Here is a 57,671-nt window from a genome sequence, read left to right as displayed (position 1 = left end):
AACGGGTCGGGTTCGAACTGTTCGCTGGTCTCCTCCTCGGCGAGCCAGGGCGGGTCAGCCAGCGCGCTGGGCGGGGCCACGAGCAGACTGCCGATCATCGCGAGCACTACGGCACTGGCGACGCGCGTACGGAATCCACCCATGAACCGGCCCCCGCAAGATCAAACTTAGGTTGACCTCTGCATACTCCCCGCCGCCGGGGGTGCATTTCCGGGGAATGAGCACTTTTCGGCTTTGGCTATTCGGCCAGCCGGCCATCCCGTAGCGTCAGGACCCGATCGGCCCGGTCGATCAGCGATGGATCGTGCGTCGCCACCAGTGCGGTCATGCCGCGCTCGTCGACCAGCGCCCGCAGCAGGTCCATGATGGACCTACCCGTCTCCGAGTCCAGCTGGCCCGTCGGCTCGTCCGCGATCAGCAACGGCGGATCGTTCGCCAGCGCCCGGGCCACCGCCACCCGCTGCTGCTGCCCACCCGACAACTCGTACGGCCGCTGCTGCGCCTGCCCGCCCAGTCCCACCAGCTCCAGCAGCAACGCCACCCGCTCGGCCCGAGCGGCCGGATCCTGCTTCGCCAACCGCAGCGGCACGCTCACGTTCTCCGCCGCGGACAGGATTGGGATCAGCCCGAACGACTGGAACACGAAACCGATCGTGGTGCGCCGCAACGCCAGCAGCTCATCCTCGCCGGCCGCCGTGACATCGTGGCCGTCCACCTCGACCGTGCCCCGGGTTGGCCGATCCAGGCCACCGATCATGTTCAGCAGTGTCGTCTTGCCCGCGCCCGACCGGCCGCGGACCGCCACCAGCTCGCCCCGGCCCGCCTCGAACGACACGTCGCGGACTGCGTGCACAACTCGGTCGCCCTTGCCGTAGTCGCGGCCCAGGCCGTACACCTTCAGCAACATGTCACTCATGGCCGGGCCGCACTTCCACGCGATCGGTCTCCAGGTTGAGGCGAACCCGGTCCTTCAGGGTCAGCGCGTCCACGAAAGCGGCCGGCAACTGCATGCGGCCCGATCTGTCCAGCACCGCGTACTCCTCCGACACGATCTCCTCCACGCCGTCCACCCCGGTACGGGCGCTGCGGCGTACCTCCGAAGCGGTCCGGCCGTCCCGGATCGCGACCGTCCGACGAACCTGGTTTGCCACCGCGTGGTCGTGGGTGACCACGACGATCGTCACGCCGAGCTCCGCGTTGATGGACCGCAGCGCGCCGAACACGTCCGCCGCCGTGGCCTCGTCCAACTCGCCGGTCGGCTCGTCGGCAAACAGCACCTCGGGATTGTTCGCCACCGCGACCGCCACCGCCGTGCGCTGCTGCTCGCCGCCGCTCATCTCCCCCGGCCGCCGGTCGGCGCAGTGCGCGACACCGACCATCTCCAACAACTCCAGCGCGCGCTTACGATGCGCCTTGCCGGCCAGCCGCATCGGCATCTCGACGTTCTCCCGCGCCGTCAGGTACGGCAGCAGGTTGCGCCCGGTCTGCTGCCACACGAAGCCGACCACCTTGCGCCGGTACTGCAGGCGCCGCTTCGCGTTCAGGGTCAGCAGGTCGTAGCCCGCCACCCGGGCCAGGCCCGCGGTCGGGACGTCCAGGCCGGAGAGGATGTTCAGCATCGTGGACTTGCCCGAGCCGGACGCGCCGACGATCGCCACCAGTTCGCCACGGTCGATGCTCAGGTCCAGACCCTGCAGCGCGAACACCTCGACGCCCTCGGTCTTGAAGATGCGCACCAGGCCGTCGCAGACGATGTGCCCGGCCAGCCGGTCGTGGCCGCCCGCGCGGGCCGCCGCCCGTTCCGCCGCCCGGCGCTGCAACTCCGCGAGATCAGGTCCCGCCATCAGTTCTCCTCTCCGAGGCGGAGCACCTCGCCGAGGCGCATCCGGCGGTTGGCCAAGCTTTCCACCAGCATCGCGACGGCCAGCGCGGCCGCGACCAAGCCCAGCGCGGCGACCGGCAGCCACGGATCGACGACGATCCGGGTGTCCACTCCCGCGGTGAAACTATCCAGCTCCAACACCGCACCGAGCAGAGCCGGCAGGGCGATGCCCACCAGCCCGCCGGCCAGGATCGCCACGGCGACGAGCGGCACCAGTTCATAGATCAGCAGGCTGCGCCCCTGCCGCAGGGACATGCCCATCGTGCGCAGCCGCGACAGCGTACGGCCGCGGCCGGGTGCGTCCGCCAGCACTGTCAGGACGACCGCCAGCAGGGCGAGCAGCGCCGCCCCGGCCGACCCGGCTGTGTAGAAGAAGGCGAGGACTCCGTTGACGCCGCCCGTACCCAGCGCCGCCCGATGCGCCTCCCAGGTGACGACGGTCGTCGGCTCGGGGAGCCGTTCGTTGGGGACCGGCCGTTGCAACACCCGTTGCAGGTAACTGCGCTGGCCCTCGTTCCCCGCCGCCAGCAGCGCAGGCTCGGACACATCGGCGCCGGCGATGAAGTAACGGTTCGGCCGGATCGGCTGGAAGTCCGGCGCGGGCAACGCCTGCCAGGGCAACACCACGAACAGCTCCGAGTCGGCGGCCAAGCCCGGCACGGAGTCGCGGACCTCGGCGACCCGGAACTCGTAGGAACGGCCCTGGACATCGATCTTTCCGCCGGCACCGATCGCAGCCGCGATCCTCGGCGACACCACCGCGGGCGCCGGACCACCGGGGCGGGCCTCGACCAGGACCGCGGGCAACTCCGACCGCATGACCTTCGCCGCGTCGACGCCGGGCACCACCAACAACTGCACCTGGACGGGGCTCGCTGACTTACCGGTCACCTGGCTGCCCTGCAGCAACAAGGCCGGGGCAACCGCTTCGACACCGGGCACCGCGGCGAGCCTGGCACCGGTGGCCGGATCGAAGACCCCGCCGCTGAGCTGGACATCCGCGGCGATCGCCAGGTCGGTGGCCCGATCCCGGGCCGCGCCGACCGTGCCGGCGATCGCGGCGGTGAAGACGCCGGTCGCGACCGCGACGACCAGGATCGCCAGCGGCCCGACGTTGACCGGGGCTCCGCGTCCGGCCCGGGACAGGCCGAGGAAAGGTACGGCACCGCGGGCCCGGGCAGCGATCCGGCTGAACTGCTGCAACGGCCAGGGCAGCAGCCGTACGGCTACCAGCGCTGCACTCACCGCGAGCAGCACCGGAACGGACACGAGGTAGAAGTCGACCCCGCCGGTCCCGAGTCCCCGGCGCCGGGCCAGGACCACGCCGAGCACGGCGAGCGCGACGACGAAGCCCTCGGCGGTCAGCCGCCGCGCCGACGGGCGGAACCGGGCCAGGTCTTGCCGCCCGCGGGCGTCGCCCCGGGTGAACGCCGCGAGCAGCGGCGCGGCGAACAGGGCCGCGGCGCCCACGAGCAGCACAAGCACTAGGTCAGCCAGATCCGAGCGGCCGGGCACCAGGCGGGCCAGCGCCCACCCGCCGGCCACGGCTACCGGCACGACCAAGATCGTCTCGCCAAGCATCCGCATGGCGATCCGTATGGACGACGCACCGCGGGCCCGCAGCAAGGCGAACTCGTCGCGGCGCCGGTCGGTCAGCAACCGGGCCACGAGCACGAGCAGGCCCACCATCGTGGCGACCAGCCCGGCCTGCACCACGGCCAGCAGTGCCTGCATCCCGCGCAGCCGTTCGGCGAACTTTGCCAGCGCGGTGTCGAGTCCGGTGTTGGCTACCATTCCCTGCGAAGGGGACCTCCGCGCCTGGACTGCGGCCGCAGTCAGCGCGGGGAGGTCTGCGGCGGTCAGCCGCTCGGTGTCGAAGGCGAACCGCCACTCCGGGACGAGAGCAGACTCCCACGCTCTCCTGGCGTCGGTGAACATCGTGAATTGGCTGGTCAGACCCTCGTCCGGGTTCGGGCACGGCGCCGCACCAGCCGGAACGCCGTCCCAGAAACGCGCGGACGGATTGGTCCGCTCGACAATCCCCACCACGGTGACCGACACCTCGGCGTTGAGCATCAGCCGGGACCCGGCCCGGAGCTTCGTCTCCGCGGCGGCGCCGGCTTCGACGACAACTTCCATCCCGTCAGCGGCACCGGGCATCCGGCCGGACACCAGCCGCAGCTGCTCCTCATATCCGGACTGGTAGCGGACCTGCGCCTTGGGCCGGCAGCCGCCGTCGAACGGTGCCGGGCCGGTCCACTCGAGACCCTCCGGACCCGCCTTCGCGATGAACCAACGCTCGTCGACCAGCTCGCGCAGCGGAGCCGGCAAGCGCCCCTGGGCGCCGTCCAACTCGCTGGTGATGATCGACGGCGGTGGGATGGCGTACTCGACATCGCTCGACGGCCGATAGCTCAGATCCCGCACCTGGAAGGGCAGAGCGGCGATCTCCTCGCCCAACCCTTGATCGGTCAGCTCGTCGGCCGCCCGGGGCAACCCGGTGAATATCAACCCGGCGAGCAGACCGAGAGCGGCGAGCAGACCCAGATGTCCCGCGTACGCCCGGAAGCGGCGGATCAAGGCGCTCATCGGTCAGCCCCGATCCGCAGCTGCGCCACGGCGAGCCGGCGGGGCAACGCTGACCCTGCAGCCGCACTCAGGCCGACTGCGAGTGCCAGCAACAGCACTGCGACGGCGCCCGATTGCCACCATCCGAGCTCCAGCACAGGGGACGGCACCGGCCGTCCCCCCGCGGGAGTGAGGATCAGTAGCGGCACCGTCGTCGCCGCCACCCCCATGCCGACGACCAGGCCGGCCAAAACGCCGACCCCCGCCAGGAACGCCTGCTCCACCATGAGCGAACGGGCCAGCAGCCGGGAACCCGCACCGAGCGTGTGCAACACCGCCAGCTCGGTGATCCGGCGCCGGGCAGTGGTACGAACGTCGACCACGATGCCGACGATGGCGAGCAGCACCGCGCCCAGAGCGGCGATGAAGAGCGTGGTGCGGGCGCCCACTCCGTACGCGTCCCGGCTCGCGGAACTCGCGAGTTCCCGCCGGTCGAGAACGTCGATGTTGCCGAGCCCCGCGGCCGCCTCGGCGGTCCTGGCATGGGTGTCCGCGCCGGAGGCGACCAGCCACTCCCGCGGCTGCGGCGTAGCGCCCGCTCCCAGCAGCGCCGAGCTCAGGGTCGGCAGATCGGCGAGCAGGGCAGCGGAGTCGGCACTGCCCGGCACGGCGGCGATCGTGCCCACGACCTCCACCGGCACGTCCACACCCTCGATCCGCAGCACCGTCGGCGCGTCTTTCGCGAGGGCCAACACCGACGCTGCCTGCGGCGTCGCCCAGACCGGCACACGGGTCACGTCGGACACCCCGACCAGGAACGACAACGGACTACCGAAAGCGATGATCTTTTTCAGCGTCGCTGTCAGGGTTCCGCCGCTGACCGCGGCGCCGGTCCGCACACTCCCGGCGCCGACCACCCGCCACGAAGGACCGTCGAGGGCAAGCGCACCCCGATCGGTGCTGAGTCCGGACACGGCCCACGACGCCTCGGGTCGCCCGGCCGTCAACACCACGGCAAAACCGGACAGCCGCAGCGGACCGGTGGTCCGCGGCAGGTCAACAGCGAACCGCCCGGCTCCGCCCAGATCGACGCGGAGAACATCACCATCTGCGGCCGTGAACACCGCCTCGGTGCGGATGTCATCCCGAGCACTAGCGACGAGCTTGCCGGTCAGCCGGGTGGCACCCGCGGGGACGGCAGCGCCCTTCTCTGGGGCGCGGCGGCTCGACAGGTCGGCGAGCGGACCGCGGGTGTCGCCGCCGGCCAGGTCGGGTCGGACTTGATAGATGCCCGGTGCGGCGGCGGTGTCCAGCGCGAGCAGCTCCGCCTCCTCACCCAGCGGACCCTTGGGCAGTTCCGAGCGCAAGACCGGCAGCACGGTCCCGGCACCGGGCAGGGCGGCGAGCTGCTCTTTGCGGCCCTGCGGCGCGAGGCCGTCGGTCTCCTGCACGCGCAGGTCGGCACCGATGAAGTGGTCGGCCTGATCGGCGGCGGACCGCGCCGACGTCCCCGCCAGACCCCAGGCGACCGTGCCGGCCGCGACCGCTAGGGCCAGCAACAGGACCGGGCCGGCATGCGGGCGGCGGCCCGCCTGCCACATGCCGAGCATGCCGCCGACCCGCGCACCACGGTCGAGCCGGCGCTCGATGGACCGGGCGGTGGGCGACAGCAACCGCAGGGCCAGCGTCGCCCCGGCCAGCACACCGAGGGTCGGGGTGGCGGCGAGGAACGGGTCGATGCCCAGGGCACCGTTGTGCCCCGCGCCCACCGGGGATGCGTACTGCCGGAGCTGGAACCAGCCCAGCACCGAGAGGCCGACAAGGGCCAGATCCAGGCCGATCCGCTGCACGACCGTACGGCGCGGCGGCCGCGACTGCCCCGCCAGCTCGGCAACGTACGTGCCGCCGCCGCGCAGGGACGGCAGCACGATGGCGACGGCGCACCCCAGGGCGGCCCCGGCCGCGACCAGCCAGAAAAGGCCATCGGGCCAGATGCCGGCCGGCGCGGCGATCGGTAGATCTAATGTGGACGTCGCCACCGTGATCGCGGCTGCGGCGAGCGGTGGTGCCAGCAGGGCGGCGGGCGCGACCACCAGGAGCGCCTCGCGGGTGGCGAGACCCGCGAGCTGAATCCGGGCCGCGCCACGGGCCCGCAGCAGCGCGGACTCGCCGCGGCGGTGATCGACCAACAGGGCCGCGACGAGCATGAGGGCGAGCCCGCTCACGATGCCGATCAGCAGCATCGGGGTGACCAGCGCAGACCGCCCGACCAAATCGGCGCGCAACAGCCGGTCGGCGAGCTCACCGAGGCGAGTGTTGACCAGGCCGGAAGTGCCGAGGCCGGCAGCGGCCGGAAGAGCGGTCGTCAGCGTACGCGCGTCCTCGGCCAACTCGGCGATGTCCGCGGGTCCGGCGCTCGACAGCTCGGGCTCGATCAACCAGCCCGCGGAGGCATTGGTGAAGAACCTGCCGGTGAAGTCGGCACGGTCGACGACGAACGGACCGTACGTCGCGGTGCCCGGAGCCGCACCCGAGGCCACTTCGGGCGTCAGCACCCAGTACGGGTCCCGCAGGTCCCGCGGGCGCCAGATGCCGACGACCCGCAGGGCGGTCGCGCGAGACTTGACCCGGTCGTACACGGGAACCCGGTCGCCGATTTTGAGCTGGAGGACCGCTGCCGCGCTCTCCGGCAGGACGGTTTCGGTGACGTCGGCGCCGGGCCTGGGCCATGCTCCGGCGCTGAGGTCGGCGTGCTGGTCCAGACCCTCGAGGAACGCGACCGCACCGTAGACCGCGCCACTGGTGTCGGGCGTCGCCCGGCCGGTCCGGCCGGTCAGCTCCTTGCCGCTGGCGAACCCGGCGGCGGACACGGCGACCGGACGCCCGGCGAGCCGCTGGGCCCGCAGAACGGCATCGCGTTTGACCAGGTCATCGGCCGTGCTGCCGACGGAACCGCGGACCAGCACCGCCCGTTCGTCGGGGGCGGCCGCGGCGACCACCCCCCGAGCGCCGCCGGCCGCCACTTCGCGGCTGTAGGCGGCCAGGCTGGTCAGCAGGGTCGTCGCGATCAGCGCGACGGCGGCCGCTGCCAGCAGCAGACTCCGTGCGGCGTGGGCGCGCCGCAGCACCAGACTCATCCGGAAATCCTCCGTAGCCCGCCGTGTGATGGAAAACTCAGCGGCGGATCCAGGAGATCATCTCAGCCCGGCGCAACGGGCCCAGCGGTTCAGGACGTCGACTTCGCCGCCGGCTTGCAACTCGTCGCCATCAGCTGGGTCAGCTGGGCGGAGAACTCCGAGTCCGAGTTCAGCTTCTTCGTCAGGGTTTTGACGTCGGCCGCACTGACCCCGGAGTAGGTCGGCTTCTTCGCGTACGCGGCGGCCAACTCCTTGGCGTCGGTGTACACCGTGGACTGCACCTCGCACAGGTGCGCCGCGGTCGCCGCGAGGAACCGCTCCTCCGGGCCGGCTTCCGCGGCCACGGAGGGCATGATGCTCGGCGCGCCGCTGCTCGCGACCGAGGCGGTGGCAGCCACGGGGGTGGTCTGCGCGGTGGCGGGCTTGTCGGCACCCATGACGATGACGGCGGCGGTGGCGCCGCCGCCCAGCAGCAGGGCGGCGACGGTCAGCGGCAGCGCGATGCGGCGGTTCACAGGTACCAGTCCTCCAGGTTTGTTCGGTGAAAGTGGTGGTGTGCGAAATCAGGTGACGACGAGCGTGAGCAGGCCGTTGTACGACCCACCGGTCCAGGTGGCGCTGACCGGGATGATGTGAATGCCGATGCCGAGGCGGCCAGCGTCCAGCCGCACCGCGGCGTAGTCGTCGTCGCCGACCGGCAGCGTGGGGGCGTTGTTGAGGCCGGCGGAGGTGCCGTCACCCGGGTACGTCACCGTCAGGCCGCTGGGGGCGTCGAGCTTGACGCGGAAGTTCCCCATGTCGGGCCGCAGGCCGGTGAACCTGAGCCGGGTCCAGGTCGGGGTGATTTTCGGAACGGTGACGCTGCCGGTCTTCTGCACGAGGTCCACCAGCGGGGGTGCGACCGGGATCGTGGCGTTGACGGTCTTGGTCTTCGGGGTGCCGGTGCAGGTGAACTGCTTGGTCTTCAGGTCGTCGCTGGGCAGGAACGGGTTGCCCGCCATCGGCGTGTAGGTCACGTTCAGGGTGACCGGCACGGCGCTGGTGACCGTCGGGGGCACCGTCACGTTCAGCGCGGCGAAGTCGACGTTGTGCGCGGCCAGCGCCGAGTTCACGTACAGCGACGTGTAGGTGCTGGTGTTCGTGGGGTAGCTGAACTTCACGCCGTTCGGCGCCGACGCTGTCACCTTGATGTTGCAGGCGTCGACGTCCGTGGTCCACAGGCCGCTGATCCAGCCCTGCTGACCGGGCAGCATCGGCGCCAGCACCGGCACGACCAGCTGCACACCATCCTCGCCGAGACCAAGGATGCCGGCCTGCGCGGGCGTGGCGGACAGGGTGAGTGCGGCGGCAGAGGCGACGGCGGCGGCAGCTGCGGCACAGGTCTTCAGGTTCGGCACGGGGGGGTCCTTTCCAACGGGGGTACCGTTGCGATCGGCCCTGGCGCCGTGGGACTGAACGTTTCGGCCAGTCACCAGGCCGTTTGCCGGTTGCATTCCGGTGCGCCCGGCCCCGGAGGTTGCATCCCGGGTGCCCCGCGGGTCGGTTCCCGTTCAGTCCAGCCAGATCGGGTTGCTGAGCAGCGCCATCGTGGTCAGCGTCGTCGCAGTGGGTCGCGGCCACTGCACCTCGACTCGGACAAAACGGGCGCTGGCTCCGTGCGTACGCCAAACCAGGGTCTTGTTGCCCGAAGCGGGCACCCAACCGGCCGCGACCTGGCCCTCCGCCGTGTGGAAAGAGACCACCGAGCCGGGCACTCCGGCGACGACGGCCTGCACCACGACGGGGTCGGCACCGACCGGAAGCGACTCCCCCGGCCCGGCCACCCGCCCGCCGGTCGAGGCGGTGAGCTCGAGCGTTGCCTGCGCCGAGTCGGCAACATAGGAGCGACCCGCCCGCAGTCCCGCCAAGATCGCCGTCCGGGACAGCTCCGCCGCGAAGACCACGGTCTGCGGCTGTCCGACCGCATCCGGCCCATGCGCATCACTGTTACCGACCGCTGCCAGCCTGCGACCGGCACGCAACAACCCGTCCCACAGCCGTACGGAATTGACGTCGTCGATCGTCCACGGCCCATTCCACACCTCAAGCGCGTCGACATGCTCGACCCCGAACTCCCACGTCGACCCGCGCGCCGGCGAACTCGGATGCGCCGGCACGACCAGGCCGCCCGCGGCATGCACGGCCGCAGCATGCCGGACGAACTCACCGTCACCAGGGGCGTAGCGCCAGTCCACCCAATGATCAGCCGCCAAGCCGAGCGCGAGCCAGTGCCCGTGCCGGGTGGTGACCTCCTCGCCGCCGATGATCAGCAGGTCCTCGCCGGCGTGCGCGCCCCAGATCTGATTCGCCGACCTGGTGTTGTGCTCGGTCGACACGAAGAAGTCCAAGCCCCGAGCCCGCGCCGCGGCGACGGTCTGCTCCGGGCTGCCCTGGCCGTCCGAGTGCACCGTGTGCATGTGCATGTCGCCGCGATACCAGGCCGGGCCGCGGCCGGCGGCCCAGTCGGGGGCCAGAGTCGGCACGAACGCCGGACCATCCGCCCCGAACTCCAGCGTGACCTCCACCTCCCAGTCCATGCCGCGCGGATCCACGACGATGGGGCCGAGCGCTACCTGCCAGATGCCAGGCGTTATCGGGCCAGGCAGGTAGCCGGGCGTGGCATCGGACGCCGACACCGTGAAGGAGTCACGGGCGCCGCCGGACCAGCCGCGGAACTCGTCGTCGACGCCGAAGATCCCGATGTCCAGGACGTTCTGCAGCAGGCCCGGCACCAGCACGAACGGCTCGTACGTCCGGCGCACCGAAATCCGGTTCACGCCGGCGGGCACCTCGAACGGCACGTACGCCCACTGATCGAAGCCCGTCGGCGAGTGGCCGGGAAACTTCATGACGACGGGCGGCTGCGCGGAGGCCGCCTGCGCACCGACCAGCGCCAGCACCCCACCCGCCGTGATGGCGCCGCCGAGCCGCAGAACACTCCGCCGACCGATCGCCACCATGCCGCCACCCCATACATTGATGATGGCAAATGCTAGCTGTTCAGCGCCGTCCTGCGCGACCACCCAGCTGCAACGAGCCGCTCCGTTGATCTGACCGTGCCTGCCGGCATGACTCACGAGATCCGAACCGCCACTCGAGATCGAAACCTGCCGTGCCGCCGGACTGAGTCCGGCGGCGCGGGCATCTCTGCTTCCCTCGAGCTGTAGCGGCCCGCTCGTGTTATTCCGAGCCGTGCGACGGTCCGGACACTCCGGTGTAGGCGAGGTGCCAGAGCATGCCTTCGGCGGCGTGCTCGAAGTTGTGGCAGTGGTCCATCCAGATGCCGGGGTTGTCGGCCGTGAAGGTGATCTCGAAGGATTCGCCGGGTGCCACGTTGAGGGTGTCGGTCCACCAGGGGCTGCCGGTGACCGGTGATTCGTTGCGAGACAGCACGCGGATGCGGTGTCCGTGCAGGTGCATGGGGTGGTCGATGAGGCCGCGGTTGGTGAACCGCATCCGTACGGTGTCCCCGCGGTCGACCATGAGTGTCGGGATGGCCGGGCTGGAGGCGCCGTTGACGGTGTTGGCCCAGGCGAAGGTGCCGTTGGCGAATCCGAAGCCGTTGTCGATGACGAGGTCGTAGGTGCGGTTGGCGGGGCGCGGTGCCGGCGTACGGTCCGGGGTGCCGTAGCTGGTGGCGTCGAAGAGCGGTCCGTCGCCGGTGGCCTCGGGAACGGTTCCGGAGCCCGGCGTCAGGACCCGGGTGACGCCGTCCATTGTGAGTGCCACCGGTGTCGCGGGCATCGGGAAGGTCACGTCGTAGCGGCCGCCGGCGGACAGCTGCAGCATTCCTCCGCTGGGCAGCGGGCCGGGTTGGTGGATGGCGTTGCCGTCGATCGCGGTGACCCGGTGTTCGGTGCCGGCGATCTGGATGCGCTGCGGGTCTTGGGAGCTGTTGATGAGGCGCAGGCGGACTGCTTTGCCGGGCGCGACGGTCTGGGTGGACTGTGTGTCGTCCGTGCCGAAGGCGAGCTTGCCGCCGGGCCAGTCGTGGGCGAAGAGTGTGGCTTCGTAGCCGGCCGGTTCGGGTGCGTCGATCAGCAGCGCGCCGAACAGTCCGCGGGCGACGGCCTGCTTCGAGTCGCGGTGGGTGTGGTACCAGAAGGTGCCCGGCCGGTTGGGGACGAACCGGTAGACGTGCCGGCCGCCGGGTGCGACGGCGTCCTGGGTGAGGCCGGGTACGCCGTCTTCGGCGTTGGGTACGTCAACTCCGTGCCAGTGCAGGGTGACGCCTTCGGCCACGTCCGTGTTGACCAGTGTGACTTCGACGAGCTGTCCCTGCCGGACGCGCAGCTCGGGGCCGGGCGAGACGCCGTTGAAGGTGAGTGCGTCGACCTCCGTACCCGAGGAAAGTCGGATCTTGTGGTGTGCCGCCGTCATGGTGAACTTCACGTCAGGTTTAGCTTGTCGGGGCCCGGTGAGGGCGGCGACGGGAATGCCGTGGTGCTCGTGGCCCGAGGCTGCGGCCGGTGCCTGGTTCTGCACGTACAGTCCGACGACTGCCGCGATCAGCGCGGCCGTGGTCACGGTCGCCAGCCAGGGCATGCGGGCCGTCCGGGAGCTGGTGGCGCGGGACCGGGCCACAGCGACCGCGCCGGCCGCGCCGAGCACGAAGACGCTGAGCGCGACCACAATGGGCCGGTCGGCCGGATCCTGGGGCACCCAGGCCAGGTAGGCGGAGATCAGCACTCCGACCGCGGCGACCTGACCGGCCACCCGGGTGCCCATGCCGCGTGCCGCCAACGCGATCGTTGCGGCGAGCGGCAGTGCGGCGACAGGAAGTGCGACGATCACCCGGTCGCTGACCAGGTGCCAGCTCTCGGACCACAGCAGCCCCGCGACGACCACCCGGGCAGCGACGAGCACGGCTGTGCCGCCCAGTGCCCAGCGCAGGGTGCGGCCGCGGGCGGCGCGGCGGCCGAGTGAGAAGGCGCCGATCGCGGCGCAGACCGCGAGCAGCAGATCGGTGATGAACAGCGGTTCAGCCACGGGACGCTCCGGTTGCTGACTACCGGAGTGAGGCCCTCCAGCCGGCCGCGCCGGCGATCACCGGCGCAACACGGACTCTGGTGGGAACCGCTGTCCGATCGCGCCGTCAAGGACAGCCCAGCGCTGCTCAGTTCTGCTCACGAGCCGTGCAGCTCGACGTCCCACAACGCTTCGCACACCTGCTCGAGGCCCTGTTTGAGATGCCGCCGGTAGGTGCTGAACGCCATTGCTGCGCGCCGGGCTGCGGCTTCCTGGGTGGGTGCCCCCGAGAAGTACCTGGACACCAACGCCTCGTGTGCCTTGACGGTCTTCGGGTGCTGACCGACGTCGTCGACGGCCCGCTGGATCAACGCGCGCAGGTCCGCGACGGCATCGTCCGAGTCAGCGACGAGTCGGGTCCGCAGCAGTGCGGCCACGCCGAAGGAGCGCGGGGAGCGCCAGTGTTGCAACGCCTCCCGGACCGCGTCGTCGAACGCCGGCCGCGGGGTGCCGGACGGCGCCGCCGGGGCTGGCACGTCGGTCTCGTTGATGATGTGGTCGAGCCAGCTCTCAAACGGCACCCGCCGCCAGTCGTTCACGAACAGCGCATAGGTGCGGTCGCCGACCTGCGGTCGTACCCCGGCATCGGTCAGCACGCCCTGCAGTCGCTTCGCCCACGCTTCGTGGTCGTGAAAGACCAGCATTCCGTACGCGCGCGAGCCGCCAGCGCGCGCAATCTCGGCATGCGCCCGCGACTGGTTCAGGTTGATCACCGGTGAAAGCACCTCGTGCGCCTCGGGGTAGACGCAGAACCGGGTCATGCTGATGTGCTCACCCGTCCGCACCGGGGCCGTGTCCATACTGAATTCCCAGGCCGCGGCGACCACCGGATCGGTGGCGACATCTTCGGCGTCGGGTGGGAAGGGCAGGTCGATGCGGGCGGAGAACGCCACGGTCCGGCCGCTGCCGATCAGCCGGAACACGCTGAAGGCCGCCGGCTGCTTGCCGAACCAGTACCGGACCAGTGCGGCGGATTCGGGACCTTCCATCTCGTCCGCCATCGCCACCACGGTCTCGATGTCCTCGGGCCGCAACGGCTCGTCGTACACCTCGGCGTCCCGGTCCCAGACGTGGTTGCGCGCGATGGCCCGCACCTCACGGAACAGGTAGAAGATCTGGCCGCTGAGCCCGGCCACCTGCTGCGCGGGCGCTTCTCGCAGCTGGCGCAGGTATTCCGCGGTCAGCTTCCGCTTCATCGCCGTGAACGCTTGCGGTGCCCGCCAGCGCAGATCCGCCACGACGGCCTCGCGGGCGGCATCGTGCGGATAGATACCGCGCGGCGTGGTTTCCATGAACGGCAACCCGCGCAACCACGCGAACAGCGGCTGCGCGTCCTCGTCCGGCAAAGCCGCCTGCAGCAGCTCCTCGGTGGTCGTGTGCGCCTGCGCGGCGACCTCCAGCGCCCGCCGATGGGTCGACGAGGGCACTTCACCGATCAAACCCGCGATCAGCGTACGCAGCGTTTCGGCGGACGAGGACCAGGTGAGTGCGGCGCCCGGAGGTGCCGAGTCGACCGCTGCGGCCAGGGACAGCGCGAGCGGGTTGCCGCCGGGGACGGGCTGGGCGGTCTGCTCGAACTCGGCGGGCGACCGGCCGACGAACCGTCCGTCGATCTCGACCAGTGGCCGGCCGGCGTGGCGTACCTCGTCGCAGAGCTGCCGGACCAGCGTCGACTTCCCGATCCCACCCGGTCCATGCACGTAGAGCACGGGAGCAGCTGTTGGTTCCCCGCGCAGCGCCGCACCGAATGCCGCCAGTTCCACATTCCGTCCGACGAAGGCGCGCGCCCGGGCCAGCCGCAGCCGTTCCCCCAGCGACCGGGCCACCGGTGTCTCGGTGTTGTCGTCCACCTGCCGCATCCTGGCATGGCACGCCAAACACCGGCAGCCCGAGTCGACGGTCAGTCCCAGAGGCTGAGGGCGATCACCATCGTCGCCACGGGCAGCAACAACCACGGCTCCGCTAGCACCATGGCACCGGACATCGCCAGCGACAACCAGGCCAACACCTTGGCGGTCCGGCGCCGGCCCTTGCGCTTCGCGTTCTTGACGACGGGGGTGGACATCGTGGTCATGGTCGCTCTCCTTCAGTTCGCGGGGGTCTCAGCGGCGGCACGGAGCAGGTCAAGCCAAGAAGCCAGCGAGGTGTCCAGGGCAGCGCGCAGGTTGTGCGGATCGGCCCGCACCGGGTTGCCGTCCCACGACTCGGCCGTCCGCACCAGCGTTCGGTTGCCCTCCGCGGTGAACGTCCACTCGTGAACGCCGGTGATCCCGTGCGCCGGGCCGCCCCACAGAATCCGGTGCGGCGCCGCCATGGCGTAGACGGTCGACGCGATGTTCAGTCCCGCGGTGCTCCAATGGAACGTGCTGCCCGGCAGGAGCGGCCCGTCGGCGTACGCGGTGTCGATGTCGGTCTGCCACCGCCGCCACCCGTTGACGTCGGTGTGCAGGTGCCACACCCGGTCGATCGGGGCGGCAATGCGAATCTCCCGGCGGACGACGACCGCCGCGTCTTCCTCGATGCTCGTGATCATGTTCGGTTCCTCAGGGTCGAAGTCGGCCTTTCGTGTCTTCGACTCTGCGGTCCGCACCTGCTCAGCCGCGCGGTCACCCGCTGCTCACCGCTGACCAGAACTGCTCACTCGCTAAGTGTTGCCCCCGGACAGAACCTAGCGGGCTTCCGGATGGGCGGCGCCGCGCAGCAACCGGTGGTCCGACAGGCCCGGTTCGACCGCGTCGCCGCGAACGGTGTGGAAGTCGGCCGCGGTCACGAAGATGTCGTCGAACTTACGGTCGCCGGCGACGGTGCCTTCTCCCGAACGGCACTGGGCTGCGCCGGCGGCCAGACAGTCGGCGGTGAAGTGGTCCCGGTCGTTCTCGTCCACTTCGGCGAAGGGTCCGGTCCCGGTCGCGCCGCGACGGACGGGACCCAGCACGGAGTCGGTGAACGGATCCGCGTTGACGTCAGCGCCGATGATCACTGGTGCCGTGCCGGCCCAGCCGCCCACGTACGCCATGACCTGCGAGGCACCATTGTCCGGCTGGATGTACTGGGCGAGGTGGGTGGTGCAGGCGAGCGTCACCCGGCCGTCGACCGTCCCGCGCGCGCAGAGCACAGAGCGGCCCTCGCTGCCGGCGGGAACGGTCAGGTTGCCGACGAGCCGGTCGACGGCGCCACTGGTCTTGACCAGAACGCCCAGGCCGAACCGGCTGTCCGCGTTCCACTTCGCGCACCCCGAGTGCGTCTGGATGGTGGACGTCCACACCGCGCGGTAACCCGGCAGCGCGTCCCGGAGCGCGACCCACTGACCGATGCAGAGCTCCTGCAGCGCCACCACGTCCGCATCCCACCGGGTGATCTCCCGCTTCATCGCGGTCGTCCATTGCGGCCCGCTCAACGGGCTCTGGCATGCGCTGGCACCACAGACGTTGTATGAGATCACGCGCGTTGGCCCGGCCGTGGCCGGTGACACGACGTCCGCGCGGGCGGCAGCGGGGAACATCGCCGCGCACCACACCGCAAGGAGCGCCACTACACCTGAGATCCAACCGGGACTTCGCACCCGTCGATTATGCGAGCCGTTGTCAAATTCAGCTCAACGCCCGGATATCCCCCTAGGAGGCAGCCTCGTGCAGCTGCCGTGCCCGCTCCCTGGCCCGTTGCTCATCGGCGCCCGCGGCACGCAGTAACTCCATCACCGGCCAGTACCGGACGGCGTCTCCCTGCGTACCCATGACCATCTTGTGGATGTAGTCGCCCAGCACGTCCCCGAGCACTGCCGGGTCACGGCTCAGCTCCCCCAGCGACAGGAGGGTCTTTTCGCGAAGTATCGCCAGTTCTGCATGGATGGCTTCCTGCCGGCCATGGACGTCGTAGCGTTCGAGGATCGCAGCAATGCGGACTGCCTCGAAACGCTGACTGTCGTCGAGCTCCGGACTCGCCACTGGGTCACGGTACCGCTACATCGAGTGTCGTCCCATCACTCGATCTCGTCACCTCAGCGAGAACGAGGCTGATCAGTACGTCGAGAATGTCGGGGTCGTCGTACTGGCCTTCTCGGGGACGTCGCCCGCGAGAGCATCGGGGCCGGCGTTTTCCGGCACCGGTGCGCCGAGTCGGTCACTTCGTCGCCGCCGCCGTGAGGGCGGGCTGAATCCGGTCGATGAACCACGGCACGTTCAGCGCCGTCGGCCAACTTATTGCCACGCCGATGTTGGCCTCAGTGTCGAGGTCGAGGAGCTCGTATCGCTTCTCGACGACGACCGGGAGATCCGCGAAGGTAGGCACCTGCAGGATGCTCTCAAGCTCCTTCTTCGGCGCGGCGATCAACAGCACATCGGCGTCCAGCAGGCCGTAGTTCTCCGCGGAGATAATCAGATTGTCACGGGTGAACTTCGAGGCCGCCGCCGGCAGGGTGAAACCCAGATTTTGCATGATGGTGGCGTTGGCGGACCCCGCGAACGAACGATAGGTCCAAAAGCCGCGGCCCGGCACCAGGAGCAGGAAGGTCACCGACTTGCCCTTGTACTCCGGGTGGGCCTTCGCCGTGTCGGAGATCTTCTTCTGAACCCCTGTCACGACCTGGTTGGCCCGATCGGCCAGATCCAGCGTGGAGCCGATCGTCCGGACTACGCTCTCCCATGGCAGGTCAAAGCTGGGCGCCTCGGTGGTAAGCACCGGAGCGATGCTCGACAGCCGTTGGTAACTGTCCCTCAGCTGACCCGGGTCGGTCTGGATCGCGATGATCAGATCGGGCCTGGCAGCGGCGATGTCCTCGAAGGGGAAGGTGTCGCCCAGCTCGCCAAGCCTCTCGATCTTCTTGGCTTGCGCCGCCGGAACCCACGGGTACCCAGTCTGCTCCTTATCGGCCCACACCGGCGTAACGCCGAGAACCATGGTGTTCTCGGCGTCGTTGGTATAACCGACGACCGCCACCCGCTCCGGGCGCTTCCCGAGGACGGACTCCCCCCACGGCGCCTTCAGCGTCAACGGGTAGGCCGTCTTTCCCTCCGCCGCAGGTAGAAGGCCGCTGGAAGGCGTGGCCGGCGAAACGCTGCCGGATGACCCACAGCCGACGAGGGAGACCGAGGCGACCAGGGCCGCTGCGGACATCGCAAGCAGACGCAGGGGCGACATTTTCATCTGCGCATTCCTATTCTTGGTATTGACCGGACTGCCCGGGCCGGCCGTGCTGCTCCGGATCCAGGTACTCCCCCAGGCCGACCTCGTCCATCGCCTCCCGGAACATCTGCGCCACGTCGACCCGACCCGTCGACGCCGCGCCCAGATCCGCCGCCTCCGGCAGCAGGGGGCGGTAGATCTCACTCACCTGCGATTCAATCTGCCGCCGGGCCGCAGCGATGGTCTCCACCACCAGTACGCCCAGTTCCGTAGGCGGCATGGACCGGTACCGGGTCCCGCTGAACTGCACAGACGTGACGTTGCCAAACCCGTCGACGGTGGCAGCTACCGAACGGTCCCGCGACGTCGCGGTGGCCGTGGCCGCATCGACCGCGCGCTGTACGTCCTGGAGCTGACTCTGTTGCTCCCGGATGGTGTCCCACATCTTGTCCAACTCGCCGTCGAAGCCTGCCGGCACGACCGCCCCTTCCCTCGCCCGGCCGCGACCGCACCGGATCACCATCGGTTCACTTCCCGCGTACGGCGGCGTCGACGCTCAACTCCGGTCCTGTCGGCAGCAGGTCGAGCAGGGCGGGCGGTACGGGTGTCGCCACCACCTGGCCGTATCCGAGTGCGGCCAGGTCCTGCGCCGTGGGCACCGGATACTTCACGCCCGTGTCGGTGACCACATAGGTGGCCAGGCCGGCGGTGCCCGATGCCACCAACGGACGGACGACGACACCCGCTCCGGACGGCACCGCCACCCGGTGCGCGACCCGGTCGTCGGCGCGGATGCCGGGGCCGGACGCCGGTGCGGATGCCGTGGCCCGCGGATTGCGTACCAGCAGGCGTGGTTGTGGTCCGTCCGGACCCGTCGCGGCCGCGAGACACAACATCTGGGGCTCGCTCCAGACGAGTCGGGCGGGTGACGTCACCGGGCGCCCCGCGGGCTGCGGCATCACCGCACTGGCCGCTGCCGCCCGATCGCTGAGGGTCAACGACAACTCGTACGGCGACTGGCCGGGGTACGCGACCTTCGTAGCGGGATCTGCCAACAGGAGTGCGGTATCCACATCGGACAGCGCCGCGAGTCCTTCCGCCAGCGCGACGTACCGTGTCCTGCCGAGGCCAGGCTGATCGACCACGAAGATCTGCCCGACGGTGGCAGCGGTTCCGCCGACCCGAACGGCGCTCTTCTGCCCGCGGCGCGGCACATCCGGCCCGGTGAGGTCCGGTCCCTGCGGGACGGTTCCCAACCAGGCCGCACTCACCGGAACCGGTGGCTGACTGTCGAACCCCAAGGCCCGCACCACCCAGTCCTGCGTGATTTTTAGCCGCCGGCCCTGCCAGAGCAGGTGACGCGGGCCGTCAGGTGCGCGAACCAGCACCGCCTGCTGATCGGTCAAGAAGCTCGCCGGGTCGGCGGCGGCCACCACCAGCGTCGCGGACGGCTTCAGGCGGCCGTCGACGCCGGGCGCCGTGTCGGCGCAGGCCCACCAGTCGGCACCGGTCAGCCGGGAACGCTCGGGCAGCGGGTCGGGAGCACCGATCACGCCGAGCGGGCTGCCGTGCGGAAGGTTCCCCGACGACTTGCGGCTGACCATGGTGACCTTCATGCCCTCGCCGAGCAGCAAGCGAGCCGAAGCGTCGTTCAGCACCGGCCGGAGCCGGCCCTCGACCAGGACGTACCGGGCGCCGGTCTCCTTCTCCACCAGCAGGGCCTGCGGCGTGTTCAGCCGCTTGGCGCCACCCGGAGAGAGCCAGGCGTAGACAGCGAAGCCCGCGATGATCAGCGCCATGACCGCCACGCCGGAGAGCAACCCCACGGTGGTGCGGCGAGTCGGTGACTGCGGGGCGTCCGGATCCGCGGTCAGCACCGCCGCGACCATCCGACCGTTCAGGTACGCCTGCGCCTGCACCTGGTCACGACGTGAATGCACCGGTCACTCCTCTCCGCCGCCGGCTCATCCGATCGCCGATCGCACCCACTGGTAGACCTCCAGCACGGCCGCGCACAGCGGCACCAGAGCCAGCGCTGCCGCACCCTGCGTGAGGTCGCCCAGCCGCCCCCAGATCGGCATGAGGCGGTGGCCCGGCAGACTGCGGGCCGCACCGGCCAGAACGCCGGCAAGCACGACCAGGCCGACCGCCGCGGCCAACCGGCCCTCGACCGGCCACCGCGTCGCCGCGTGCCATCCCGCCCCCGCCAGGCCCGCGACACCCGCACCGACCATGGACAGCCGCTGCCAGATGTTCTCCAAGCCCCGCGCGTAGAGCAGCACCAGCACCGCACCGGTCAGACACAGAGCTGTGGCGGTCCAGCCGGAACCCGTGCTCAACAGCACCAGACACAGGCCCGAGACGGTGCACAGTGCGGCGTACAGGGCGGTGGCGTACCGGTCGGCCTGCGCGGCCCGCACCATCAATTCCCGCCCCGGCTCCGGCTCGACGTCTTCCTGCAGGGCGTCCGCGGAGTGCGGCAACGGCCTGATCCGAATCCCCGCGAGCCGCACCGCGCGCAGCGGCACCATCGCGCCCAGGCCGATCGCCAGCACGAGCCCCAGCGCGGCGCCGTGCACCGCGGTCAGGTGAAAGACCGTCTGCATCACGCCGAGCGTCGTGCCGAGCAGGCTCCCCAGCAGGATCGCCACCAAGGCTTCTCGCGCCACCGGCACGGTGAGCAGCAACAACAGCGCCATCCCCGACAGCGGTGCCATGGCCGACAACAGGACAGGTCCGGGGCCGCCGGAACCGGTCGGAAGGACAGCGCCGCCGTACCCCGAGTAGCACACCGCTGCCAGGGCGAACAGCACGCCGACCGGTTCGTCGCGCAGGATCCGTACCGCTGCCGCGGAGGCCCCCCACAAGCCCAGGGCCAGCAGCCATGCGGTCACCGCGCGGGGTAGCGCAGGCCCCGCCAAGGCCAGCATCGCCAGCCCTCCGGCCAGGACGACACCGAGCACGCCCAGCAGGACGGTCCGGGTCAGCGCCGGACGCCACCGGTCGGGTCGCTGCCGTACGGCCGTGGCAACCCCGTCGACGACGTCGTCGAAGTCGGCCAGCGGCAGCTGCGCGTCGCGCGGGCGCAGGTAAAGGGCACCACCGTCGCGAAGGTTCAACTCCGCCGGGCTGAGCAGGTCGTCCAGCGGCGCCTCACCCAACCGCTGTAGGACCCACCCGTTGGAGGTGATGCCCTGCTGGGCCACACCCGGACCGGCGAGGCGTAACAGCTCCGGCTGCAGATCGACCAGCGGCAGGTGGCTCGGCACCGCGACCTCGGTCGTCCGGGTCGGACCGTAGATGGTGAGCCGGCACAGCTCGGAGGCCTGCGTGTCACTCATACCTGTCGTACCTCTCCGCTGTCTCGATGCCGGGTGTGTCGCCGCTGTCCACGTCGGCGCCTCACGCCGCCCCGGTCGGCCGAGCGGCCCAGGCTCGCAAGCGCGCCACCAGGCGCTCCTGGTGCTCATGGTCGGGCTCCGACACCTCGTCCAGCACAAAGACGACCGTCGTTCCGTCGTCCGGCTGGTCCGTGGCAAGCACCCGGAACCGGGTCCCCGGACCGAACATCACTTGATCTTCGGCGCCGTCGACCAGGCCGCCGAGCCGCCGGCCGGTCGTCGACCAGATGACCCAACGGATTGTCGGCGTCGTATCCACCGCCGGGCTGCCGGCCAGCAGAAGACCCTTCTCCTGCACGACCGCCCCGGGCCGGTGGGCGTCAGCGCCATCGGGAACGGCCACATCAGCCACCACCGGACCCATTCGGGACGGCAGCCGGCGAAGTCCACTCACCACACAGGCGGCAAACGCCAGGTTCGCCTCCGAGTCCGCCGCCGGAACCAACCCGCCGGCATCACCCGATGCGTACGCCCGGACAGCCACCAGATCCGCGAGAAGCTCTCCGGACGCCGAGGGGTTCGCCGAGCGCAGACCCGGACGGCTGGCCAGCAGCTCGGTCACCCGGCGCGCGTGCGCGTCGTAACGCCAGCCCAGCGCGTCACGCAGTGCCCACCGCTGCTCCGGACTGCTCTCGTGGTCCATGTCGAAGGGGAAGGGGTGCGCGCCGTTACACGCCTGACCGGATGGCGGGGCGGCCGCAACCGGGGCCGGTTGGTCAGGTACCGGGGTGGCTGACAGTCGAGCCGGCGCCGGATCAGCTGCCAGTCGAGCCGGCGCCGGATCAGCTGCCGGCCGGACAGGCCCCGGCTCGGTTGCTGACCGCGCCGGCCGCCGGGCTGGCTGCTCGGTTGCCGGCCCGGGCGACGGGTCGGGCAGCGATGACGCCGGAATCGTGTGGACTCGGCGGAGGACGTCGGCCGGCAGGAGCTGCAGGAACGCGTCGAGGCATTCCTCCGCCAGCTCCTGGGATTCGTTGCGGCTGTCGTCGACGACCACGGTGAAGCGCTCGGCGTCCCAGGGCAGGTTGGGGTCCGGCCGGTCACCCGCCGGGCGCAGCCAGGCTCCGAAGTGGACGAGCTGCACCTCCCAGTCGGCGTCCATCAGATATCCACCGGATCGGCCAGCGGCCCGACCGCTCAGGAAGTCCGGGCGTTCCGCCGCGACGAGCCGTCCCTCAGCGTCGCAGGACAGCAGGCGCACCGGCGGCCGCCATACCGGTAGCCCGTTGTCGTCGACGACAACGGTGTGCCACTGCTCGGCGACGGCGCCGGCGTGCAGTTGGGGAAGGCCAGTCACGACAGGGACGGCGGCGCCGAGGCGCCGGGCCAGCTCCCGCCCCAAGGTCACGCAACCGTCGCGCCGCGGCCCGTTCGGCACCACCACCAGTCGGGCCCGCAGCTCGGCGGGAAGCCGTTCGACCAGGTCGGCGGCGACCGTCGGGTCGGGCTCCGCGGCGCCCGGCCTGCCGTACACCAGCAGCTGACGATCCGGGACGGGGGCGGCATTCCACTCCGGATCGTCCGCGTCAGCGTGCTCTTCGTCGGTGATCCAGAAGCCGCCGGGTATGCGGACCAGCCGGATCCCCGCCGCGCCGTCGGTCGACGGGGGAGGCGACGGCTCGGAGGTCAGAGGATTGATCGACAGCGCATCGGCCGCCGGTATACCGACGATCCGCAGGTCCGGCAGCACATCCGAGGGCAGGCTCCGGACCAGATCGGTAAGCAGCGGAATGCGGCCGGTGACCTCGGAGCCGTCGCCGCGTCCTACCGCGATCGTGAAACAGGCGGGATCGGCGGGCAACTGCCAACCCACTCGATCATCGTCGATATCTTGCGGGCGGCGCAGCCACAAGCCGTACCCGGTCACCACCGCGCTCCAACCGTCACCCGCGGCCGCAGAAAGCACGCTAAGCCGGTCGGCCGGACCGTCTGGGGTGGGCTCATCAGGCCACCGGCAGATCAGTCGGGGAGCCAGCGGACGCCAGCGCAGCACCGCCGGACCACGAGCGCCGCCCATTTCGCCGTCACCCGTGCTGTCGGGGAACGAGGTCGCGACAGCGACGGCCACCGCCCACTGCCGGGACAGCCGCTCGGCGATGGCAATCGCGACGTCTGCGCCACAGCCGTACGGCACCACGGTCAGCTGTTCACCGACCGCGTGCGGCAACTGGTCGACAGCCTCGACGACATCGTCCACGGACAGTTCAGCAGCGTCGGGGTGCCCGACGAGCAGGACACACCGGTCCGGGTCAGCCGGCAGGTGGAAGCCGGGGTCGTCCGGGCCGGGCAGCGCACTGCCGGCGGGCAGCACCCACAGCCCCGCCATCACCGGCGTCAGCTGCAGCCCCCTGCGGGCGGGCAGGTCCGCCTCGTCCAGCGGCTGTCCCCACACCGGCGCCGGCCAGCGCCGGCCCAGCGGCTGCACCATGGCTTCGTCGGAGAAGCGCAACCATGAACCGTCCTGGTCGCCGGCGAAGACGCCGCCGCCGGACACCCGCCGGACTGCACCGAGCGGGGCGACCACGGCGACACCGGTCAGCTCGGCCACCGTCTCGGCGAGCACCGTTCCGTCAGCGCCCCGCCGGCCGGCATCGGGCACGTACAACCACACCGAGCTACCGGCGGGAACGGTCGCGGCCACCGCCGCGGCCAGATCCGCCGGTTCCAACTCCGGTGCGGCCAGGACACCGACGCCGCCATCCACCCGCGGCGCGGCAGCCCGCAGCCTGTCCTCATCGGGGCCGGGCTCGCCCACCGCGATCAAATGTTCGCCGAGCTGGCGCACCGGAGGCAGCGGATGTTCCCGGACGGACGTGCGCCGGCGCAGCCGGGTACTGGCCGCTTCCTTGGCCCTTCGATAAACCATCCGAGTAGTCGCGGTCAGCTTCGCCTTGGACGCTGGTTCGCCAGCAGCGTCGGCAACCGGATTTTCCGGTACGGCCGCAGCAACGTCCGACTCCGAGGGTTCGCTGACCGGCATCGACGCGGCCTGCGGAGTGCCGCCCAGCGACCCGACCGGAGCTTCGGTGCCCGCAACCGCTCCGCCCGCTGCTGCGCCGGCGGCCAGCTTCAGCACGGAGGACGCCGACGACGATGGCGCGGAGGACGCGGAGGACGCGGGCAGCGCTGACGGCACGGCAGGTGCGGAGGACGCGGAAAGCGCGGGCAGCGCTGACGGCACGGCAGGTGCGGAGGACGCGGAAAGCGCGGGTAGCGCTGACGGCACGGCAGGTGCGGAAGGCACGGCAGACGCGGTGGGCGCGGTGGGCGCCGAAAGTGCGGCAGGCGCCGGAGGCGTAGTGAGCGGGGCGAGCTGGGACGGCGTGGCGGCTCCGGCGGGCGTTACCCGTACCCGCTGCCGCAACCCGGGTGGCAGGCGGAGCATCAGCGCTGCCACCAAGGCTTCCGCTTCGGCGGACACCGCCCCGTCCGCGTGCACGCGGATGGTGAAGTGGTGGGCGTCCCACTCCGGGTCCGGCCCCACCGGAGTGCCGGCCGGGGCCAGCCACAACCCGCCCAAGTTCAGATGCAGAATCCATCGGTCGGTGATGCGATAGCTGCCCGCGGCGGTCGACGGCAGATCGGCCAGGAACGACGGTGCGTGCACCGGGATCGGCAGCCCGGTCGCCGAGCAGGTCCACAGCGCGACGGGGGGCTGCCACACCGGGTCACCCGCCTCGTCCACCACCACCGCGGACCAGGAGCGGCCGGTCGATACGGGCAAGCCGCTCGCCAGCGCCACCGGCCGCGACCATCGGCGTGCCAGATCCCGTGCTGCGGCCAGGACACCACGGCGATCCGACCCGTACGGTGCCAGGGCCAGCCTGCGGCGCACCGACTGCGGGAGGAGCTCCGCGACGGCGACGATGTCGTCCGGCTCGGGCGCGGGACGGCCGGGACTGCCCACGACGAGCAGTACCCGGCCGGCGAGCACAGGCGCGGAGATCGCCAGATCCGCCAGGTCGGGCGCGTCCTCGTCGGGATCGGCGGGGAAGACCCAGAGTCCTGCCGGGATCGGTTCGACCCACAGCCGGCCGACCATCGGGTGGTCGGCCGCGATGGTCTCCACGGCCTGCTCCCAGTCGGTGCCGGGGTGCCGGTTCCCGGCCGGCGTCACGGTGCCGTCGGGGCTGGTCCGCAGCCAGCCGTCCCCCACCGCGTAGCAGGTGCCGTCGGGCACCAGAACCACCGCATCGTCCGGGGCGATCACCGCGCTGCCGAGTGCGGCGGCGAGGGGTACGGCAGCGGCAGCGGCTGCGGAGGCGACCAGCCGGACCGGTCGTCCGGCGATGCGCGCCTCGTCGGCCAACCACGCCCAGTCGCCGGCCGGACCGGCGCCCACCACGGTGACATACCCGGGTTCCCGAACCACCTGACGTGCGACGTCCTCGAAGGAGGGGTCCTCCGAACCGACCACCAGCAGGTCGTCGGACAGCCAGCGACCGGTCGGCGCCGCGCCTGTTCCGGTCCTGGGCGCAGAAAGGCCGGCTGCGTCCAGGTCGTCGTCGGTCACACCGATGATGCGTACGGTCGGAAGCAAGCGGCCCGGCAGCCGGTCGCCCAGCTCGCGCAGCGCCGCCACAACGTCGCCCTGCGGCGGCTCGTCCGGTACGCCGACCTGGATGGTCAATCCTTCCGGGTGCGCCGGCCGGGTGCACACTTCGGCCGCGTGGTGACAGTCCTGCGGCCGGTGCAACCACAGTCCGGCGGCGGTGGCGGCCACCGTCCACCCGGGGGCGAGCAGGATGCAGCCGGTCTCGTCGACCAGGCAGTCCTCGAGGAACGGTGTTCGTGCGACGGCCTTCGGCGGGGCCGGCCAGTGCACGACGAGCTGATCGACCAGCGGCTGCCAGCCCAGCCCGCCCGTCGCGACGGTCTGCACGGCACCCGCGGCCAGCATCGGCAGGCCGGTGGCCGCGGCGACGGGGGTCGACCAGCGGCGGGACAGCCCACCGGCGACGGTGAGCGCCACCTCCGCGCCGCAGCCGTACGGCACCACCAGCACCGACCGGCGCACCGCGACCGGCAGCTCGTCGAGCACGTCGATCAGGACGTCTGCGTCGGGGGGCGGCGACCCGGGCCGGCCCACGACGATGGTGCAACGGTCCGGGTCCTCGGCGATACCGAAGGCCGGATCCGCGGCCTGTGGCGGCGGGACGTCTGCCGGACACAGCCACAGTCCGGCCGGCACGCCGACGATCTGCAGACCGGGGCGCTGGCCGGGGAAGTGGCTGTCCAACTCGTCGGACCAGCTCGGCGCCGGCCAGCGACGGCCCAGTACCCGGTCGGGAGACCCGGGCCTGAACCGATGGAACCGCTCGGCGGGGCCGGCGAGGAACGCCTGTCGCTGCGGGGTGAAGAGCGGCCGGCCACGCGGAGCGATGACCTCGACCTGGAGCAGGTCGGCGAGGTGCTGCGCCGGCCCGCCGGCAGTGTCGGCGCAGAAGAGCCAGATCGCTGCTCCAGGCGGTACGAGCGCGGCTATCTCGGCGCCCGCGACCGCCCAGTCGACGCCCCGACCGGCAACGACGGCGACGGCATCATCAGTGACCGGGACGCACGCTGCCAGGTGCTCGTCGGCGGCCGCACTCGTGCTGCCGACCACGACGGCTCCGTCACACAACCAGCGCGCGGCGTGTTCTGGCGACACGTGCGGCACGCCTTCAGCAGGTTCGCCGACGACGGATGGGCCGGCGACGACCGCACGGCCGACAGCCGGCGGCGGCGACTCACCCGCACCTCCCGACCGGCCATCGGCGGCGAACGCGCGCAACGAAGCCCGGATCATCTGTGTACGCCCGCCCTTCGCCCGCTGGTTGTCTCGCCCGTACGTCGGTGGTGGAGTCTAGGGACGGCATGCCAGCGTTCAAGATCCGGGCCGTAGACGCTCACGGACCGCTCGCCGCCTCCGCGGCCACCCGCTGCGCCGACTCGTCGCCGCCGACCTGCAACGCCTGCCCGATCGCCTCGATCGCGGCCCCTCGGTGCGGCGCTGTCGGGTCTCCGCCGGCCCGCAGGTAGTAGCCCCGCCCGATGATCCGGGCGGCGAACCCCGCGTCCGGCGGGCGGGAGTCTTGGAGGGCCCGGCCGAGCTCGGCCAGCCGGGTCAGGCGATCAGCGATGGTGTCGACGACGGGAGGCCGGTCACCGGGTCCCACGAGTTCCAGCAGCGTGTTTCTGACCGTGTCGGCGGCGGCGAGGCCGCTGCTCTCCTGATCCGAGAGGGCGTCCGCGCGGCCCAGCTTGAAGGGGTAGTTCTTGAGGATCGGCTCGATCGTCGCCCGGTACTGTCCGAGCGGCCGTCGCGCGGCGGGTGGCAGCTGACTGCCTTTGCCGAGTGCGGCGGTGATGTCGTTCCGCAGGTCCAGCAGTTCCAGGCGCACCTCCACCGCGGCGGACCGGCGCTGCCGCCCGGCACCGAGTGCCGGCACGTGCGGGGCGGGACTGCCCGCAGGCACATCGGTGTCTTCGGCCAACCGGTACGGCACTGCCCGCGCAGGGGCGGGCGTTTCGCCGTCGGCGCCGAACGCATGGAACTCGTGGTGCAGCACCTGGGCGATCCGAGCCTGGTTCGCCCACGGGATGACGTACTTGGTGAAGAACTCGTCGACCCGTTCGGGGAAGTCCCCGGCGTACCGTCGGGCGGGATCCTCGTCGCCGTCCCGCCGCAGGTCGACGGAGGCGTAGCGGTCGAAGAACAGCTCGACGTCCTCGGCATGGCGCGGAGCACCGCCGGCAGCGGCCAGCGCGTCCGGAAATTCGCGGACTTCGGCCATCAGCAGCACACTGCGCAGATATGCCGTCGCCGCGTCCTGGAGTTGGTCGGCTCGATCCGCGAACGCACCGGCCGACAGGAAGTCCTTCTTGCCGTCGGTGAAGACCGGCAGATCCGGAAGAACCTCATCGGGTACGCCGTACTGGTCCCGCAGTTCGTTCAGGTCCCGCACGTCGCCCCACCGCGGGTCGAACCGGGTGTGTTCGGCGGCGCCGTTCAGGTACGTACGCAGCGAACCGGGCAGCGCGTGTTCCCGCAACCACGCCAGCGACCGGGGGTCACGAATCCCGAACTGATTGGCGCCGAAGGGCCGGTCCACGTTCAGGTCCGCGGACGTCCGCCCGGCGTCGTGTTCGGTGATGGCGGCGGCGGAGATGTCGTTGGCGACCTTCAGCGGCACGAGGAACGAGCGGATCATCGGGGTGGACTTACCGTCCAGCCCGTACTTCTCCACCCATTTCAGCTGCCGCAAACTCTGCCCGAAGCTCAACCACAACGGGTTGTCCTTACTGTCGGCGGAGCCGGTGTGGATGTCGATGTGACCGTCCGGGCCCTGGCCGACGTCCTTGTTCCTCGGCGGTGCATCGTCCGGCCGCAATGCATCGGCGAAGACGGCGATGTAGACGGGCACGTAATGCTGCCCGGCGATGACCTTCACCGCGGGAATGTCCCGGTGGACGACTCCCTCGCCCACCCCGTCGGGAACCCTGCTCGCCGACAGGTACTCCGCGCCGGGGATCCGCAGCGCCGGCTCTCCGGCCAGTCGATGCCCCGCCGCCGGCTCGCCGCGCCGCTCGGCCGAGTCGCCGGCCCGCTCAGTCGGGGAGCCGGCCCGCTCAATCGGGGCGCCGGCCCGCTCAATCGGGGCGCCGAACCCGTGGATCTCCACCGGCTCGCGGCGGCCTGAGCCCGTCGCGTCGGCTGCGGCCAGCTCCTCGCCGGTCACATCGTTGAGCGTGTCCCATCCCTCGCCGGCAACGCCGTCGGGCACGAACAGCAACGCCGCGCGTCCACCAACGGCGACCGGCTCGGGTCCGGCACCGATCACCAGGTCGTCCTGCCAGGCCAGCACGTTGGAGCCCAGGCTGTCGGCCAGTTGCTGTGCGAAACCACCCGCCAGCGCGCCACCCGCACACGCCAGCAACGCCACCGGCTGATCGGGCGACACCCGATCGGCGAGCACCTGCGCCAGCTGGCTCGGGGTCAGACCCAGCTGGGTGACGTCACCCAGCTCGGTGCGTACGGGCACCCGTACCAGGTCGCCGGCGCCGTGCACCGCCACGGCCAGCGCGTCGGTGTCCGGCACCACCGGCTTTCCGCCCAGCTCGGCCAGCTCGCCGTCGGTCAGCAGCGCCAGGCCGCCCCCAGGTAGGTCTCCGGCGACGAGCTCCTGCCCGTCCGCCACCCACACCCCGTCCGGTCCACGGCTCACCGTTGCTGCCGGGCCCGGCGCGGAGTCGGTAGCCAGCCGCAACCCGGCGCTCGGTCCACCACTGCCAGCTGGATCGCCGTGGTTTGCGGCTGAGCTGCCCGTACGCTTCGCCTTCCGGGCCGGCGGCTCGGACCCGTCGTCGGACCCCTTGCGCTTGCGGGGGTGCGCCTCCGGCGCGGTCCCGCCAGCCGGCGGCGGATTCAGGTCCACCGCGGCCATGGCGTCGACCAGCGCGGGCACCGACTGCGGCGCGGACAGCAGTGGCTGGACCGCGCCGAACAGCGTGGCCGCGTCGGTGACCCATGCCCGGGAGGTGACCAGGTCCTGTGCCACCTTGGGGGTGAAGGTCCAGGCGACCTTCGAGTGATCCTTCGCCAGCAGGTACTCCGCTATCCGGCGCTGGCGGATCTGTTCGCGGATGCCCTCCGGATCAGCAGCAGGAGGATCCGAGTGGAAGCGGTCCCGCACGAGACTCTCCACCGGACCTGCCGAGCTTCCTGCAACAGCCAGTTTCCGCAGCTCGGCGGCCTTCTTGCTGGTGCCTCGGAGGTCCGATCCGAGGACCTCTTCGAGCGACGTGAGGTCCAGGCAGGTCCAGTCGGCCCGCCGCGCCGCTTCCCTGCTCTCACCGCCGCCGCTGCGAGAGCCCTCGTAGGTGGTGGCAAAGGGAAGCAGGTTGCGGTAGGCGAGGTACGTGCGGACCACCCTGGACATCTGTACGGCCGTCGGTTCCTCCCGCGCGGCGGTCGCGGCAGTGTCGAGTGCGCGCGCCGCGTCGAGCAGAGCCTGCGGGTGGCCTCGGTGAAAGTTTTCCTCCGGCAGATATGCCGCCAAGTCCAGCGCGGCAGTGTGCTGCGCCGCGCGGTGCAGTTTCGCCGCTGCGGTCGGCACGTCGCTGCCCACCGTCAACGCGGCGAGAGCCAGCTCTTCCTGCACGAAGGCGGTGCTGTGTGAGCCCTGGTCGGTCAGCCCCGGCGGCGGTTTGGGCCGCTCGGCGTGCACGGACTCGATCGTGCCGTCCGGCCGCAGCGTCACGCGGGCGAACTGCTCGTCCGCCTGGTCCGGCGCAGGGACGCTGCGGGGCGTAGGGACGACCTGTTCCCGCACAGCAGTGACCGCGTCGGCCGCGCTGGTTCCCGCGGGGGGCCTCAGCAACTCGGTGGCTCGCGTCGTCAGCTCCGCAATAGTGGGCAGCCGCCGGCCCGCATCGGCGCTTGGCCTGCCCTCGGTGTCGAGGATCGCGTCCCGCAGCGCCGGCGGCAGGCCAGACTGATCCCATCCGTGCGGGTCGCCGGCCAGCTCGACCAGTGCCCAGCCGTACCGCGCGGTGGAGTCGCGCGCGTCGTCCTGCCTCGGCAGGAGATCGATTCTCCCGGCTTTCCTGATGCCCGCCTTCTGCTCCTCCTGGCTGACCCTGAGGAGTGCCGGTCGCCGGTTCCGCCTGGGGCGCCCGGCAGAACCTGACTGGTCGGCTCCCACCTGGCGAGGGATGAAGCCGTCCGTAGCCAGAGCGTACGTCCGTGCGCCGACCTCGTTGCGCCACACCTCGACGATCTTGGTGACCAGCGCGGGGTCGGCGGCGTCGAGCGGCCGGGGGTCGAAAGCCGGCTCGGGCCAGGCCAGCCGCATCAGCCATTCGTGCCGGGCAGCCATGGCGGCCAAAAGCTCGGCCCGCGTCGGATCGACGACCTCCGCCGGCCGCACCGGCGGATCACCGTCCGCCGGATCCACATCCATGTCGGTGTCCGACCGAACCGGACCGTCGGCGGGCGGGCGGGTCGACGCCTCGCTGAGCTGAGCGCCGCGCAGCATGGCGGCGACGTCGCTGGGACCCCACAACCGAGCGGAGGTACGGTCCCCGCCGTCCAGGTCCAGGAAGTCCGCTGCCTCACCGTGCCCGGCGGAACCCTGGTGGTGGTAGACGGTCATGAAAGGCAACCGGTTGGCGTAGTTCAGCGTCGCCCGGACCGCTTCCGCCATGCCCGCCGGGTCGGTGCTCGCCTCGGCCAGCCGCCCATTCAGCAGGGCCCGCGCCGACGCCCAGTCGACCTCCGTCTGCCCGGGCAGCCGCGGTGGCTTCTTCGCCTCCTCCGCCTGCCACACCTCGCGCAGGATGTCCTGCCCGGCGGCATCGTCACCCCGCTCGGCGGCGCCGGGTTCAGGATTCGTGCCTTCGATCGCCTTCCGCACCGGATTGCTCAGCTGTTCGAGGCCGGCGACGAACTCGGCGAGGCCGGTCACCGCCTCCGCGGGCGTACGGCCGACGACGATGTTCCGGACCAGCCGGCGCATCACGTCCCACGGCGTCACGTGGTCGCCCTCGGCAGCCCCGCCCCCGGCCCTGGTGAACGCAGGCCGGGGCCGCTGGATCCCCACAGTGGCGTCGGCGATCCGCCCGTCCTCCCATTGAACCGACACCGCCGGCGCCTCCGCCGACGACCTGCCGCCGCCGGTAACAGCCCCTGCCGACGACCTGCCGCCGCCGGCAACAGCCCCTGCCGAGGAGCTGCCGTTACCGGGAAGAACCGCCGTCGACGAGCTGCCGCTGACCCGTACAGCCTTCGACTGCGGCTCGAAAGCACCGTGCCGTGAATCCGTCGGCCGGTCCACCGACGCACGTGCCGTCGAGGCCGATTCCACAGTGGGGGTGAACGCGTCCGGAAGAACCCGACCCGTGCTGTCGACGACGATTGCCCGCGCCGACACCGCGGACTCCGCGATGTCGCCGCCTTGTCGCATCCACGCGGTCGGGTCGGCCGGTCGCTGGCCGGACGGCGTCAGCCGGTGGCCCGGCTCGGCCTGTGGTTCGACCCATTGGACGCCGGCGTCGCTGGTGTGGTGGAGGGCAAAGCCGTGCCCGATCCGGCCGTCGGGGCGGCCCATCAGCACGAACGCCGAAGCGCCCGGCCCCGCATGTCGGACGGCGTCCTCGACGGCCGACCAGGACGGCACCCGCTGCCATCCCGCCCGCCCGGCGCCCAGGTCCCGGGCGAGAGCATCCTCCGGCCGTCCACCCAGGACCGAGTCGTCCACCACCGAGGCTGTCCGGCCCGGCCCAGGGGTACGCAGGTCCGGGCGCGGATACAGCCCGGTGCGCAGACCATCCAGCAACGTGACACACGCTTGCGGCCCGCGCGCCAGCTCGGACGCGGCAATCTCGTCGACCAGCGCACCCAACCTCGCCGCATCCGGCGCCGTGAACTCGCCAGGTCCGCGACCGCCCTGCCCGGTCGGTGCGGCCGTTTCGTGCCGGCCAACCCGTACGGTCAACGGGTTGTTGAAAAATCCTGAGGCAGCCTGCTGCTCGTGGAAATTATGACCGGGAGAATCGCTGTAGACCCGGAAGAACCATGCCTGCTCGGTATGCGCCTCAAAGTCGTTCTTGATCTTGATTCGCGCTTTGGCACCGTCCTTCTTAGCCTCCGGATCCGTGCTCAGATAGGACAAGATGCGGTCGAGCTTCGTCTGGGCCGTCGCCAGGTCGTCGCGCTCGGTAAGCGGGGGGAATGTCTTGCCGTCCCTGCTGGCGCGTGCTCGGAGTCTCTCGTAGAGAGCGCCCTGCATGAACTCGCCCAGGTCGCGGCTGTAATTCTCCAGCGTCACCCGGGTCGATCCGTCGAGCGACTCCGCGACGACCGGTGCGAAGTGATAGCCCCAGGCGTTGTCGCCCCGATCGACGGCTTCACCGACTGAGTGATCGCGTTCGTCCCGGGCGGCGATACTGAATGTCGCATAGCCCTCACCAGTCCGGGGAGCGGCGAATTCGTTGATACCCAGCCGGTAGGCGGTCTCCCGCAGCTTGCCATCGCGCAGCGCCTCGCCATACCGGCGACCTTTGTCGTCGACGACGCGATCCTGTTTGTGGGCCGCCTGAACGGCGTCCGCAACGGACAACGAGTCAGTGCTGTGGCCGGCCAGCTCCGTGGCGAGACGCTCCACACCGGCATCCGAGGTGGCATTGGGGGTGATCTTGAAGCTGATGTTCATCGCCCGCCGTCCGTCCGACGGACCGACGTCGTTACCCAGCAGGGCCCTCGAATCCTTGCTGTTGGCGGAGTTCATGACCCTGCCCGTCACCGTCACGCACGAACTGGTGCCCAGGGGCACGAACTCCTCGACGCCGCTGGGGCTTTCTCGGCCCACGATCGTCGGCTGCGTGCGGTAGAGCTTCGTGCCGTCCACCGACACGAACCGGCCTCCGCTGCGCAATCGAACCGGACTACCCACGGCCGCCAACGCCGCATTTGCCTTCGTCACGACCTCGGGTACGGCGTAGAACTCCTTGGCTTCCGAGGCTGTCGAGACCTCCGACCCTTCCGTGGCTTTCGGCGCGACGTGCACGGCTAGTGAGCGATCCGGAGCGACCTGCAGGGACGCCTGCGTCGGGTCTACGGGGTGGGTCGGATAGCGGACGGTGTCCGGGATCCCCGCCGGGCCCCGCCCGGTGCCGTCACCGACCACCACCTGCGCCTTGTCCGCCTGCATGACGAAGTGCGGCCCCCGGTCGCCCGCGTCCTGCCCCACCGCGTACGAGCCGGGCGGATAAATCACCAACCCGGTCGCCGGCGCGGTGCCCGGCCGGCGGGGAGTCAGGAGCTCCGACAGATCGACCCCGGCATTCGGGTCGAGCGCGCCGTGCCGTGGATCTGTCGGCCGGTCGACCACCGCCCGCGCCGTCGACGCCGATTCCACGGCGGGAGTGAACGCATCCGACATGGCCCGGCCGTTGCCGTCGACGACGATCGCCCGTGCCGCTACCGCGGACTCCGCACTCTCGCCACCCCGGGTCGTCCATGCCGCCGCACTGTCCGACCGCTGCCCCGACGGTGTCAGCCGGCGCCCGGGCTCGGCCTGCGGTTCCACCCACTGCACACCGGCATCGCTGGTGTGATGGATAGCAAAGCCGTGCCCGATCCGGCCGTCCGGGCGTCCCATCAGCACGAACGCCGAAGCACCCGGCCCGGCCCGCCGCACCGCGTCCTCCACAGTCTGCCAGGACGACACCCGCTGCCATCCGGACCGTCCGGCACCCAGGTCGCGCGCCAACGCATCCTCCGGGCGCCCGCCCAGCACGGAGTCGTCCACCACCGACGCGGCCCGCCCCGGTCCGGTCACCGGTGCGCGCAAATCCGGACGCGGGTACAGACCAGCCCGCAACCCGTCCAACAAAGTCACACATGCCTGCGGCCCGTACGCCCTGTCGGACGCAGCCACCTCTTCGACCAGCGCCCCCAACCGCGCCACATCCGGAACCGCAGGCCCTGTCGCATCCGGAACCACTGGCCTGACCACATCCGGAACCGCCGGCCTGACCACATCCGCAGCCCCAGGCCTGACCACATCCGCAGCCCCAGGCCTGACCACATCCGCAGCCGCCGGCCTGGCCGCATCTGAAGCGGCCGGGCTTTGCGTACGCCCGGGTCCGTCCGAAGTGCGGCCTCTACGCGGCGCTTGCCGGTCGCTCCGCAGGTTGCTGGCCCGTTCGAGCATCTCGGGCACGGTCAGCGGGGCATCGCCTGGTGGCCGCGCAGGGACAGTCAACGAAGCTTCGGCCGGTGGCCGCGCGGGAGCTGGACTAATCCGGGCGGCCGGGCGCGACCCTTCGGCGCCGACGAGTCGTCCCCCGGTCGGGCCGGACGGTTCCGTGGTGCCGGTCTGCCCGCCGCCGGGCGGGGTGGCCCACCCGACCGGCCCGCCCACCGGGCTGACGACCGTCCCGCCGCCCGTCGGCTCGACACTGCCACCACTGCTTGCGAAACCGCCATCGGTCCTTACGTCGCTGGCTGTCACTGCCACCGGTTGCACCGGAGCGGGCGCGACAGGAGTCGGTTGCCCCGGAGCGGGGGCTACAGCAGTCGATTGCGCCGGAGCGGGGGCTACAGCAGTCGATTGCGCCGGAGCGGGGGCTACAGCAGTCGATTGCGCCGGAGCGGCTGCTGTAAGCAGCGGTTGCGCCGGACCGGCCGGTTTCTCAGTGTGCACACTGGTCGAGGCCGGCACGCCGGTCTGCTCGGTTCCGGCTGCCGGACCGGGGGAAGTACCGACGATGCCGGCGCTGGAGTCCTGGCCGATGGAGTATGACCGGTCAAGCGGCGCGCGGGGCTCGGACGGGACACCGTGGCTCAGATCCGACCGGCCGACATCCGGCTGCGAAGGGCCGGCATGCACGCCCGCGCCCGCAGTGTCGCCAGCCGTGCGTGCGCCACCGGTTTCGAAGGCATCGTGACCACCGCCATCACCGCGTTGTGGTGACCCACCCGACGATCCGCTCGACGTGCCACCCGAGGACCCACCCGTCGACCCGCTCGGCGACCCGGCTGTCGACCCGTTGGTCGAGCCTCCTGTCGGAACGGCCGCACCGCCATGCCTGGGGCCGGGGTCGTTGACTGTTCGGCTGGTGGTCGGTGTGGTGTCGCCGGTCGGCCCACCGTTACCCGTGGGGGCAGCGCCGCTAACCGAGCTCGGGCCGCCGCCCGAGGCCGAGCCGCCACTCGAGGCCGGACCGCCACTCGAGGCCGGACCGCCACTCGAGGCCGGACCGCCACTCGAGGCCGGACCGCCACTCGAGGCCGGACCGCCGGTCGAGGTCGGGCCGGCCGCCAGGTTCAAGGCGCTGAGCGGCGATGAGCTGGGCGGGGTCGCATCCGCTGCCGGTCCGCTGTCCGCGGTGTCGGCGCCCCCGTCGGTGGACCGGTCCTTGCGGAGTTTGCTGCCGAGAGCGTGACCACCCATCTCGACCGCGCTGTCGAACATGCCGGCCGTGAAGGCGAACGGGTTGGACTCGAACTTGCCGTCCCGGAGAAGGGAGTACATGCCTTCGGACAGGTACTCGTGCAATCCGCCTTCAGCCACGTCGGCGACCGCGCCACCCAAGCCCTTGTCCAGCTTGAACTTGTTGTTCAGAGCGCCGCGGCCGGCGCCCAGCACCACGCCGGTTGCCACACCGGTGGCGGCCGACCCGGCCGCGTCCCTGGTGAGGTCCGTGTCCCATTTGTCGCGGTCACCGGTGGCGAACTGGCTGATCTGTACCGCGGCGTCCAGCCCGACCTGCAGCACGAGTTGCTGGAGGAGCTGCTTGAGCAGGCCCTTGGCGAAGCGGATGATGATCTGGCTGATCGTGCGCTGTGCGGCGAACTGCGCGGGAGCAGCCGGGTTGAACCAGCTCGTGGCGACCACGTACGCAAAAGTGGCGACCAGGATGATGACCTGGCCGATGATGATGCGTTTCAGGTATTGCACCATCGTGCCGGCCTTGCGGGCGTCGGCGGCGATGGTGTTCAGGTCGGTGGTGAGCTTGTCGAAGTACTGCGGCGGCTTGCTGGTGTACGCCATCAGGATCCTGACGAGCTCGGCCGCGGTGCGCCCGTTGTGCCGGCCGGCCATCTGAGTCGCCTCGGTAGCCAGCTGGCTGAGAGTTCCGGCGATGTCGGCGGCCAGCTCTTTGGTCAGCACCGCCGTATCGAAGAGCACATCCTCGTCGGCGACCGGCCATTCCTCACCGGTGACTACCTGAAGGAACTTGCGCAGCCCCTCAGATAGCTGCATACCCATGGCGTCACCGCCGCCCGAGACTGTTGCTGAAGGTGGTCGCGGCCTCGGCGTTCTCCTGATCCGTACGGTCGAATCGCTTCGCGGCGCCGATGGTGCCGTCGCTCTGGTTGTCGCCGAGCTTGTTGAGGTCGTGCAGATACTTCGCGGCCTTCTTGATGCGCACGAGACTCTTCACCAGTTCGGCGGTGATGTCGTCGCCCTTGCCCTCATTGCCGACGCCCTGCACGAACCGGGCGTAGATGTCGTCGGCCCGGGTCCCGTATTGGTCGGCAACCTTCGCCATTTTGGCGATGTGTTCGCCAAGGCGCGCCATCGCCTGCGGATCGACATTCACTTGGTCAGGCATGACACTTCCTCCGTACGGTCGCAGCAGGTCACGGATCAGGCGCGGGCCCGGCCGCCGCGATGGCCCCGGCCGCCCTGCTGCTGGTCGGACGAGTCGTCGAAGGTCTCGTATTCCGCGGCGCTGGCGCCGGCACCGGCCGGCCGGCCTACCGAGCCGGGAACCGCCCCGGGCTCGGTGCCCCACACTTCGCTGTCCTCAGCAAGCCAGGTGGTGCGCTCGCGCTCTTTGTTGCCGCCTTGCCCACTGCCGGCGCCCATGCCACCGGCCATGGGCGGATACATCGGCATGCCGGATCCGTTGCCAGTGCCGGCGGCCGTGTTGCCGATGATGCTCCGCATGCTCTCAGCCCCGCGAGCGATGCCGCCGGCCCCGCCGCCTCCGCTGCCGGGGAGACCACCGCCTCCACCGGCGAGACCGCCGCCTCCGCCGCCTAGGCCGGGAAGACCGCCGCCGGTGGTGAAACGACTGCTTGTCGTGCCACCTGAGCCGCCGAGGCCGGAAGCCGCCGATCCGGTATAGGCCGTGGGCACGTAGGGCGAGTACGGGCCGGAGCCTGCATCGCCGCCGAAGTCTGTTCCTGCCGGCAGGCCACCTCCGGTGGTGAAGGGCAGGGGTGCGGGGTCTACTGCCCCGAAGGCTCGGTATTGCGCGGCATAGTCATCGAGTCCGAGCCCGTTGGTGCCGCCGCCGGCGTCGAAGGCTGCGCTGGCTCCAAGCGTGCCGCCCCCGACATCCAGTCCGCCCGTGCCACCGCCGAGATCCATCGCAGCTGTACCGCCGCCGGCGTCCAGCCCGCCGCCCGCGCCGGCGTCGCCGCCGAGGTCCAGCCCGCCGGTGCCGCCGCCAGCGTCGAACGCTTCCATGCCGCCGCCGAGGCCGGTCTCCGCCCCGCCGGAGCCGGCGGTCAGTAGCGAGTCCTCGCCTCCTGGCAGGGCGCCGTCGACACCGCCGGGCAAGTCCGCACCGTCCGTCGCGGGGAGGTCCGGAACATTTACTTCGAGCGGATCCAGGTAGGTACCCGGCATCGAGGGCAGGTTCGCCGTCGCCGCTTGGAAGACGCTGTCGAGTTGCTGTGACGCCTGATCAATGGAATTGTCCAGTTTCACCAGTTCGTAGTTGTAAAGCTTCTTGGCCTCCAACGCGACGGTTGTGACATCCGCTTGGGAAGCGATGACGCCAGCCGCCGCGGCGTTCTGGATGGCGGTGGCTACCGACGAGTTCGGCTGCTGCAGCCAATTGTCGAAGCTGCTCCGCACATTGGTGCGGAAGGTCTCCATCGCGGTGGCGACGTCAGTGAGGCTTTCCGCCACCGGCTTGGCGGTGAGGCCACCGCCCAGCTCCGCCGACACCTTGTTCATCCCGGCGGCGATGTTCACCTTCAGTTCAAGGGTCTGCTCCGCGGCCGTGCCGACCCACTGATCGTCGGTCCAGTTCAGCCCGTTGAGGCTGCCGCTGGCGGTGTCCAGTGCCGTTTTCCAGTTACCGACGAAGCCCGCGATCTGTTTGATGACCAACGGGTTGAAGATGTTCTGGTCCTGTAGCGCCGCGAGGAAGTCGTCCTTCAGTTTGCGGAACTCCGTCTCGGCAGCGAGCACCTGTTCGCTCGGCTTGATGGAGAAGCTGACCGTACCGGTACCCGGTTCTGCGGCATCCATTCGGCCCACACCGTAGTTTCCGGCTCCTCGGGGATACCCCCCGCCGGAACCCGAACGGTTCGCCTGTGCCGTTATCCACTGCGCCTGGAGCAGGGCCCAGCGTTGTCCGTCCTTCTTGACGGGTCCTTCGGTGGTCAGCGCGAGGGTGTTTTCCCACCAGTCGGCCATCTGCTCCATCCCCCTTCGATCGTGCCGTTCAGATAGCGCCGGTCGCCGATGGTGGGCAAGCCGCGGTCTTTACTTAGGCGGAGTGGACCCACCCGACTGGTACAGGTTCAGCGTGTCGCGAAGCTGCTTGAGAAATTCCTCGGTGCGATCCTGGTTCTCGGCGTTCGCCTTGGAGATCCGGGCAACACCATCCATCATGTCGCCTGACAATGTTTCCAGCAGGTCGGCGAACTTGGCCTCCTCGGCGCCCACTCGCCGGTAGAGAGTGTTGATCGCCGCCGTGAGGCTGACCGCCGACGCCGTCTTTCCCGCCTTGATGTCCTGAGGTGGGTTGGCGATGTTGGTGGCCCCGAAGGAACTCTTGAGCTTGCTGCCCGTCAGGCGCATATCGCCGCTGAGTTTGGCGATGAGGGCGGTGTCCCAGTTGACCGTCGGCTGCGTCATCTCAGCCCAGACCCTGCTGGTCGCGGCGTTTGATCTCCTGCGCGATGTCGTCGACCAGCGGGGTGAGTCCCTTGATGTTCTCGTCGATGCTGAGAATCCGCTTGTCCCATTCCTCCTGGTATCTCGAATACTGCGTCCAGGTTTCCCCGGACTGGTTCTTCACCCGAGAATTGGCTTCTCTCTCAAATTCGTTCAGGTCCGCGTTCATCTTCTTACTGAGGCGGCCGAGTTCTTGGATTAGGGCTTGGACCCGGCCGCTGTCGAAACCGATACTGTCCTCAGTAGGCATGGTCACGAACGTCTACCTTTCGTCAAGAGCATCGGTCAGTTGTTGAGTCGAACGGTGTACTCGCGCACCCTGTCCGCGTTCGAGTTGTTGAGCTGGGCGTTCGCCACGGCCTTGTTCTTCAGCTTTTCTCCGAGCATGTTGAACGCCTGGATGGCCTCGTTGAAGTCGGTGACCAGTTGCTCTACCGCGGCAGAGAGTCCCGGGCTGTGCGCGCCCCATACCGCGGTCCGGAGCTCGGTCCCCTTGGGCTGCAAGTCGTCTGACACCGTCCGCAGCCGCTGCCCGGTCGCGTCGTGTGCCTCGGCAAGCGCCTGCTGCTCCTTGATATCGGTATTCGTCATTGGTTGCCCCACGATGCCACCCTTCGATTCACGGAGACGGGTGCCGTCCATGCCGGCCCGCCAGACATTCCAGCAGGACGATGCATCGGTGGGGAAGGCGGCTTTACGAAACCTTTGCGTTGCAGCAAGGAGCCTGCTCAGCATGATGACCTAGGGTCTCGACCGGATAGCCGGGAGTACTCACTGGACGCTCTCCGCAATCTATCGACAGCGGAGTGCGAGGGGTGCCAGCCCGCCTGCACGGAATCGCATTCGCTGTGTACTGTCGGCGCCCGCGTAGTGAGCGGCGATTCCGACGCGATCGGCTACTGCCCCCAGCGACCATCCACTGGCGAAGCCGACGAGAAGGGACCAGCATGAGTACGGTCATGTTCCGGCGGGTGCCGCGCCGCCGCGGCCCGGAGGCGCCGCAGGGTGAGCTGGTTTTGCAGGAGCCGCCCGCGTTGCCCGAGGCATCCTCCGGCAACCTCGCATCGGCGTTGACGTACATACCCATGGCCATCGCGTCCAGCGCCATGGTGTTGATGTTCGTCGGCCCCAGCACCGGCGGCATGATGTACCTGACGGCCGGGCTGATGATGGTGTCGATGCTGATGATGCTCGTCGGCCAGGTCATGCAGCACGCCACCGAGCGCAAGTTCCGCACCCGCGGTGAGCGCCGCGACTACCTGCGTTACCTGAGCCAGCTGCGGCGCTCGACCCGGCGCGCCGTCGAGCAGCAGCATCGGGCGCTGGCCTGGAGCAACCCGGCGCCGGACGGGCTGTGGCCGCTGGCCATGACGGACCGGCTGTGGGAGCGGCGGGCCAACCACGAGGACTTCGCCGAGGTACGGGTGGCGCTCGGCGAGCAGCGGATGTCGTTGCGGATCGCGCCCGTGCAGAGCCGCCCGGTGGAGGACCTCGATCCGCTGACCGCGCACGCGCTGCGCCGGTTCATCCGGGCCTACACCACCGTGGCGGATCTGCCGGTCACTCTGTATCTGCGCGGGTTCCGGGCGATCACCATGCAAGGTGACGTGGCCGTGGCCCGCGACATGACGCGCGCACTTGTCGCCCAGCTCGCCACGTTCCACGCGCCGGACGAGCTGACCTTGGTGATCTGTGCCGACGACGCCGGGCGTGCCGACTGGGAGTGGGCGAAGTGGCTGCCGCACGCGTTGCACGCCACGGACCGCGACAGTGCCGGGCCCGCTCGACTGTTCTGCACCGGGCTCGACGAGCTGGACCGGCTGCTCGGTGAGGACTTCACCGGCCGCAATCGCTTCCAGGCGGGGACCGTGCCCAGCCGCGAGGAACCGTTCGTGGTGGTCGTGCTCGACGGTGGGCGGCTGCCGCAGGGCAACCGGTTCACGGGCGCCGGCTACCGGACCGCCGTGCTCATCGACGTGACCGGCGGGCTGCCCTGGGTGTCCGGGCCGGACCTACTGCGTCTGCAGGTGGCCGCGGACGACCTGACCATGGTCCGGGAGCGTGGCACTGGCGTGGAGTCACGGACCCGGTTGGGCCGGCCGGACCGGTTGGCCGTGCCGCAGGCCCGCGCCCTGTCCAAGATCATCGCGCCGTTCCGCACCTCGGGGAATTCCGAAGCGCCCGAGTCCACAGCCACCACCTTCGACCTCGCCAGCCTGCTCCGGCTGGGCGACGCGGCGACGTTCGACGTCACCGCGGAATGGGCTTCGCGCGGCCCGGCCGAACGGCTACGGGTGCCGATCGGGATCACCCCCGACGGTACGCCGGTCGAGTTGGACATCAAGGAGTCGGCACAGGGCGGCTCCGGACCGCACGGCATGCTGATCGGGGCGACCGGTTCGGGCAAGAGCGAGCTGCTGCGTACGTTGGTGCTGGCCCTGGCCGTGACCCACTCGTCGGAGACACTCAACTTCGTCCTCACCGACTTCAAGGGCGGCGCCACCTTTCTCGGCTTCGAGGACCTGCCGCACACCTCGGCCGTCATCACGAACCTCGCCGACGAGCTGCCGTTGGTCGCCCGCATGTACGACGCACTGCGCGGCGAGTTGATCCGCCGCCAGGAACTGCTGCGCAGTGCGGGCAACTACGCGTCCGTACGCGACTACACCCAGGCCCGCGCAAACGGCGTACAACTGGATCCGCTGCCGTCGCTGTTCGTGGTGGTCGACGAGTTCAGCGAGCTGCTGGCGGCGTACCCGGACTTCATGGAACTGTTCGTCATGATCGGCCGGCTGGGCCGCTCGCTCGGGGTGCACCTGCTGCTCGCGTCGCAGCGGCTCGACGACGGGCGCATGCACCAGCTGGAGACCCACCTGTCGTACCGGATCGGTCTGCGGACCTTCTCCGCGATGGAGAGCCGGTCGGTGCTGGGCGTGCCCGACGCCTACGAGCTGCCGTCCGCTCCCGGCAACGGCTATGTCCGGCTGGATGTGTCGTCGATGGTGCGGTTCAAGGCGGCGTACGTGTCCGGGGCTTATCGTCCGCCCGCCGGGGCGCGCACCGAGACGTCGACCGAACGGGCCACGGGTGTGGTGGAGTACGTCGCCGCGCCCACCGTGACGGCCGACGACGCGGACCTGCACGCGGCGCTGGCGGAACTCGGCGGGCAGCCGCCGGTCGACGAGGCCGCGGCGGCGGCAGCCGACCCGCAGGATGCCGACGAAGGCCCGGCGAGCCGCTCGGTGATGCGGGTGCTGATCGACCGGCTTCGCGGCCAGAGTGCGCCCGCGCACCAGGTGTGGCTGCCACCGCTGGCCGAATCGCCCACGTTGGACCAGCTCATGCCGCCGCTGCTGCCTGACCGCCGGTACGGGCTGCGGCCCACCTACGCCGAGCGGCGCAACTCGCTCGTCGTGCCGCTCGGTGTCGTCGACCGCCCGTTGGAGCAGCGGCGTGAACTCCTCACCGCGGACCTCACCGCCATGGGTGGTCACGTCGGTATCGCCGGGGCGCCGCAGAGCGGGAAGAGCACCCTGCTGCGTACCCTGATCACGTCGTTGGCCTTGCACAACAGCCCGCGCGAGGTGCAGTTCTACTGCCTCGACTTCGGCGGTGGCGCCCTGACCCGGTTGGCCGGCCTGCCGCACGTCGGCGCCGTCGCCGCCCGCACCGAGGCCGACCGGATCGGGCGGATCGTCACCGACGTCCTCGAGATGCTGGCCGAGCGGGAACGCACCTTCGCCGCGCACGCCATCGACGGCATGTCCACCTATCGGACGCTCCGGCGCCAGGGCAAGTTCGACGGCGATCCGTACGGCGACGTCTTCCTCGTCGTCGACGGCTGGGCCACCCTGCGCCAGGAGTTCGACCGGCAGGAGGAACAGATCCGGCAGATCGCCGCGCGGGGGCTCAGTTACGGCGTGCACCTGGTGGCCGCCGCCGCACGCTGGAACGACATCCATCTGAGCGTCCGGGACCAGCTCGGCACCAAACTGGAGCTCCGGCTCGGCGAGGCCATCGACTCGTCCATCGACATCCGCGCGGCCGCGACCGTGCCCACGGCGGCCGGTCGCGGACTCACCCCGGAGAAGCTGCACTTCCTGGCGGCCCTGCCGCGCATCGACGGCCTGGCCGACACCGAAGACCTCACCGACGCCGTGGCGGAGCTGGTCCAGGCGGTCGGTGACGCCTGGACCGGCCCGGCCGCGCCACGCCTGCAGGTGTTGCCCGACGAGCTGGCCGCTGCCCAGCTCCCGGCGCCGGAGGGCGACCTGCGGATGGCGCTGGGTGTCACCGAGGGGTCCCTCGCGCCGTTCTGGCACGACTTCGCCGACCAGGCCCACCTGACCGTCCTCGGCGACTCGGAGAGCGGCAAGAGCAACGTGCTGCGTCTGGCAGCCGAGGCCATCATCCGACGGTACGGTCCCGCCGAGGCGCAGATCGCGCTGGTCGACCTGCGCCGCACGCTGGTGGACTGGATACCCGAGGCGTACCGGCTGGGCTACGCCGTGACAGCACCCGCGGCGCGCGACCTGATCGCCAACCTGGCACCGGCGATGCGCGACCGCCTCCCCGGCCCGGACGTCACGCCCGAGCAGCTGCGCCGGCGGGACTGGTGGTCCGGCATCAAGCTCTTCATCCTGCTCGACGACTACGACCTCGTCGCCTCCTCGATGTCGAGCGTCCTGGAACCACTGCTGGAGATGCTTCCGTACGGTGCCGACATCGGCTTGCACGTGGTGCTGGCCCGGGGTGCGGCCGGTGCCGGACGTGCGGCGATGGACCCCGCACTGCGCAAGCTGGACGAGTTGAACGTGCCCGACCTGATGTTGTCCTGCCCGCCGCTGCAGACCCCGTCGAGCAGCTCGATCAAGGGCCGGATCCTGCCGCCCGGCCGCGCGCAACTGGCTACCCGCCGGGGGGTGCAGCTGCTCCAGACCGGCTACCTGGCCGAGCTCAGCGCCTCCCGCACCTCGTCGGAGGCACCGCCCGCGGACGGCCCGGGTTGAGCATCGGCGTCCCGGCGGCGGCGTTGAACGAGCAGCCAGCTCGCGAGAGCCGCGGCGGCGACCAGCACGAACGTCCCGCCGGCGGCGGCGTACGCCAGTCGCGCCGGTCGCAGGTCGGGCTGCGCCGGGCGGGCGGGGCGGGCCGTCGCCACCGGAGGCGGTGGACCGTTGCCCAGGTCCTCGGCCACGACGGCGGTCACCGCGGCGTACGGGTCCACCACCCCGTACCCCTGCGCGGGGTCGGGCAACGGCCGGCGGCCGGGAGCGTCGGCGGTGCCCAGCAAGCGCTTCTTGACCTGTACGGGATCCAACTCCGGGTGGTAGCCGCGGACCAGCGCGGCAGCTCCGGCCACGAACGCCACCGCGACCGCCGGCCCGCTGTCGAAGAAATGCCCGCGTCCGGTGGTCGCGATACTCACCACCTCTTCGCCGGGTGCCACCAGATCGACCCGCCCGGCAGGTGCGCTGCCGGCGGCGCCGGCCGCACGGTCCAGCGGGGCGACTGCCAGCACTTCGGGATAGGCGGCCGGGTAGGCGGGTCGGTCACTGTCGACACCGGCGATGATCAGTACGCCGGCCTGCGTGGCCTCGACGACCGCCGCACGCAGTTCGTCACTGCCAGCTGCGGCGCTCTGCCCCACCGCGATGACTTTCGCCTTGCCGTCCACAGCAGCCCGGATGCCCGCGGCGAGCACGTTCGCCCCGATGTCGTCCCGGTCACTGGCAACCCGTACCGGGAGCAGTGCCGCTTGCGGAGCGAGACCGGTGAACGCGACGTCCGGCGCCGGCCGGGCGGCGATGATGCCGGCCAGGAACGTTCCGGAACCGATGCAGTCACCGTCCTGCACCGACTCCTTGGTGCTGTCGACGGCGGGCAACACGGCGTCCCGCAACGCGGGGGCGCGCTCACTGATTCCCGTGTCCAGCACCGCGACCGTCACCCCGGCGCCGGTCGACAGCGGCCAGATTCGTTCCGGCGCGAGCCGGCCCTGCGCCCAGGTGCGTTCGCGGTGGATGACCGGGGATCCGGGCGCACAACCGTTGTCTGCCGTCACGGCGGGTCGCTGCGGGGGCCCGTCGGCGGCCTGCGCTGTGCCGCCGACAGACGCGCCTGCCCACCCCAGCGCCAGCGCCACCACCGCGGCCCGCAACATCCACCGTGCTCGCCGGTCTGCCATCGCGATCTTTCCCTTCGTCGGCCGGGATGCTATCGGCCGCCCACCAACCAGGTCGCTCACCGGGTTGCCCCGGCCGGCGGCCGGCCGTCCTCCTGGAGTGCACCGTGACCGAGGTCAGCACCGTCGATGAGCTCGACACCACCGACGCCCTGCTGGTCGCGCCGCATCAGCCGGACGCGTACCGCACCATCGCTGCGGCGTTGCGGGACGCCGGCCCTGGTGCGGTGATCCTGGTAGAGGACGGGGTCTATCGGGAGCCACTCGATCTGCCTGACGGTGTCACTGTCGCCGCGCGTGCTTCGCGTACGGTGCGGGTGGAGCTTCCCGGGGACGGCACCGGCGTCACCATGCGCTCGGGTTCGGCGACACTGCGCGGTCTGGTGCTGAGTCATGCCGACGGGCAGAATCCGGCTGTCGCGGTCGCCGGGTCGCGCCTGCACCTGCAGGACTGCGCCATCGAAGCCGAGTCCCTGGTCGCCGCGCTGGCACACGAGGGCGGCGACCTGACCGTCACGAGCTGTCGGATCAGCAACACGGTCGGTGCCGGGCTGGTGTTCGTCGGCGGCTCGACGGGCATCGTGCAGAAAAGCGAGCTCAGCGACTTCGCCAGCTCCGCCGTAGTGATCAGCGGAAACGCCGACCCAACGATTCGCTCCTGCACGATGGCCCGCGCGGGCGGCAACGGCGTCTGTGCCACCGACGGCGGCCGCGGCACGATCGAGGACTGTCAGATCAGTGGCACCACCGGGCCGGGCATCGCGGTGGAACAGCGCAGCAGCACCCGGCTCGTCCGGTGCACCGTCCTCGACGGCGCCGACATCGGCATCTTCATCAGCAGCTCGGCCGCGCCGTCCCTCACCCAGTGCGCTGTCGGCGCGGTGCAGGGCACGGGCCTGCACGTCGCCGACGGGGCCACACCGCACCTCGATGAGTGCGAGGTGGTGGGGGCCAGCCAGGCGATGGTCGTAGCCGAGGGCGGCAGTCCCCGACTGACCGGGTGCAGCCTGCGCGAGAGCGGCCGCGTGGGGGTACGCGTCCAGGCCGGCGCGGCGGCCACTCTGGACGCCTGCGTCGTCGCCGACTCGGCCGGTCCCGGCGTGGAGGTCGAACGCGGCGGCACCATATCCATGGATCGCAGTCGGGTACACGGTTGCGGCACCAGCGGTGTGCTCTTCGTCGAGGGATCCCGGGGCAACCTCACCGGCTGCGAGATCTTCGGGAACACCGGCGACGGCGTGACGGTGTCGACCACCGAACCGGTCGCGCTGCGCGACTGCCGGGTACGCGGCAACACCGGCCAGGACATCCGCCGCGACGACGCGCCGAACGCCACGGTCGACGAGCCGGCCGAACCACGCCCCGGATTCCCCCGCGAACTCGACAGCGGGAGCCAGCCGTCCCCGACCGGGGCCGGGACTGGGACCGGCGACGCGGAACCGGACGCCGACGCCGAACCGGTCGAGGAAAACGTCTCGGTCCTGCTCAACGAGTTGCGCGCCCTGGTCGGACTGGCCGGCGTCAAGGAGCAGGTCACCTCGTTGGTCAACCTCAACATGCTGGTGCAGCGGCGGCGCGAGGCCGGGTTGCCCAGCCCGCCGATGAGCCGGCACCTCGTCTTCCTCGGCCCACCCGGCACCGGTAAGACCACGGTGGCGCGCCTCTACAGCCGGATCCTGGCCGCGCTGGGCACCCTACGGACCGGGCAGATGATCGAGGTGGCGCGCGCCGACCTGGTCGGGCAGTACATCGGACAGACAGCCATCAAGACCGGGGCGGTCTTCGAGAAGGCACTCGGCGGACTACTCTTCATCGATGAGGCGTACGCGCTGAGCCAGTCCGGCGGGGACGGCCCGGACTTCGGCAAGGAAGCGATCGACACGCTGGTCAAGCTGATGGAGGACCACCGCGACGACATCGTGGTCATCGTCGCCGGCTATGCCGGGGACATGGCGAAGTTCCTCGACTCCAATCCGGGACTGGGCTCGCGGTTCGCCAAGCAGGTCACGTTCGCGTCGTACTCCGACGAAGAGCTGGTCACGATCATCCAGGGCCTGTGCAGCCGGCATCAGTTCACCCTGGAGTACGGGACGCGGGACGCCTTGACGGCGTACTTCGCCACCGTGGTCCGCGACGCCAACTTCGGCAACGCCCGACTGGCCCGGCAGGTTTTCGAGGACATGGTGTCGCGACAGGCGCAGCGGCTCGCAGCCGACCCCGACGCCGGCCACGCCGCGCTCGTCCAGCTGCTGCCCGAGGATGCCCCGGCGCCGGTGGGCCCCGGAGCGGCAGCCGGCCGTGCAGAACTGTCGGGACTGCTCGAACAACTGCACGCCATGGTCGGACTGCCCGCGGTCAAGGCCGAGGTCGGCAACATCGTCAACCTGATCGAGTCGGCACGCTTGCGTAAACAGGCCGGCCTCCCGGTACCGACCATCGGCCGGCACCTCGTCTTCTCCGGCCCGCCCGGCACCGGCAAGACCACTGTCGCACGGCTTTTCGGCCGGCTGCTGGCATCGCTGGGCGCACTGCGCACCGGCCAGCTCATCGAGGCGTCCCGCGCCGACCTGGTCGCCGAGTACGTGGGACAGACCGCCCAGCGCACCCGGGCGATGTTCGAGCGCGCCCGGGGCGGTGTGCTGTTCATCGACGAGGCGTACGCGCTGGTGCCCCCGGGCGCACCCACCGACTTCGGGCGGGAAGCAATCGACACGCTGGTCAAGCTGATGGAAGACCACCGCGACGACATCGTGGTCATCGTCGCCGGCTACCCCCAGGAGATGAACCGCTTCCTGCGCGCGAACCCCGGGCTCGCGTCGCGGTTCGCCCGCCACGTGCGATTCGCCGACTACACGGTCGACGAGTTGGCCACGATCGTCGCCAGCATGGCGGAAGCAGCCGGATTCACCATGACCCGGCAGACCCGGGACGCGGTGCGTCGCCTGTTCCAGGGGCTGCCTTCCGGCGCCAGCCACGGCAACGCGCGTACCGCCCGTCAGGTCCTGGACCACATGGTGCTGATGCAGGCCAACCGGTTGCAGGACATCGCCGACCTGAGCATCGACGACCTGCGCATGCTGATCACCGAGGACGTCCCCACCGGAACAGACGACCTGTTCGGCCACGCCGACGACGCCGGGCCGGCCGATGCCTGAGGTGTCCCGGACCCTGTCACCCCTTGCGCTTCGAGTCGCGACAGCGGGTCACCAGCCGGTAGCCCACACCGCGGACCGTCTCCACTGCCACCCCGGTGGAAGCAAGTTTGTTCCGCAGCGTCCCCACGTGCACGTCGACCGTACGCGACCGCCCGGACCAGGAGGTCTGCCACACCTGTTGCAGCAGCTCCTCCCGGTGCTGCACCACTCCGGGTTCCCGGATCAGCGCCACCAGCAGCTGGAATTCCTTACGCGTCAACGTCAGCCGTACGTCGTCGGCCACCGCCTCGTGCCGGTCCACCCGCACCTCCAGCGGGCCAAGCTGGTAAACCGGGTCCGACTGGCGGTGGATACGCCGCAGGACGGCATCCACCCGCGCATGCAGGTCGAGCAGGCTGACGGGCTGGATCAGGCAGTCGTCCGCCCCGGCGTGCAGGCCCGCGACCCGACTGCGCTCATCGCTGCGATTGGTCAGCAGAATGATCCCGACATCACTGCCGAGCCGCAGCTCACGGCAGATGTCGGCACCGTCGTCGTCGCCGACCATCAACAGGACCAGCTGGACGGCGGCGACCTCGGCGACGGTGGGCATGCCGGTGCTCCGGTCCACGGCGTACCCGAGATCGCGCAGTGCCGCCGCGAGCGCGACACCCAGACGGGCGTCCTCGCCGGCCAGCAGAATCCTCACCAGTATCGCTCCTCATACTCACGATCTCGCCGTCGGCCATCGCATTCGGCACTCGCCCTGCGGACCGCCGGCCCTTGACCACAATAGGCAGAATGATCAACAGTCAAACCGTGGTGCAGTGTGCTCGCAACCGGTCGACGCCCCCTCACCGCGATGTCTGACGACATCCGCCCCCAGCATCCGCCGGTCGGGAAGGACCCATGCAAGACAACGATCGCCAGCAGGCCAACGACGAATCCACCAAGCTGAGCCGCGCGTACGTCCTCCCCGGGACACCGCAGGCCCGGCGCGGGCGCCGACGGCCAAGCACCGGTGCGACCACTCCGCCGCCGGCCCCCACGGCGTCCAGCCCCAGCACATCCCCAGTCTCCTCGCCGGCCGCTTCGTCGGAGGCGTCACCGGCTGCTCCATCGGTGTCATCGCCGGCCACTTCGTCAGCGTTGTCGCCGGCCGCTCCATCAGCGTCTTCGCAGGCCGTTTCGTCGGGGGCTTCGCCGGCCGCTTCGTCGACGTCATCGGCCACTTCATCGACGTCATCGCAGGCCGTTTCGTCGGGGGCGTCGCCGGCCGCTTCGTCGGACACGAGCGTCGGGCCCGGAAGCCGGATTCAGCCCGCCGACTTTCCGGCACCGGCCTCTTTTGTCACCGCCGCCAAGCGTTCGGTTCCGGCCGAACCGCCGGGAGCGGGTGCGCCGTTCCTGCGCCGGGTGACCAAACGCCAGCGTCGCATCGCCCTGGCCGGAGCGGCCTTGGCTCTCGTCCTGGTCCCCTTCGCCTTCGTCTCCGGCGGTGGCGACACCGCCGCGTCAGCCCAGGACAGCGCCCCTGCTCCGGTTCCCGACCCCACACAGTCGGTGTGGATCGTCAATCCCGTGGCACCCTCCGGCGCTGCGGCCGGCCCGTCCGGCGCCCCGGCCGGCTCGGCCGCCCCCGGCCCGAAGACCGCCACGCCGTCGTCGGGCGCGACGAAGCCGACCGGCACCAACGCGAAACCGGCCGGCCCGGGCTCCGCGACCTTGACCCCGGTGACCAACGATCCCGCTCAGCAGCCGGCGAACCCGGCGCCGCCCGCCGAGCCCGGCCCCGTCCCCCCGGCGCCGCCCCCCGCGCCCGGACCGGTCCCCCCGGCGCCGAACCCGGCCCCGCCGGCTCCCGCTCCGGCACCAGCTCTCCGGAACCTTGCGCTCAACGTCGCACGGGAGGCCAGCACCAACAGCTCCAGCGCATACAAGGCTGTGGACGGCAACGAGGGCAGCCAATGGACCAGTTCCGGCTCCCGTGAACAGTGGCTGCGTATCGATCTCGGCCGCGTCCGGAAGGTCTCCGAAGTCCTGCTGAAATGGGGCACCGACTGGCCGAAGTACTTCCTCATCCAATCCGGCAAAGTCAAGGGCGAACGCGTACGGCGCCACGAGGCCAACAAAGGCGGCAACCAGGTGGACCTGGTGAAGTTCACGGGCGGATTCGAATGCCGTTACCTGGAGGTGTGGACCGACTGGTCGAGTGGCCGAGCGGACCAGATCACCATCCGCGAGTTCGAGGTGATCGGGCAGTGACGCCGCGCCGGTTCGGGATCCGCCTGACCTGATCCCGAACCGGCCAGGCCTTCGGTCGACGGTCCTCGCCGTCGTCCTGGGTGCCTGCCCGTCCGGCCAGCGTCATCCGAGGTCGGGGGATGAACAATCGGCGAACGCGTGTGCGCCTCGTGCCGAGTCCTCTCGGAGGAGGATCTTCTCGCCGATTCTGATGCGACAGGTGATCGTCGCATCGGGGTTCGTGCTGGTTGTCCGGGCCGTCAGCATGATCGGCAGCGTGGGTGCGTCCTCGACCGCGTCGTCGAGCCGGAACGTCGCCTGACTCGGCGTCGAAACTGCCGCCGGAGCCGTGGTCACTGTAGGGCTACTCGTCTTCTCGGAGCTGTCACCGAAGCCGCACGCAAGGGCGCTGGCCGCACTGAAGACCAGCACGGTGGGTCAGGACGGGTCCAGCACCCGCAGAGAAGTGATGCATGGGGTTCTCCGCAGCTCGACCGGTGCCACGTGCCGCTCAGGCACGGAACCCCTGGACAAGAAACGGCGATCGTCGCCGCGCTCCTCGGCGAGGAGGCCACAGTGAAGGTCTACCGCCGCGGCAATGCAAGAAGCATTCCAGTCCTGATCATTCATCTTAGTTGCGGTGATCTCTGGCTTTCGCGGCGTCGGGTTTCGGTTCGCTTCCATCGGTCGCAGTCCATTCGATACGCCTCGTGGGCGTCTTCCCACCGCTCCAGGCTGGTGCCGAAGGCTCGATGTCCGAACTGCTCACACCACTCGGAGGAGATAGCAAGATACGGAAAGAAGCTGCCCTCATGACAGCGTACGCATAACGGTTCGGCCGGAGCTCTACCGTCATCGAGGAACACTCGTTCGTAGCGATCGCTCCCGGCCAGCGCAAGCAGGACGGCTTTCTGCAGGGCGGGAAGCAATGCGCGGGCCACCTCGGCAGTCAAGAATGAGGGTAGGTCTTCGTGACCGACTTTGCCCGCCGCGTCCCCGAGAGATCTCGCGGTGACAGCGGCGAGGAACTGCACCACCTGAGGGCCGTAGTACGCGCGATACCACTGCTCGTTGGTGACCGTGTCGGTGTCGGTGGAGTCGGTCACCGTCGTGATCAGCAACTCGCCGCTGCCGGGGCTGTCGACAGCCAACTCCCAACCGGCCGGGTAAAACATCATGCTCATGCTGACACCCTTTCCGGCGGATCTGGTGACTGCGGATGCATCAGCCGCGCGAGTTCTCACGGCGTGGCGGCTCTCAGACGCCCTTTAGCCATCCGTTCATTGCCATGCCGAGGGGAACGTAGTGGGAGAGGGTCACGATGACCGCGCTGACGCCGACGACGAGCAGGCCAGCCCGGGTCCGCCGGATGAGCGAACGCGCTTTGGCGGCGAGCGTCAGGCAGGCCATGCCGAGCAGCCCGGAAGTGATGCCGTAGTTCGCGTCCGCCAGGAGCAGGTAACCGCTCCCGTCCCAGCTCTCGACGAGGAGCATTCGCAGCACGACGAGCCCGGCGATGACCGCGAGAATTCCGGCGCCGGTCAGCCCGGCGGCCATGCGCTGCCACCCGGTACGACGGCGCTGCAAAGGTCCGGCGATCATCATGGACAGACCGAGCGCGCGATCAGGAACGGACCACCCATGTAGGCGATCCAAGCGCCCATTTCGAGGATCCCCCACAATGGGCCCAGGACCACCAGCGGGCCGTTGGACGGCCACAGATCGGTGGTAGCGGTAGAGATGCCGGCTGCTCGGCGCGACGGTACGTCGTACAGCTGGTAACGAAGCGCCACTGCCACCAACCAGGAGATGACCGGCCAGCCCAGCCCGATAGTAAGAACCCGAGCGACGAGAACGAGTGTGGGCGCCGCTGTCGCGGTGAACGGCCCGCCGCCAAAGCCTGTCCGGACGATCGAGCGTAAGGCCGGGAGCGTCCACGCGGCGGCGAGCAGGTAGCGCCAGCGGACCGCAGCACGCGTGGAGGACAGGGTCATGAGATCGGCGGTCCACTCCTGGCGCTGCCGGTCACGGAAGCCGGCGGGCAGGAGCCGGGCCAGCACCGCCACGGCGCTTCGTTCGAGCGGCCGCAACCCGGCCGTGGACAGCAGTCGGGTCACCATGCCAGCCGCCTCGCGCCGCCGCGGGCACTGCGGCGCTTCTCCGCCGCCGCGACGGCATCGCGGGCGGCGGTCACTCCGGCCGCGGTGAGCTGGTAGTAACGCCGCTTGGGCCGCCCGGCGGCGTGCGCGTCGATGTCCTCTTCCCGGCTGGTCAACCAACCCGCCACCTCGAAGGCCACAAGGATGGGATACACCGTGCCCGGCTCCAACCCGGCCTCCGCAGCGAGGTCAAGCCCGTAGCGTTCCTGCCCCGGGTCTTCCAGGAAGGCCCGCAAGGCCAGCAGGCGCGGGATCGTCATGCGCAGCGAACTCATGCCGGAGACCATAGACCCTATGCCTAGTTCTTCATAGGGGTACCCCTCGAACGCCACGCGACGAAGGAGGCAGCCAGTGTCTCCGGCCGGGGGCTTCCCGACAGGCCGCGGGCTCCCAGACACCTCCTTCCGGCCTAGCAATCGAGCCAGCCGAGGAGCTCAGGTACTCGGTTCTGTTCGGCGCTCCGAGTCCGTCACCAAGGCCGAGTATCCGAGGGACGAGGGGCACCAGAATCGCGGCCAGCCGTGTGCGGTCTTCGGCGCATCGCGAAGCCTAGGGCAGTGCTGATCATGATCGCGCCTAGTGCGCCGGCCACCCGGGCGCCGCGGGGGCGCGTCGGATCGCAGGCAAGAGTTCCCAGAGCCCATGAGGACGCGAGCGCAAGCGTCATCCCACCGCGCCGGCTCCGCGCCACCGCAGCGGCCACCGCTGCGGAGGTGGCGACCAATCCGGCAGTGGCCGCGGCGACCGCGCGCGGCGAGGCCCGATCCGCTTGAGCGGCGAAGACATTGACCGCGCTCGCCAGGGTCGTCCAACCCAGCAGAAGTCCAGTGCTGGCCGGCGTGGCGCGGACCAGACCGGTAGCAGGTGGTGTCCGCTGCAGCCGGATGTGCGCGGTCGCGGCGAAGGCGGCGGCCACCGGCAGCAGGTACGGCGTCAGAGCAAACCGTCCGGTCTGGGCGGCCGCGGACCATGCGGCATTCACCGCGTACGCCCCGGCCAACGGCCAGCCGGTGCGTCGGCTGATCGCGTCACCCCTCCCGGCCGGCAGGCATTGGCCGACGGCCGATGCCGCACAGCTGGCAAAGATCGGTGCCCATATGCCGAAGGCGTAATCCGGCGGCGTGATCGCCGTGGCGTACTGGTCAGTCTGCTCACCGTCACCGAACAGTGCGCCAAGATTTGGCACTGCAACGAAGGCCGCACAGGCTCCGGCCAACGCCAACGATCGCGTCCTGTCCACTCGTCCCCCTCCGAAATCCAGCTTAGTTTTCTGGGGCATCCGACCGCCGTGTAGGCCGCAGGATCACGGCCCGGGCACGACAAACGGCCCTTCTCCCAGTGCGGAGAAGGGCCGTGAGGCGAATTTCAGTCAGCGTCGGCCCCGGCTAGGTCTGGGCAGCGGCCTCGGCCGGGTCAACGTCCGCTTCGAAGGCCCCACCACCGCCCCCGGACCCGTACGCACCGGTCGCCATCGACGACGCGCATCTTCACCCCGCTGACCCGCCGGACTGGACGACGCCATCGGCACAGCATCTCGACTCATCCAAGGGGCGCAGCGCGTCGATGCGACGCAGGGCCCCTGCGCAGACGGGTATCGCTTAGGATTACGTGCTTCGGCCAGGTAGTCTGGCCGTCGCGGGCCGCTAGCTCAATGGCAGAGCTGAGGACTTTTAATCCTTAGGTTCGGGGTTCGAGTCCCCGGCGGCCCACCTAGCTGAGCAGGGAATATAGCCGAACATGAGATCCCGAGCGGATCGTGTGAGGCACATGTGGGGCGTGGTCATGCCCCACATGTCCTGCGGTTGGGTGGCCTCCGGGTTCGAACGCCGGGCTTGGGATTGGAAGTCCTCCTCTGACATTGAGAGAGAGGAAACTTTGATCCTGTTTGATGGTTCTTGGTGGCCCGTTGAGCCTCGAGGCGGTATCTGCGGCTCAGCCTGCGTTAGCGGCGGGTGGTCGTGATGGCGGCGACCGGTAACGGGACGGTGTTCGCGCGGTGTGCGTGCCGGTGTGCGGAGACTGGCCGGCAGTTGGGTGCCCGGTGTCCGCGGCGTGGGCTGGCGGGTCATGGCCGTTGGTACATCGATGCGCACGTGCCAGGTGCTGATGGTCGGCAGAAGCGGCTGCGACGGGGTGGGTTTACGTCTCGGGTGGCGGCCGAGCACGGGCTGGCCGAGGTGCTGGAGATGCCGGGTCCTGAGGCGATGGCCGAGACGTGGACGGTGAAGCGGTGGCTGGAGTACTGGCTGTCGCAGATGGAGGACCGGCTGCGCCCGTCGACGGTGCGGGCGTACCGGTCAGTGGTGTACCGGCATCTGATCCCACGGCTGGGCCGGTATCGGATCGCGGACCTCGACGGGCGTTGCGGTGCGAAAACCGTCCAGCGGGCTGTCGACAGGATCACGCGGCAGGAGCTGGTTGACGGTGAGCTGATTGCGCCAGGGACGGTGCATCGGATCGTCGCGGTGCTGCGTAGTGCGTTGAGCGAAGCGCGTCGCCAAGGCCTCGTGTCCTCGAACGCGGCGTGGCGACTGCGGCTGCCGCGGGGTGCCCGTCCGACGGCGGTGGCGTGGACGCGGGAGCGAGAGGCGCTGTGGCGGGCTACCGGAGCCCGGCCGGCGGTGGCGGTGTGGGATGTCGAGAACGTCGCGAAGTTCCTAGAGGCGGTTAAGGATGATCCGCTGTTCCCGTTGTGGTGGCTAGTCGCGTTGCGGGGCCTACGCCGCGGCGAGGTGGCGGCACTGCGCGGCAGTGATCTGGACGCCGAGTTCCGGGAATTGAGCGTCGAACGGCAGCTGCTGATTGTCGACGGCAAGGTTCGTCTCGGGCCGCCGAAGTCCGCAGCCGGGGTGCGGGTCCTGGCGTTGGACGAGTTCACCAATGAGTTGCTCCGTGAGCAGCGCCAGCGTCAGCGGGACCGGTTCGCCGGCACCGACCGCAACGCGCACGGGTACCTGTTCACGCATCCGGACGGGCGTCCGATACGCCCTGACTGGCTCACCCACCGGTTCTCCGCTCTGGTCTGCAAGTACGGTCTTCCACCGGTCCGGTTCCATGACCTGCGGCACGGCGCGGCCAGCCTGGCCGGTGCGGCCGGTGTCGAGTTGAAGGTGATCCAGCACGACCTCGGGCATTCCAGTGCGGTCACCACCGCGGACACCTATTGGACCGTGTTCCGGGAACTTGCACACCGGGCGGTAGCAGCCACGGTGAACCTGCTACGTACCCATGCACGGGTGCGGTTCAACCTCGGCGCGGAGTCGCAGGCATGACAACCTGACCTGACCTGACCTGACCCTGACCTGACCTGAGCGACGCGGATTTATTCCCAAGGCGACCCGATCCCGACGGAATGGCTCTGATTGACCTTTAGGATCCGTGTTTGACTTTGATGGAATTCGAAGGTAGTTGCGGCCTTATTGGCGTGTGAAGGTGGCCCATATGTGTTTGGTGGGTGGGGTGATGTACCAGCCCATGTCTGCGGAAAACGAGCGGGTGAGGGTGAGGCCGCGACCGCCGATGTCGGTCTGCTGCGCGGTGGTGGGGATCGGGATGGTGTCGGGGGCGTGGTCGGTGACGTCGAGGAGGAAGAGGTCACCGGTTTTCGATAGGCGAATCTCTGTGGGTGCCAGGCCGTGCCGGATGGCGTTGGTCGCCAGTTCGGTGGCGACGAGCACCATGCGTTCGGGCACATCGTCGAGCCGCGCGTCGTCGGTGAGTTCGGTGGCGAGCGCTGTCGCTAGGGCGCGGCGGAGCTTTTGTAGTTCGGTGGTGCTGTCGAGGATCCAGGTTTGCAGGACTTCAGGGGGGGCGGTGTCGACTGCTGAAGTTCACTCATGCGTACGCAGGTGCCCCGCCGACTGCCGGTTCATGCTTGTTCTGCAGGTAGCCGGGTGCGGGATGGTGGTTCAGGCGGCGTGCAGGGGGCGGGAGTTGGAGGGTGCGGGCATGCGGGCCCAGACGACCTTGCCGGTTTCCCCGGTGCGGACGCCCCATTGCTGGGACGCGGCTTCGATCAGGAGTAACCCGCGGCCGCCGGAGCGGTCGGGTGCGGGTTGCCTGGTTTGTGGGATGGCGGTGCTCGAGTCGGCGACTTCGATCAGTACGGCGCCGGGGGCGAGGGTGACGATGAGTTCACCGGGTCCGCCGGTGTGCTGGCTGACGTTCTGCACCAGTTCACTGATGGTGATCAGGACGTCGTCGATCCAGTCGGCGTTGTGCTCGGCGGGAAATTCCCGCTGCAGGGCGTCGCGGGTGGCGTGCCGTAGGGGAAGTGCGGGGTCGCGGTTACGGAACGGACACCGGAGGACCTCCACCGCGTCGTCATCCTTCCGCATGGGCTGTGACTGCCCGGCATTGTGTCA

38 protein-coding genes and 1 tRNA gene (1 of these 39 running past the window's edge) are annotated in these 57,671 nt (G+C 70.3%); 5 read left to right on the top strand and 34 right to left on the bottom strand.

Features of this window, described 5'->3' with window-relative positions:
* The 25 genes from ACIA1L_RS17030 to ACIA1L_RS16910 all read right to left on the bottom strand — a co-directional run.
* Nucleotides 1–98 carry the 5' portion of an IPT/TIG domain-containing protein gene (locus ACIA1L_RS17030; RefSeq protein WP_396073665.1) on the bottom strand. The gene continues 5,698 nt to the left of window position 1, outside the view, so only the first 98 of its 5,796 coding nucleotides appear in the window; the start codon lies at nucleotides 96–98; its stop codon lies beyond the left edge, outside the window.
* A 140-nt stretch (nucleotides 99–238) separates the two neighbouring features.
* On the bottom strand, nucleotides 239–916 hold the full coding sequence (locus ACIA1L_RS17025; protein ID WP_396073664.1) for an ABC transporter ATP-binding protein: 678 nt from the start codon (nucleotides 914–916) through the stop codon (nucleotides 239–241).
* On the bottom strand, nucleotides 909–1,844 hold the full coding sequence (locus ACIA1L_RS17020; protein WP_396073663.1) for an ABC transporter ATP-binding protein: 936 nt from the start codon (nucleotides 1,842–1,844) through the stop codon (nucleotides 909–911). The genes ACIA1L_RS17025 and ACIA1L_RS17020 overlap by 8 nt, the downstream gene beginning before the upstream one ends.
* Nucleotides 1,844–4,471 carry an FtsX-like permease family protein gene (locus ACIA1L_RS17015; RefSeq protein WP_396073662.1) on the bottom strand — a complete coding sequence of 876 codons (2,628 nt, stop codon included), beginning with the start codon at nucleotides 4,469–4,471 and terminating at the stop codon, nucleotides 1,844–1,846. The genes ACIA1L_RS17020 and ACIA1L_RS17015 overlap by 1 nt, the downstream gene beginning before the upstream one ends.
* Nucleotides 4,468–7,587 carry an FtsX-like permease family protein gene (locus ACIA1L_RS17010; RefSeq protein WP_396073661.1) on the bottom strand — a complete coding sequence of 1,040 codons (3,120 nt, stop codon included), beginning with the start codon at nucleotides 7,585–7,587 and terminating at the stop codon, nucleotides 4,468–4,470. The genes ACIA1L_RS17015 and ACIA1L_RS17010 overlap by 4 nt, the downstream gene beginning before the upstream one ends.
* An 89-nt stretch (nucleotides 7,588–7,676) precedes the next feature.
* Nucleotides 7,677–8,102, bottom strand: coding sequence for a hypothetical protein (locus tag ACIA1L_RS17005; protein WP_396073660.1), 426 nt, complete (start codon nucleotides 8,100–8,102; stop codon nucleotides 7,677–7,679).
* Between the two features lie 48 nt (nucleotides 8,103–8,150).
* On the bottom strand, nucleotides 8,151–8,984 hold the full coding sequence (locus ACIA1L_RS17000; protein ID WP_396073659.1) for a hypothetical protein: 834 nt from the start codon (nucleotides 8,982–8,984) through the stop codon (nucleotides 8,151–8,153).
* A 153-nt stretch (nucleotides 8,985–9,137) separates the two neighbouring features.
* Nucleotides 9,138–10,586, bottom strand: a complete 1,449-nt coding sequence (locus tag ACIA1L_RS16995; RefSeq protein ID WP_396073658.1) for a CehA/McbA family metallohydrolase — start codon at nucleotides 10,584–10,586, stop codon at nucleotides 9,138–9,140.
* Between the two features lie 220 nt (nucleotides 10,587–10,806).
* Nucleotides 10,807–12,615, bottom strand: coding sequence for a multicopper oxidase family protein (locus ACIA1L_RS16990; protein WP_396073657.1), 1,809 nt, complete (start codon nucleotides 12,613–12,615; stop codon nucleotides 10,807–10,809).
* Between the two features lie 137 nt (nucleotides 12,616–12,752).
* Nucleotides 12,753–14,504: an ATP-binding protein gene (locus ACIA1L_RS16985; RefSeq protein WP_396073656.1), complete on the bottom strand. Its 1,752-nt coding sequence runs from the start codon at nucleotides 14,502–14,504 to the stop codon at nucleotides 12,753–12,755.
* 50 nt (nucleotides 14,505–14,554) lie between these two features.
* Nucleotides 14,555–14,728, bottom strand: coding sequence for a hypothetical protein (locus ACIA1L_RS16980; RefSeq protein WP_396073655.1), 174 nt, complete (start codon nucleotides 14,726–14,728; stop codon nucleotides 14,555–14,557).
* Between the two features lie 12 nt (nucleotides 14,729–14,740).
* Entirely contained in the window at nucleotides 14,741–15,187 is a 447-nt protein-coding gene (locus ACIA1L_RS16975) for an SRPBCC family protein (RefSeq protein WP_396073654.1), read from the bottom strand.
* A 135-nt stretch (nucleotides 15,188–15,322) separates the two neighbouring features.
* On the bottom strand, nucleotides 15,323–16,156 hold the full coding sequence (locus ACIA1L_RS16970; RefSeq protein ID WP_396074058.1) for an endonuclease/exonuclease/phosphatase family protein: 834 nt from the start codon (nucleotides 16,154–16,156) through the stop codon (nucleotides 15,323–15,325).
* A 112-nt stretch (nucleotides 16,157–16,268) separates the two neighbouring features.
* Complete coding sequence (locus ACIA1L_RS16965) at nucleotides 16,269–16,598, bottom strand: hypothetical protein (RefSeq protein WP_396073653.1); 330 nt, start codon at nucleotides 16,596–16,598, stop codon at nucleotides 16,269–16,271.
* Nucleotides 16,599–16,773: 175 nt separating this feature from the next.
* Nucleotides 16,774–17,796: an ABC transporter substrate-binding protein gene (locus ACIA1L_RS16960; RefSeq protein ID WP_396073652.1), complete on the bottom strand. Its 1,023-nt coding sequence runs from the start codon at nucleotides 17,794–17,796 to the stop codon at nucleotides 16,774–16,776.
* 10 nt (nucleotides 17,797–17,806) lie between these two features.
* On the bottom strand, nucleotides 17,807–18,253 hold the full coding sequence (locus ACIA1L_RS16955; protein WP_396073651.1) for a YbaB/EbfC family nucleoid-associated protein: 447 nt from the start codon (nucleotides 18,251–18,253) through the stop codon (nucleotides 17,807–17,809).
* 49 nt (nucleotides 18,254–18,302) lie between these two features.
* Nucleotides 18,303–19,715, bottom strand: a complete 1,413-nt coding sequence (gene eccB, locus ACIA1L_RS16950; protein ID WP_396073650.1) for a type VII secretion protein EccB — start codon at nucleotides 19,713–19,715, stop codon at nucleotides 18,303–18,305.
* A gap of 24 nt (nucleotides 19,716–19,739) precedes the next feature.
* On the bottom strand, nucleotides 19,740–21,116 hold the full coding sequence (eccD, locus tag ACIA1L_RS16945) for a type VII secretion integral membrane protein EccD (RefSeq protein ID WP_396073649.1): 1,377 nt from the start codon (nucleotides 21,114–21,116) through the stop codon (nucleotides 19,740–19,742).
* 61 nt (nucleotides 21,117–21,177) lie between these two features.
* Nucleotides 21,178–26,781 (bottom strand): hypothetical protein, encoded by a 5,604-nt coding sequence (locus ACIA1L_RS16940; protein ID WP_396073648.1) that lies wholly within the window; start codon nucleotides 26,779–26,781, stop codon nucleotides 21,178–21,180.
* 283 nt (nucleotides 26,782–27,064) lie between these two features.
* Nucleotides 27,065–36,934, bottom strand: coding sequence for a hypothetical protein (locus tag ACIA1L_RS16935; RefSeq protein WP_396073647.1), 9,870 nt, complete (start codon nucleotides 36,932–36,934; stop codon nucleotides 27,065–27,067).
* Between the two features lie 4 nt (nucleotides 36,935–36,938).
* On the bottom strand, nucleotides 36,939–37,280 hold the full coding sequence (locus ACIA1L_RS16930) for a hypothetical protein (protein ID WP_396073646.1): 342 nt from the start codon (nucleotides 37,278–37,280) through the stop codon (nucleotides 36,939–36,941).
* Between the two features lie 35 nt (nucleotides 37,281–37,315).
* A complete protein-coding gene (locus tag ACIA1L_RS16925) occupies nucleotides 37,316–39,112 on the bottom strand; it encodes a hypothetical protein (RefSeq protein ID WP_396073645.1) in 1,797 nt (598 codons plus the stop codon).
* A 60-nt stretch (nucleotides 39,113–39,172) separates the two neighbouring features.
* Nucleotides 39,173–39,547 (bottom strand): hypothetical protein, encoded by a 375-nt coding sequence (locus tag ACIA1L_RS16920; RefSeq protein WP_396073644.1) that lies wholly within the window; start codon nucleotides 39,545–39,547, stop codon nucleotides 39,173–39,175.
* Nucleotide 39,548: 1 nt separating this feature from the next.
* Nucleotides 39,549–39,842, bottom strand: a complete 294-nt coding sequence (locus tag ACIA1L_RS16915) for a hypothetical protein (protein ID WP_396073643.1) — start codon at nucleotides 39,840–39,842, stop codon at nucleotides 39,549–39,551.
* 29 nt (nucleotides 39,843–39,871) lie between these two features.
* Nucleotides 39,872–40,321 (bottom strand): hypothetical protein, encoded by a 450-nt coding sequence (locus ACIA1L_RS16910; RefSeq protein ID WP_396073642.1) that lies wholly within the window; start codon nucleotides 40,319–40,321, stop codon nucleotides 39,872–39,874.
* Nucleotides 40,322–40,533: 212 nt separating this feature from the next.
* On the opposite strand from ACIA1L_RS16910, the gene eccCa reads away from it, so the two are divergent.
* A complete protein-coding gene (gene eccCa / locus ACIA1L_RS16905) occupies nucleotides 40,534–44,595 on the top strand; it encodes a type VII secretion protein EccCa (RefSeq protein ID WP_396073641.1) in 4,062 nt (1,353 codons plus the stop codon).
* On the opposite strand, the gene ACIA1L_RS16900 is transcribed toward eccCa, so the two are convergent.
* Nucleotides 44,529–45,773: a S8 family serine peptidase gene (locus ACIA1L_RS16900; protein WP_396073640.1), complete on the bottom strand. Its 1,245-nt coding sequence runs from the start codon at nucleotides 45,771–45,773 to the stop codon at nucleotides 44,529–44,531. The genes eccCa and ACIA1L_RS16900 overlap by 67 nt on opposite strands.
* Nucleotides 45,774–45,877: 104 nt before the next feature.
* Between ACIA1L_RS16900 and ACIA1L_RS16895 the strand changes: the two genes are divergently transcribed.
* The gene (locus ACIA1L_RS16895) at nucleotides 45,878–48,925 is read left to right on the top strand and encodes a right-handed parallel beta-helix repeat-containing protein (RefSeq protein WP_396073639.1); all 3,048 of its coding nucleotides are present in this window, start codon (nucleotides 45,878–45,880) and stop codon (nucleotides 48,923–48,925) included.
* A gap of 16 nt (nucleotides 48,926–48,941) precedes the next feature.
* Here the strand turns inward: ACIA1L_RS16895 and ACIA1L_RS16890 are convergent, their stop codons facing one another.
* Nucleotides 48,942–49,613, bottom strand: coding sequence for a winged helix-turn-helix domain-containing protein (locus tag ACIA1L_RS16890; RefSeq protein ID WP_396073638.1), 672 nt, complete (start codon nucleotides 49,611–49,613; stop codon nucleotides 48,942–48,944).
* A 707-nt stretch (nucleotides 49,614–50,320) separates the two neighbouring features.
* On the opposite strand from ACIA1L_RS16890, the gene ACIA1L_RS16885 reads away from it, so the two are divergent.
* The gene (locus ACIA1L_RS16885; protein WP_396073637.1) at nucleotides 50,321–51,169 is read left to right on the top strand and encodes a discoidin domain-containing protein; all 849 of its coding nucleotides are present in this window, start codon (nucleotides 50,321–50,323) and stop codon (nucleotides 51,167–51,169) included.
* 605 nt (nucleotides 51,170–51,774) lie between these two features.
* On the opposite strand, the gene ACIA1L_RS16880 is transcribed toward ACIA1L_RS16885, so the two are convergent.
* The 5 genes from ACIA1L_RS16880 to ACIA1L_RS16860 form a co-directional block, all read right to left on the bottom strand.
* On the bottom strand, nucleotides 51,775–52,332 hold the full coding sequence (locus ACIA1L_RS16880; protein WP_396073636.1) for a hypothetical protein: 558 nt from the start codon (nucleotides 52,330–52,332) through the stop codon (nucleotides 51,775–51,777).
* Between the two features lie 73 nt (nucleotides 52,333–52,405).
* On the bottom strand, nucleotides 52,406–52,705 hold the full coding sequence (locus ACIA1L_RS16875; RefSeq protein ID WP_396073635.1) for a hypothetical protein: 300 nt from the start codon (nucleotides 52,703–52,705) through the stop codon (nucleotides 52,406–52,408).
* A 44-nt stretch (nucleotides 52,706–52,749) separates the two neighbouring features.
* On the bottom strand, nucleotides 52,750–53,268 hold the full coding sequence (locus ACIA1L_RS16870) for a hypothetical protein (RefSeq protein ID WP_396073634.1): 519 nt from the start codon (nucleotides 53,266–53,268) through the stop codon (nucleotides 52,750–52,752).
* Nucleotides 53,262–53,582: a PadR family transcriptional regulator gene (locus ACIA1L_RS16865; protein WP_396073633.1), complete on the bottom strand. Its 321-nt coding sequence runs from the start codon at nucleotides 53,580–53,582 to the stop codon at nucleotides 53,262–53,264. The genes ACIA1L_RS16870 and ACIA1L_RS16865 overlap by 7 nt, the downstream gene beginning before the upstream one ends.
* A 194-nt stretch (nucleotides 53,583–53,776) precedes the next feature.
* Nucleotides 53,777–54,547 (bottom strand): hypothetical protein, encoded by a 771-nt coding sequence (locus ACIA1L_RS16860; protein ID WP_396073632.1) that lies wholly within the window; start codon nucleotides 54,545–54,547, stop codon nucleotides 53,777–53,779.
* 397 nt (nucleotides 54,548–54,944) lie between these two features.
* Between ACIA1L_RS16860 and ACIA1L_RS16855 the strand changes: the two genes are divergently transcribed.
* Together ACIA1L_RS16855 and ACIA1L_RS16850 are read left to right on the top strand one after the other, a co-directional pair.
* Nucleotides 54,945–55,016, top strand: a tRNA-Lys gene (locus ACIA1L_RS16855).
* Between the two features lie 441 nt (nucleotides 55,017–55,457).
* Nucleotides 55,458–56,579: a tyrosine-type recombinase/integrase gene (locus ACIA1L_RS16850; RefSeq protein ID WP_396073631.1), complete on the top strand. Its 1,122-nt coding sequence runs from the start codon at nucleotides 55,458–55,460 to the stop codon at nucleotides 56,577–56,579.
* Nucleotides 56,580–56,723: 144 nt separating this feature from the next.
* On the opposite strand, the gene ACIA1L_RS16845 is transcribed toward ACIA1L_RS16850, so the two are convergent.
* Nucleotides 56,724–57,092, bottom strand: a complete 369-nt coding sequence (locus ACIA1L_RS16845) for an ATP-binding protein (protein ID WP_396074056.1) — start codon at nucleotides 57,090–57,092, stop codon at nucleotides 56,724–56,726.
* A gap of 123 nt (nucleotides 57,093–57,215) precedes the next feature.
* Nucleotides 57,216–57,644, bottom strand: a complete 429-nt coding sequence (locus ACIA1L_RS16840; protein WP_396073630.1) for an ATP-binding protein — start codon at nucleotides 57,642–57,644, stop codon at nucleotides 57,216–57,218.
* Nucleotides 57,645–57,671: the final 27 nt, after the last annotated feature.

Origin of the sequence: Actinoplanes sp. NPDC051859 (assembly GCF_044452725.1) — a bacterium.
Lineage (GTDB): Bacteria > Actinomycetota > Actinomycetes > Mycobacteriales > Micromonosporaceae > Actinoplanes.
Note: the sequence above shows the minus strand (reverse complement) of the source record. Positions and strands in the feature narration are given on the sequence as shown.

Coding starts and splice junctions, on each gene's coding strand:
- ACIA1L_RS16930 (WP_396073646.1), bottom strand. CDS start 37,280: ATGCCTGACCAAGTGAATGTCGATCCGCAGGCGATGGCGCGCCTTGGC.
- ACIA1L_RS17010 (WP_396073661.1), bottom strand. CDS start 7,587: ATGAGTCTGGTGCTGCGGCGCGCCCACGCCGCACGGAGTCTGCTGCTG.
- ACIA1L_RS16840 (WP_396073630.1), bottom strand. CDS start 57,644: ATGCGGAAGGATGACGACGCGGTGGAGGTCCTCCGGTGTCCGTTCCGT.
- ACIA1L_RS17025 (WP_396073664.1), bottom strand. CDS start 916: ATGAGTGACATGTTGCTGAAGGTGTACGGCCTGGGCCGCGACTACGGC.
- ACIA1L_RS16865 (WP_396073633.1), bottom strand. CDS start 53,582: ATGAGTTCGCTGCGCATGACGATCCCGCGCCTGCTGGCCTTGCGGGCC.
- ACIA1L_RS16960 (WP_396073652.1), bottom strand. CDS start 17,796: ATGAAAATGTCGCCCCTGCGTCTGCTTGCGATGTCCGCAGCGGCCCTG.
- ACIA1L_RS16880 (WP_396073636.1), bottom strand. CDS start 52,332: ATGAGCATGATGTTTTACCCGGCCGGTTGGGAGTTGGCTGTCGACAGC.
- ACIA1L_RS16995 (WP_396073658.1), bottom strand. CDS start 10,586: ATGGTGGCGATCGGTCGGCGGAGTGTTCTGCGGCTCGGCGGCGCCATC.
- ACIA1L_RS16970 (WP_396074058.1), bottom strand. CDS start 16,156: ATGTTCCCCGCTGCCGCCCGCGCGGACGTCGTGTCACCGGCCACGGCC.
- ACIA1L_RS16935 (WP_396073647.1), bottom strand. CDS start 36,934: ATGGGTATGCAGCTATCTGAGGGGCTGCGCAAGTTCCTTCAGGTAGTC.
- ACIA1L_RS16900 (WP_396073640.1), bottom strand. CDS start 45,773: ATGGCAGACCGGCGAGCACGGTGGATGTTGCGGGCCGCGGTGGTGGCG.
- ACIA1L_RS16870 (WP_396073634.1), bottom strand. CDS start 53,268: ATGGTGACCCGACTGCTGTCCACGGCCGGGTTGCGGCCGCTCGAACGA.
- ACIA1L_RS16875 (WP_396073635.1), bottom strand. CDS start 52,705: ATGGCCGCCGGGCTGACCGGCGCCGGAATTCTCGCGGTCATCGCCGGG.
- ACIA1L_RS16920 (WP_396073644.1), bottom strand. CDS start 39,547: ATGACGCAGCCGACGGTCAACTGGGACACCGCCCTCATCGCCAAACTC.
- eccCa (WP_396073641.1), top strand. CDS start 40,534: ATGAGTACGGTCATGTTCCGGCGGGTGCCGCGCCGCCGCGGCCCGGAG.
- ACIA1L_RS16980 (WP_396073655.1), bottom strand. CDS start 14,728: ATGACCACGATGTCCACCCCCGTCGTCAAGAACGCGAAGCGCAAGGGC.
- ACIA1L_RS16975 (WP_396073654.1), bottom strand. CDS start 15,187: ATGATCACGAGCATCGAGGAAGACGCGGCGGTCGTCGTCCGCCGGGAG.
- eccD (WP_396073649.1), bottom strand. CDS start 21,116: ATGAGTGACACGCAGGCCTCCGAGCTGTGCCGGCTCACCATCTACGGT.
- ACIA1L_RS17015 (WP_396073662.1), bottom strand. CDS start 4,471: ATGAGCGCCTTGATCCGCCGCTTCCGGGCGTACGCGGGACATCTGGGT.
- ACIA1L_RS17020 (WP_396073663.1), bottom strand. CDS start 1,844: ATGGCGGGACCTGATCTCGCGGAGTTGCAGCGCCGGGCGGCGGAACGG.
- ACIA1L_RS16910 (WP_396073642.1), bottom strand. CDS start 40,321: ATGCTGAGCAGGCTCCTTGCTGCAACGCAAAGGTTTCGTAAAGCCGCC.
- ACIA1L_RS16925 (WP_396073645.1), bottom strand. CDS start 39,112: ATGGAGCAGATGGCCGACTGGTGGGAAAACACCCTCGCGCTGACCACC.